Here is a 43,479-nt window from a genome sequence, read left to right as displayed (position 1 = left end):
CACCATGAGTGCAGCGACGCCGTCGTTCATGACCTTGTCGACGGCGGCCGGCTCGAGCAGCCCACGCCGCCCGACCGGGACCTCGACCACGTCGTAGCCGCAGAGCGCGGAGCTGGCCGGATTCGTCCCGTGTGCGCTGGTGGGAATCAACACGCGACCGCGCGGCCCGCCGTGATCGGCGTGGTACGCTCGCACGAGCAGCATGCCGAGCAGCTCGCCCTGGGCACCGGCGGCGGGCTGCAGCGAGACGGCGTCGAGGCCGCTCACGACCGCCAGCGCCCGCTCGAGCTGCCACACCACCTCGAGCGCACCCTGCGCGGCCGCCTCGGGCACGAGCGGATGGAGCGCCGCGAACCCCGGCAGCCGGACCATCGCCTCGTTCACGACCGGGTTGTACTTCATGGTGCACGAGCCGAGCGGGTACATGGTCGTCGCGGCGCTGTAGTTCCACTGCGAGAGGCGGAGGAAATGCCGCAGCACGTCCAGCTCGCCCACCTCGGGCAACCCCGCGAGGTCGTCTTCGCGCCGCAGCTCCGCCGGCAACGATGCGACCGGGTCCGCTATGGGCGCCGATGCGGACCATCCGGAACGCCCGTGCGACCCACGTTCGAAGATCAACGGCTCGGGCAACAGCATCGGCTCAGCCCGCCTGCGCCCGCGCTGCGGGCCCCGCCGGCGTCAACGTCCGCACGAGTCGCTCGACGGCCGGATCGTCGTGGACCTCGGTGACGCACACGAGAAGCGTGTCCATGTACTCGGGCAGCCAGCGTGCGAGCGGATACCCGGGTACGATGCCGTCGCGCGCGACGATCTGCTCCCACGCTCGCGCAGCCCCGGGCGCCCGGACCACGAACTCGTTGAAGAAGGGAGCCGATCCGACGCGCGGCACCCCGACCGCCTCGAGGCGTGCCGCCACCGCGTGTGCACGCCGGTAGTTGGTCTCCGCCAGCCGGCGCAGGCCGTCGCGTCCCAGCATGGACAGGTAGACCGTCACGGCCAGCGCACACAGCCCCTGGTTCGTGCAGATGTTCGATGTCGCGCGCTGCCGGCGGATGTGCTGCTCGCGGGTCGCGAGGGTGAGCACGTACCCGCGCCGCCCCTGCGCGTCGACGGTCTCCCCGACGATGCGACCGGGCATCGCGCGCACGTGGGCGTCGCGGGTCGCGAACAGGCCGACGCCGGGTCCGCCGTACGACACCGGAAGCCCGAAGCTCTGGCCCTCGGCGACGGCGATGTCGACGCCGCACCCGCCCGGCGAGCGGACGTACGCGAGCGCGAGCGGCTCCGGCGTAGCCGTGATCGCAAGCCCGCCGGCCGCGTGCACCGCCGTGGCGGCGGCAGCCACGTTCTCGACGACGCCGAGAACGTTCGGGTACCCGAGCACGACGCACATCGTGTCCGGACCAATCAGCCCCGCGAGCGCCGCCATGTCGGTGCGACCATCGGCGTCGAGCGGGACCTCGCGCAGACGGACGTCGGCGAGCCCCTGGACGTAGGTCGCGAGCGTCTCGCGGTAGTGCGGATGGACGCCGCGGGACACGAGCACCGTCGATCGTCCGGGAACGAGCCGCCGCGCCATCAGCACGGCTTCGGCCGTGGCCGAGGCGCCGTCGTACATGCTGGCGTTGGCGACATCGAGCCCCAGGATCAGGGCCGCGAACGTCTGGAACTCGAAGATCGACTGCAGCGTCCCCTGGCTCACCTCGGGTTGGTACGGCGTGTAGGCGGTTGCGAACTCCGAGCGCAGCAGGATCTGGTTCACCACGCCCGGCGCGAGGTGCGGATACGCGCCGGCGCCGACGAACGTGGCCCCTTCCGTGACCACCTCGTTCTTCGCCGCGAGGTCGCCCAGCGCACGACGCAGGTCCGGCTCGGTCAGTCCCGGGGCCAACCCGATGCGCGCGCGCTCCCGCAGGTGTGCCGGCACGTGGGCGACGAGGTCGTCGATCGATCCGACGCCGATCGCGGACAGCATCGCCGCGACGTCACCGGGCGTGTGGGGCGTGTATGCGCTCATGCGTGATCGGTCTCGACGTGGGCCTTGTACGCGGCCACGTCGAGGAGCGAGGTCGATTGCCCGGGGTTGTCGATCGCGATCTTGATCATCCACCCCGCCCCGTAGGGGTCCTGGTTCACCAGCTCGGGACGCGCGCGCAGCTCCTCGTTCACGGCGACGACCTTGCCGGCCACGGGCGCGAAGAGATCCGAGACCGTCTTGTTCGACTCCACGACGCCGAACGTCTGTCCCTGCGTCAGCGTCGCACCGACCGCCGGCAGCTCCACGAACACGACGTCACCCAGCGCGTCCTGCGCGAAGTCCGTGATGCCGATCGTGCCCTCGGCTCCGTCGACCCGGATCCATTCGTGATCCTTCGTGTAGCGTAGATCGTCCGGTGTCTTCATGGTCGCTCCTCTACCGCCGCCGTCGATAGAACGGCCGCTCTACCACACGGGCGGGGACACGTCGCCCTCGGATGTCGACAGCGAGCGCCGTCCCCGGCGCCTCGAATCCACGCTCGACGTAGGCGAGCCCGATGCACGTCCCTAGGGTCGGCGACTTCGTGCCGCTGGTCACCTGCCCCACCCGGCGCTCGCCGCTCCACACCTCGAAGCCGTGGCGCGGGATGCCCGCCTCCGCGAGCTCGATGCCGACGAGCCGGCGCGGGATGCCGCGCTCCCGCTGCGCGCGAAGGGCGGCGCGGCCGATGAAGTCTCCCTTGTCGAGCTTCACGACCCATGCGAGGCCCGCCTCGAGCGGCGTCGTCGTGCGGTCCATGTCGGTGCCACAGAGCGCGAGCGCGGCTTCGAGGCGCAGCGTGTCGCGCGCGGCGAGTCCACACGGCATGCCACCCACCTCCTCGGCGCCCTTCACGACCGCCCGCCAGAGGGCGACGAGGCCCGCCGTTCCCACGAACAGCTCGAAGCCGTCCTCGCCCGTGTATCCCGTCCGCGCCACGAACGCGTCCTCGCCCGCGACGCGGCCCGTGCGGATGGTGAAGGGACGTATGCCCGGCACCTCGATCGTGGTGAGCTTCCGGAGCACCTGCTCGGCCATCGGCCCCTGAAGCGCCACGAGCCCCGTCTCGGCGCTGCGGTCGACGACCGTGACGTCGGCCGGACACGCTCGACGGATCCACTCGAGATCGATCGCCGTGTTGGCGGCATTCACGACCAGGAGCAGGCGATTCGCCGCCAGGCGGTACACGATCAGATCGTCGATCACGTGGCCGCCGTCGTCGCACAGCACCGTGTATTGCCCGTCGCCGTCGCCGAGGCGCGCAACGGCGTTCACGGTGAGGCGGTCACAGAACGCGATCGCCCCGGCGCCGCGCAGCTCGACCTCGCCCATGTGGCTCACGTCGAAGACGCCGCACCGCTCTCGCACGGCGCGATGCTCCTCTGTCGCGCCGCGATAGGACACGGGCATCTCCCAGCCCCCGAACTCGACCATGCGAGCGCCGAGCGCCCGATGCTCGTCGTAGAGGGCGGTACGCTGCGGCATCAGGCCGCGCGCGATGCTGCCGACCACTCGGCGGCGGTTATCGTGTTGACGAGCAGCATCGCGACCGTCATCGGCCCCACGCCGCCCGGCACCGGCGTGATGAAGGCCGCGCGCTCCCGCGCCGGCGCGAACTCGACGTCGCCGCAGAGCCTTCCGTCGGGGCCGCGATTCGTCCCGACGTCGATCACGATCGCGCCGGGCCGGATCCACGCGCCTTTCACGAGCCCGATCTGACCGGCCGCCGCGACCACCACGTCGGCGCGCCCGATTTCTTCGCCGAGATCCCGCGTGCGCGAGTGACACATGGTGACCGTCGCGTGCCGCTCGAGGAGGAGGAGCGCCATCGGCTTGCCGACCAGCACGCTCCGGCCGACCACGACCGCGCGCGCCCCCTTCAGCTCCGTTCGCGTCTCGTCGATGAGCCGCATGACTCCGAGCGGCGTGCACGACCGCAGCCCCGGCGCACCGGCCAGGAGCTTGCCCTGGCTCACCGGATGCAGGCCGTCGACGTCCTTCGCGGGCGGAATCGCCTCGATCACCGCCTGCGCGTCGAGCCCCTTCGGGAGCGGGAGCTGGACGAGGATGCCGTGCACGTCGGCGTTCCCGGCGAGCGACGCGACGAGCGCCAGCAGCTCGCGCTGCGTGGTCGTCGCGGGCAGCCGGTGTCCGAACGAGCGGATACCCACCTCGGTGCACGCCTTCTGCTTGTTCCCGACGTAGACCTGGGAGGCGGGATCGTCGCCGACGAGAACGGTCGCCAGCCCTGCGACGGTGCCGCGCGCGGAAAGGGCTTCGACGCGCGCCCGCACCTCCTGCCGCACCGCCGCCGCGACTGCCTTGCCGTCTATGAGCGCTCCCACCAAACCCTGCCCGCGTGGCTTTTCTACCGAAGCGGCGACGGCCGAAGCAAGGCCGTGAGGCCATTTTCGGCCTGTTTGCGACCGGCCCGAGATGTCCGCACAATCTCGGCAGTAGCAGGTTCGGAGGCCCCATCAAGGTCCAGACCGGAAGCCTGACCGCGCTCTTCCACGAGCTCGTGCAGCACGCGCTGCACGCGCAGGGAGTCGCCTCCTCGGAGACGACCGAGTTCTACCTCGTCCACCTGCTCGAGCGCTTCGCTCGCCCGGGGCGACCCGACCTCCTCGACCCGCCGCTCGCGGTCGACTACCTGCGCGCGGGCGAACTGCCGCCCGCGCAACGTTTCGACACCTTGCGCCGCGTGGCGGACACCGCGCTCTTCGTGACCGGCATCTTCATCGACTCGCTCGACCGCAGCCTCGTCGGGCCCGGCTACTACGCGTCGCTCGGACGCACCGCGTACGCCCGGCTCTCGGGCGAGATGGCGCGCGGGGGGCTCTCACAATCGTTCGTCGAGCTGGCCGACCGCTTCCTCGACTTCGTACGCGTGCTCGGCGAGATCAGCGAACTCGAGCTCTTTCGCCGGGACCAGGACGCGGTCCGGCTCTACAAGCGGTGGCTCCAGACGGGCAGCCAGCGCGAGGCCGATCTGTTGATTCGACGGGGGCTGATCCCGATGCGGCCCCCGACCCGCCGTCAGTAGGTCCGCTCGACCTCGGCGGCGCCGCGCACTTCGGCGCGAGCACGGACGGCCTTCGCGTTGCGCGCGACGACGATCGTGAACAGCGAGCGCGGCGAGGTCTTCCACTGGCGCTCGACGTGCAGCGAGCGCCGATCGAGGATGTCGCGAAGCTGGAGCGACGTCGTCCAGCCGAGCCGCCGCGTCATCGGGTCGATCACGCGCTGTACCCTGGCCACCGCGGGATTCTCGCTGCGGAAGTGGTTGATGACCGTGATGAGCCCGCCCGGCTTGCCGACGCGCTGCGCCTCCCGCATGAGGCGTCCAGCATCGGGCACCACGCTCACGACGTGGAACGCCATCACGTAGTCGAACGTGTTGTCGGCGAAGCGCAGGTCGAGCGCATCTCCCTGCTCGAGCGTGATGTGGCGCCAGCCGTTGCGATCGATCCGCTCCTGCGCGCGCTCCAGCATGTCGGGCGCGAGGTCGATGCCGACCACCTGGCAGTGCGACGGATAGGCATCGAGCGAGAGGCCCGTGCCGACGCCGATCTCCAGCACCCGCGCCCCCGGGGGAATCGCGAGTGACCGGATCACCCTGGCGATGCGCGGATAGAACACGCGCCCGAAGAACGCGTCGTAGAGGTGTGAGAACTCGTAGTAGAGCGCGCTCTCGTGCGGTTGCGTGTTTGCCAAGGCCATATGACTCCTCGTCGAGTCGAGTAGAGGCTGCGCCCGAGCGCCGGCTAGCGCCGGTCCCCGGCGCTGGGAGCGGCGGCGGACCTCATGCCGCGGTCGCACTCCAGCGTTCCCGCTTGTAGGAGACGATGTCGGGTTTACGAAAGCGCCACTGGCGGCCACGTTTGAAGGCCGGCAGGACGCTCTTGCGCGCGAGCTCGTTGACGGTGTCCGGGCTGAGATCGAGGATCTCGGCGACTTCTTTGCTGTTCAGCAGGGCCTCGTCCTTCTCCACCATGTCGCCAGGGTCCCGTAGGAATGGCGGAGGTGGTAGCAGGCCCCTCCCGAACGGTCAAGAAACTACTTTTCTCCGGAAAGTCTTCGACTTGCAACGGAAGCGCGCGCCCTACGCGGTGCGCCCGACCTTGCCCTCGAGCCAGATGACGATCGGCGCGGCCACGTAGATCGACGAGTACGTCCCGACGGTGAAGCCGACCAGCAGCGCGAACGCGAAGCTGTGGATCACCGGACCGCCCAGGAAGAAGAGCGACATCGTGACCAGGATCGCCGTGCCGCTCGTGATGATCGTTCGCGAGAGGGTCTCGTTGATCGACCGGTTGACGATCGTGACCAGGGTCTCCTTGCGCATCTTGGTGAGGTTCTCACGAATGCGGTCGGAGATGATGACGGTATCGTGCACCGAGTAGCCGACCACCGTCAGCAGCGCGCTCACGGTCGTCAGATCGAACTCCATGTTGAAGAGCGACAACAGCGCGACGGTGATGAGCACGTCGTGCAAGAGCGCGACGGCGGCCCCGATCCCGAAGCGCAGATCGAAGCGGAACCAGATGTAGATGCCCATGAGCAGCGTCGACGCCAGCACGGCGAGCGTCGCGTCGCGCCAGAGGTCCTTGCCGACCTTCGGGCCCACGGTCTCGACCCGGAGTACTTCGAAGGAGCCCTCGCCGAACTTCGCCTGCAGCCCCGCCTTCGCGTTCGCCGCCGTCGTGGTTTCGTTCTCTCCCTCGGCGGCGAGGAGCCGGATCTGGAACTCCTGGCCGGCACCGCCCACGTCCTGCACGATGAGCTCGCGAACCCCGGGCCCTTCGAGCGCCGCGCGGAGATCGGCCACCGCCGTCGCCTGCGGGAACTTCACGTGGACCAACGTCCCGCCGGCGAAGTCGATCCCGTAGTTGAGGCCCCCCCGCAGGTAGATCGACACGAGTCCGATCAAGATGATGGTCCACGAAAACATGAGCATCGGGCCCATCATGCGGACGAAGTCCACCTTCAGGTTCGATGGGATCAGCTCGACGAAATGAGGGATCGTGGTCGCCGGTTTCGCCACCGCACTTGCCTTGGTAGCCATGCTCGGCATCCCCCTCAGACGCTCACGGTCTTCAAGCGGCCGCGCGACGCGAGCCAGTCGTAGACGACGCGGGTTCCGTACACGCCGGTGGCGAGCGTCGTGAGAATCCCCACGCACAAGGTGACCGCGAATCCACGCACCGGGCCGGTCCCGAACTGGAACAGGATCAGGCCCGATCCGAAGGTGCAGACGTTCGAGTCCAGGATCGCCTGCTTCGCACGCTCGTAGCCTGCTTCGATCGCCGCACGTGGCGACTTGCCGAGGCGAAGCTCCTCCCGAACCCGCTCGAGGACCAGGACGTTGACGTCGACGGCCATACCCGTCGTCAGGACCACACCCGCGATGCCAGGCAGGGTGAGGGTGAATCCTCCCACGGCGAAGACCCCGAGCAGGAGCAGCACGTTCACGATCAACGCGGCATCGGCGATCGCGCCGCCGCCGCGGTAGTAGAACAGCATGAACACGATGACGCCCAGGGCGCCCACGATGAAGGAGAGGCTTCCCTTTCGAATCGAGTCCTTGCCGAGCGACGGGCCCACCGTGCGCTCCTCCTGGAGCTGCAACGGCGCCGGCAGCGCGCCGTTGCGCAGCACGTTCGCCAGGTCCTGGGCTTCCTTGAAGTCGAAGCGACCGCGGATGATCCCGCGCCCCTCGGTGATCGGCGTCTCGATGACCGGAGCCGACTCGACGTACCCGTCGAGCACGATCGCGAGCTGGCGCTGCACGTTGGCGCGCGTCGCGTCGCCGAAGAGCCGCGTTCCCTCCGCGTCGAGCACGAACTCGACGACCGGTCCCTCGAGCGAGCCCCCCGGCGCCACGCGCGCGTCGGTGATGACGTCGCCCGTCATGATCGGTCGTCGCTCGAGCAGGTACTTCGCCTTGCCGCCGCGCTCGTTCGGCGCTCCAGGCAGCACCTGCATCCCGGGTCCCGGCGCGTCGACGGTGCCAGCCTGGGGACCCTGCGCCACGAGCTTGAACTCGAGGACGGCGGTGCGTCCGATCAGGTCCTTTGCCCGCTGCGGATCCTGGATCCCCGGCAACTGCACGACGATCTCGTCGGTGCCCTGCGCGAGCACGGTCGGCTCCGTGACGCCGAACTGGTCGATCCGATTGCGGATCACCTGGAGCGCTTGATCGACGACGCCGGAGCGCACGCGCTCCATCTCCACGGGCGTCAGCTCGAGCGTCAGGTCCGCATCGCCGCTGCTCTCGCCGCTCACGAGGTTCGGGAAGCGGCTCTTCACGATGTCGCGTGCCTCCTGGCGCTTGTCCTTGTTCGCGAGGCGCACCACGAGCTTGCGGCCCTCGCGGTCGACGGTGAACGCGCCGACCTGCGCCGACTTCAGCTCCCGCTCGAGGTCGCGCCCGACGCGATCGATCGTGTTGTCGACCGCCTGCTCGATCCCGACCGTGTACAGGAGGTGCGTACCGCCCTGCAGATCCAGTCCGAGCCGCAAGGACTGCTTCCACGGCCACCAGGCCGGCACCGACGGGGCGAACGTGGGCGCCAGCATCACCAGCGACGCCAGCGACAAGGCCGCGAAGAGCGCGGCTCGATAGGTGACTGATCCCATCAGGACTTCTCCCGTTCCTTCTCCCGGGCCTCCGCCGACGGGGCCGTCAGCACGCGCCCGATCGAGTCGCGATCGACCTGCACCGGCACCTTGGGGGCGATCTCGATCGTCAGGACCTTCTCACCGAGCGCGGTCACCCGTCCGTGGATGCCACTCGAGAGGACGACCTGGTCGTTGCGCTTCAGTCCCGCGACCTGGGATTCCAGGTCCTTGCGGCGGCGCTGCTCGGGCCGGATCAGCAGCATGTAGAAGATGGCGCCGATCAGGACGAGCGGCGCCAGCTGCACCAGCATCGGCGGCGGCCCGGCGGGCTCGCCGCTCTGTGCCCACGCCGTTCCCACGCTAGGCCCACGCCCCCGCCGCGACCGCCGCACGTCCGGGGAACGTCCCCTCGGCGAGTGCCGCGCGGATCTCCCGCATCAGCTGGAGGTAGAAGTGGAGGTTGTGCAGGGTCGCGAGCTGCGCGGCCAGCATCTCGTGCGCGAGGTGGAGGTGGCGCAAGGCTCCCCGGCTGAACCGGCGGCAGGTGTAGCACGAGCAGTGCTCGTCGACCGGCCGTGGATCACGCGCGTGGCAAGCGTTACGGATCATCACCTTCCCGTCCCGGGTGAACAGCATACCGTTGCGCGCGTTGCGCGTCGGCAGGACACAATCGAAGAGGTCATATCCCATGCCCGCGAAGCGAAGCAAATCTCCGGGCGTTCCGGTGCCCATCAGATAGCGCGGACGATCCGCCGGGAGGAGCTTCACCGTCAGCTCGGCGACCCGCGCCGTCTCGCCCGGCGGCTCGCCCACCGACAGGCCGCCAGCCGCGTAGCCGTCGAAGTCGAGGGCGACGAGCTCGGTCGCGCTCGCCGCACGCTGCTCCGGATCGAATGCGCCCTGGACGATGCCGAAGAGCGCCATGTCCTCGCGCCGGCGCGTCGCGCGTCCCCGCGCCGCCCATGCCGTCGTCCGCCGCACCGCACGCGCCACCTCGTGCGCGCTCGCGCCCGCCGGCACGCACTCGTCGAGCGACATGGCGACATCGACGCCGAGCCGCTCCTGCACCGCGATCGCGTCTTCGGGACGCATGCGACCCGCGCGCCCGTCGACGTGGGAGCGATAGCTGACGCCGTCGTCGTCGACGCGGACCAGTCCCGCGAGGCTCATCACCTGGAAGCCGCCGCTGTCGGTGAGGATGGGCCCGTCCCAACCCATCATCCGGTGAAGGCCCCCGAGCGCTTCGACGACCTCCACACCCGGTCGCTGCGCCAGGTGATACGCGTTCGAGAGAACGATCGTCGCGCCCAGCTCGGTCAATTGCGACGGCAGGACGCCCTTCACGCTGCCGTGGGTCGCGACTGGCATGAACGCGGGCGTCTCGACCGTCCCGTGTGCGGTCACGAGCCGACCGAGGCGCGCACCACCCCGGTGGGTGTGGAGGACACTGAACGACGGCCGCGTCATGGCGGTCAGACGATCAGCATCGCGTCGCCGTAGCTGTAGAAGCGGTATCGCGCGCGCACGGCCTCCTCGTATGCCGCACGAACGCGTTCCCAGCCAGCGAGCGCCGCGACCATGGCGAGGAGCGGCGTCCGTGGGAGGTGGAAGTTCGTCAGCATCGCGCCCACGACGCGGAACTCGTGCCCTGGCTGGATGAAGAGGCCCGCCTCGCCCGCGCCCGCGAGAGCGTCCCCTCGCACCGCCGCCGACTCGAGGGCGCGCACCGTCGTCGTACCGACGGCGACCACCCGGCGCTGCTCGCGCAGGGCGCGCCCGATGGCGGACGCCGCGCTCGCCGAAATGGCGTAGCGCTCGGGTGCCATCCGATAGTCCGCCAGGTCGTCGGTGCGGATCGGCAGGAACGTGCCGGGCCCCACGTGCAGCGTGACGAAGACGTACGCCACGCCCGCCTCCTCGAGGGCGCCGAGCAGCGCCGGCGTGAAGTGCAGCCCCGCCGTCGGCGCCGCCACCGCGCCAGGGACGCGCGCGAACAGCGTCTGGTAGCGGTCGAGGTCCGCTGCCGACGGTCCCTCCGGCCGGCGGATGTACGGCGGCAGCGGCACCTCGCCGGCCGTCTCGAGCCACGCGAGCACCGGCCGGCCGACGTCGAGGCGAAGGTGCCAGCGTCCCTCGCCCAGGTCGCGGATCCATTCGCCGCCCCCGTCCGCGAAGTGGACGCGCTCGCCGACGCGCGCGGCGCCCTTGGCCAGCACGGTCCAGATGCCGCGCGACACGTCGACGGGCTCGCACACCAGCACCTCCACGCGTCCGCCCGTCGGCCGCCGCCCCCGTACGCGCGCGGGAATGACCCGCGTGTCGTTGAGCACGAGCAGATCCCCGCGCCGCAGCATGGCCGGCAAGCCCGCGATCCGGTCGTGTCGGATCGCCCCGGTCGCGCGATCGAGCACCAGGAGCCGCGCGGCGCTCCGCTCGGCCGCCGGCTCCTGCGCGATCAGCTCCGGGGGAAGCTCGTAGTCGAGATCGCCGAGGCGCATGCCTCAGGGCCGAGGCGTGCCCTTCCCCAAGAGCGGCCCGATGAGGTCGATCGGGACCGGGAACAGCGTGGTCGAATTGTTCTCGGTCGCGATCTCGGCGAGCGTCTGGAGATAGCGGAGCTGCAGCGTGATCGGCTCCTTCGCCATCACCGCGGCGGCCTCCGACAGACGCTGCGAAGCCTGGAACTCGCCTTCGGCCGCGATCACCTTGGCGCGGCGCTCCCGCTCCGCCTCGGCCTGCTTGGCCATGGCCCGGCGCATCTCCTCCGGGAGATCGATGTGCTTGATGGCGACCTGCACGACCTTGATGCCCCATGGCTCGGTGTGCTGGTCGATGATCGTCTGCAGCTTGCTGTTGATCTTCTCGCGCTCCGCGAGCAGGTCGTCCAGCTCCGCCTCGCCGCACACGCTGCGCAGCGTGGTCTGCGCGATCTGCGAGGCCGCGAACAGGTAGTTCTCGACCTCCGCCACGGCGCGATTCGGCTCGATCACGCGGAAGTAGAGCACCGCGTTCACCTTCACGGACACGTTGTCCTTGGTGATGACGTCCTGCGGCGGCACGTCCATCGTGACGGTGCGCAGGTCGACGCGGACCGCCTTCTCGAGACCGGGAATGACGACCGTGATCCCGGGGCCGCGCGGCCCGACCAGCCGGCCGAGCCGAAACACGACCAGGCGCTCGTATTCGCGCACGATCTTGAGGGCGCTCAGGACCAGCGAAGCAAGCACCAGTACCGCTACGAATCCGCCCGGCATCTCGACCTCCATTTTCAAGTCCGTCTCAGCGTGCGCGACCGGCTGCCGCCCGCACCCGCAGCCGGAGCCCGGCCACGCCCGTCACCTCGACGGGCAATCCCGCGTCGATGTCATGCTCCGCCTCCGCCGTCCAATACTCCCCGTTGACCAGCACCGTCCCGACCGGGGCCAGCCGCTCACGCGCCACGCCCACCGCCCCGATCATGCCCTCGGCGCCGAGGCGCCCCGGCTCGGCACGACGGCGGGCGATCCATGCGCCCACCAGCAGGACGAAGACCGCCAGCCCGCCGCCCGCGCCCAGGATGAGGCTGCGCGCCACCTGCACCTCGTCGCCGGCGGAGTCGAAGAGGAAGAGCGAGCCGAGGATGAGCGCGATCGCGCCGCCCACGCCGACCACGCCGAACGTGGGCAGGAACGCTTCGGCCACGAGCAGCCCCATTCCCAGCACGATCAGCGCGAGCGCGCCGTAGTTGAGCGGCAGGACCTGCATCGCCGTCATCGCAAGGAGGAGACAGATCGCGCCCGCGATGCCCGGGAAGAGCACGCCCGGGTGCGTGAACTCGATGTAGAGGCCGAGCACCCCGGCCATCATGAGGAGGTAGGCGATGTTCGGGTCGGCGAGGACGTTCAGGACGCGCTGCGAGAACCGCATCTCGTAGTCGCGCAGCTCGAGCGGCCGCAGGTGGAGGGTCTGCTTCGCGCCGCCGACGTCGACGGTGCGGCCGTCGGCGCGCGCCGCCACCTCCTCGATGTCCTTCGCGACGAAGTCCACCACCTTCAAACGCGCCGCCTCGTCGGCCGGGGCCGATACACTCTGGCGCACCGCCTTGATCGCCCACTCGACGTTGCGACCGCGCTGCCGGGCGATCGCCTCGCTGAACGACGCCGTGAAGTTCTCGATCTTCTCGCCGAGCGTGCCCTTGATGTCCTCGCCCTGGCCTCCCACCGGATGGGCCGCGCCGATGCTGGTGCCGGGCGCCATCGCGGCCACGTGCGCCGCCATGGTCACGAACACGCCCGCCGAGCCGGCGCCCGCGCCGCTCGGCGCCACGTACACGATCACCGGCAGCGGCGCCGCGAGGATGTCCTTCACGATCGCGCGCGCGGAGGTCAGCAGGCCCCCCGGCGTATCGAGCACGATGACGAGCGCCGCGGCGCCTTCGTCGTTGGCCCGCGCGATCGATTCCTGGATGAAGCCCGCGACCGCCGGGTTGATGGCGCCGTCGACCACGATCCGGCTCACGACCGCGCCGCGCGCCTCCGCGGCGAGACCGAACGCCACCGCCAGCACGACTCGCGTGAGACGCTTCATTTCGACGGCGTCGGCATCCCGAGGACCCGCATCACCTTCTGGATGTCCTCCCACACGAGCCGCTTGTCGCCCGGCGTGCGCAGCAGGTAGGCCGGATGAAACGTCGGCATGAGCATGATGCCGTGGTAGTCGAACCACCGGCCCCGCAGCTGCGTGATCGGCGTCCTCGAGCGAAGGAGGGTCTGGGCCGCGAACTTCCCGAGCGCGACGATCACCTCGGGCCCGATGCTGCGGAGCTGCCGCACCAGGAACGGCTCGCAGGCCGCCACCTCGTCGGGCTCGGGATTGCGGTTCCCGGGCGGCCGGCACTTGATGACGTTGCAGATGTAGACGTCCTCGCGGCGGATCCGCATGCCCTTGGTGATGATCTCGGTGAGGAGCTGTCCGGCGCGACCGACGAACGGCTCGCCCTGCGCGTCCTCGTCGGCGCCGGGGCCCTCGCCCACGAAGACGAGGCGGGCCTTCGGACTCCCCACGCCGAACACGAGGCGCGTGCGGTGCGGCGCCAGCTTGCAGCGCTGGCAGTCGCCCAGATCGCCACGCACTGCTTCGAGGGTCTCCTCGCCCAGCTGCGTGCCCAGGGCGATCTGCTCCGGCGCGACGCGCGTCACGGGGTCGTCGACGACCGGCGGCGCGGTCGGCACGGCCACCACCGGGGCTCCCGGCGGCACGCCCTCGACGCCGAGTGCGCGCTGGTAGTCGACGTGGGCCAGTAGCGCACGCGCGAGGTCGCTGCACTCGTCTTGTGACCCCACCGGCCGCATTGTAGAGTTTTCCCGCGATGATGCTAGCCGGCCTCGCAGCGGTCGTCGTGCTCCTGTGGCCGGGTGACGCCCACGCGTGGGGCCCCGTCACGCACCTCGTCCACGGCGCGCGCGTGCTCGGCGATCTCACTGCGCTCACGGGGCCGCTCGAAGAGCTGCTGGGCGCGCATCGTCTCGCCTATCTGTACGGTTGCGTCGCCGCGGACATCTTCCACGCCAAGAAGTACACGCGCAGCCTCTACACGCACTGTCACTGCTGGCCGGTCGGGTGGCAGATCGTCGAGAGCGCGAAGAACGAGCGCGAAGAGGCGTTCGCCTACGGCTACCTCTCGCACCTCGCCGCCGACGTGTACTCGCACAACCACTACGTCCCGGTGCAGCTCGTGCTCTCCTTCGAGGCGCGCTCCCTGCGGCACATCTACTGGGAGGCACGCTTCGACGCGGCGCAACGCCGTGATCAGTGGCGATTGATCCGCTCCGTGCTCCGCCACCGGTATACCGACCTCGATCGCCTGGTGAGTCGCGTGGTCGAGCGCACCCTGTTCTCGTTCAAGACCAACAAGCGGATCTTCAACTCGCTGATGGCGCTGCAGCAGCTCGGCCAGTGGCAGGCGATGGTGCGCGGCCTCGGCGAGCGCTCGCGCTACCCGCTACCGGGGGCCGAGGTCGAACGCTTCAACACGGTGTGCGTGAGCGCCATCCAGGACCTCCTCCTCCATGGGCAGGAGAGCGCGTGCCAGCACGCCGATCCGACCGGACATCAGGCGCTCGCGCAGGCGAGCGCGCTCCGCGCCAAGCTCCGCGCGCTCAAGGCGAAGGGCGAGGTCCCCGTCGCGATCGCCGACGAGCTGCGCGCGCTCCGGCCACCCGCCGCGTAACCGGCGCGGGCCGGCGACGGGCGGCGCCCTGGCGGCGCTGCACGAACCAGTCGAGGATCCGGGCCGCGACCTCGTCCTTCGGAAGCACGGGTAGCACCTCGTCACCGCCGGCGGCGTCGATCAGCCGCACGACGTTCGTGTCCGATCCGAAGCCGGCACCCTCCGCGGTCACGTCGTTGGCCACGACGAGGTCGAGGCGCTTCTCGCGAAGCTTGCGCCGCGCCTCCGTCACCAGGTCGTGCGTCTCGGCCGCGAACCCGACGACGACGCGGTCACGCTTGGCGGCGGCCAGGCCGGAGATGATGTCCTCGTTGCGCGCGAGCTCGAGCGCCAGGTGGCTCGACGACTTCTTCACCTTTCGCTCCGCCGGGCGCGCCGCGCGGTAGTCGGCGACCGCCGCCGCCATCACCAGGAGGGTGGCGCGCGGGAACTCGGACCGCAGGGCCGCCGCCATCTCGCGCGCGCTCTCGACCGGGATCGTCCGCACGCCGGGCGGCGGCGGAAGCGCGACCGGCCCGCTCACCAGCGTCACCTCGGCGCCCCGGCGGCGCGCGACGCGCGCGATCGCGTAGCCCATCTTGCCGCTCGAGTGGTTGGTGAGGTAGCGCACGGGATCGATCGCCTCGCGCGTCGGTCCCGCCGACACGAGCACGCGCTCGCCCGCCAGGTCCTGCGGCGTCAGCGCCGTGACGATGCCCTCGACGATGTCGGGGATCTCGGCCAGCCGGCCAGCCCCCTCGTAGCCGCAGGCGAGCGAGCCGACCGCCGGCCCGACGATGCGCACCCCGCGCCCCGCCAGCGTCGCCACGTTCTCCCGGGTCGCCGGATGCTCCCACATATGCACGTTCATCGCCGGCGCGACGAGGACGGGCGCGCGCGTCGCGAGGAGCACGGTGGTGAGGAGATCGTCCGCGATCCCGTGCGCGAGCTTCGCGATCACGTTCGCCGTCGCCGGCGCGATCACGACCACGTCGGCCGTGTCGGCGAGCCGGATGTGACCGATCTCGGACTCCTGCGTGAGGTCGAAGGTTTCGGTCGCGACGGGTCGCCCCGACAGCGTCTGGAGCGTCAGCGGCGCCACGAACTCGCGCGCGCCGCGCGTCATGACGACCGGAACGGTCGCGCCCGCCTGGCGCAGGGCCCGGACCAGCTCGCACGCCTTGTAGCACGCGATGCCGCCCGAGATCCCGACCAGCACCGTGCGTCCCTGGAGGGGCTCAGCCATGGACCGCCTCCTGCTCCGCCTTCTCGACGTCCTGCGCAAGCTGGCGCACTGAGACGTCCTGCAGTGCCAGGCTCACCGCCGCCGAACCGACGTTGACGATCATCTGGATCACCCAGGTGAGGAGCGAGTACCCGACGGCGACGTCGGCCGGCACGTGGAACAGCCCGAGGGCCGTCGTGCAGCCCAGCTGCCAGGTCCCGATGAACCCCGGCGCCTGGGGGAGCATGACGAACGCGCCGACCACCACGACCGTCGTCAACGACGCCACGACGAGCGGAACGTGGATGTCGAGGGCCAGGAACGAGAGCGTGTACGTGAGCGTGATCGCGCTCCAGAGCACGATCGAGTACACGAGCACGAGCGCGATCGAGCGCCCGTCCGCGAGACCACCCAGGCCGTGCAGCAGCCCCTCGGCGATCGACCAGATCACGTCGCGCGCGCGCGCCGGCAAGGGGCTCAGCAGGCGTCGGACCAGCGCTTCCGAACGCTCGCGATGGCGCGCCATCAACATGAGGACGGCGAACGTGAGCAGGGCGCCACCGCCGAAAACGATGGCCACCGTCCGCAGGTGCGGGTCGACGTCGTACAGAACGCCGACGGCGAGGAAGCAGCAGACGACGAGCAGCCCGTCGAAGAGCCGCTCGAGGACGATCGACGAGATCGTCGCCGGGACGCCGATTCGTACCCGCCGGGCGAGCAGCACCGGACGCACGATCTCACCCACACGCAGGGGCAGCACGCTGTTGGCCCCGAAGCCGATGAACGTCGACGTGATCGCGGGCCCGCGCGGCACGTCGCCGACCGGACGCAGCAGGACGCGCCAGCGCTCGGCGCGCAGGACGTGGCAGCCGAGGCTCACCAGGATCACGCCCAGCGACCAACCCGGGCTCGCCCCGCGTAACACGGCCTCGACGCCGGCCCAGTCGGTGCCGCGCGTCGCGAAGTAGAGACAGCCTCCCGAGACGGCGACGGCGACGATGAGTCGGATGGCGGTCTTCAGGGATCCCCCGGTCACGGCCGCGCGGCGACCGCGACGGCATTATCGCCCGGCCCGCGGCCGGACGAAAGCGGGCACGACCCTCTACTTCTTGCGGAAGCGCGACGGAAACTCGGCCGCGAACTCCTGGTCGGGGTGGATGACCTTGGCCTTCGCGATCAGCTGCTCCTCGGTCTCCACGTCCTGCGGGTTCGGCACGCAGCAGTCGACCGGGCACACGGCGGCACACTGCTCCTGATCGAAGAAGCCCACGCACTCGGTGCACTTCTCCGGCACGATGAAGTAGATGTCCTGGGTGAGTGCCGGCTTGGACTGGCCGTCGTACTCGAAGTTCGCCCCACCCTCGTAGATGGCGGTGTTCGGGCACTCGGGCTCACAGGCGCCGCAGTTGATGCACTCCTCGGTGATCATCGTGGACATGGCCCGTCGACCCTACCGTGCGTCCGATCATGTGACAACCTCGCGGCGGCTCGCAGATCGTCACTCGGCTTCGACGCCGAGGGGCGTGGTGGCGGCGGCACGATCCGCCTCCTCCACGACCCGTGCGGCCAGCGCACGGAAGGCATCGCTCACCGGATGGCGCGGCTCGGCGACGACGATCGGCGTTCCGGCATCGCCGCCGACGCGCACCGCGGGCGCGAGCGGGATCCGTCCGAGCAGCGGCACGCCGAAGGCGTCCGCCAGGCGTTGCCCGCCCCCTTCGCCGAAGATCGGATCGTCGGTGCCGCACGACGCGCACACGTAACCCGCCATGTTCTCGACCACGCCGAGCACCGGCGTCGCGACCTGCGCGAACATCGCGATCCCGCGGCCCACGTCGAGGAGCGCCACGTCCTGCGGCGTGGTCACGATGACCGCGCCGGTGACCGGCACCTGCTGCACCAGCGTCAGCACGGCGTCGCCCGTTCCCGGCGGCAGATCGATGACGAGAAAGTCGAGCCGTCCCCAGTCGACGTCCTTCAGGAACTGCCGGATGATCCCCATGACGATCGGGCCACGCCAGATGACGGGAGACTGCTCGTCGAGGAAGAAACCCATCGACATGAGCTTGAGCCCGTAGCGCTCGACGGGCGCGATGCGCTTCTCCTGAGAGACCGTGGGCCGCGCGGTCGTCCCGAGCATGATCGGGAGGCTCGGCCCGTACACGTCGGCGTCGGCGATCCCGACCGCGTGCCCGCGCTCGGCGAGCGCCAGGGCGAGGTTCATCGCGACCGTCGACTTGCCGACGCCGCCCTTGGTCGACGACACGGCGATCACGTGCCGCACGCCGGGAATCGCGCTGCGACCCTTGAACGGATCCCGGCCGCGGCCCGCGTCCGCCGACGCCACGTGGACCTGCACGCGCTCGACACCCGGCTCGCGTCGCAGCGCCGTGTCGATGCCCACACGCAGGGCCGCCAGGGTCTCGGGCTTGTCGGTGCCCGGCCGCAGATGCACGTGGACGCTCGGTCCGTCGACACGGATCTCCGACACCATGCCGAGCGTGACGATGTCGCGCCGAAAGCCTGGGAACAGGACCGCCTTCAGGGCGTCGCGTAGACGTTCGGGGCTCGGCGCCACCATCGACCGGTTGGTGTAGCGACGGCGCCCGCCGAAGGCAACGCGACGGTGTCAGGCCAGGACGGCCAGGTTCATCACGACGCGCTCCGACGTGAGCCTACCGGCCGCGTCGAAGCGATAGAATGCGACGTACGGCATCTCGACGTCGCGCCCGGTCGGCGCGAACCCCTGGAACTCGCCGACGTGCTTCCCGCACATGCGTCCTTCGATCACGATCTCGTCGGCCGTCACGTGCTCGGCGTCCGGCACGACGCGCAGCCCCTCGAACGCGCCCGCCGCCGGCGAGAGACCGAAATACGCGTGCGCCTGCCGGATGCTCTCGGGATCGTGGAACGACGTCCGGTTGTAGAGCATCTCCGCGTCGCCCGAGAACGTCGCCATGATGCAGTCGAGGTCGTGCCGGTTCTCGACGCTCATGTGGGCGTGGACGAGCCGGTGCCGGCGCTCGCGCTCGGCGTCGTCGATCGACATGACGGCACCGCTAGCATCGTGCGATAGGTGACTCCAATGACCATCACCGACGTGCTGCTCGCGCGCGCGCCGTCCGACCCGGCGGTCGTCGACGAGGCGAGCGGCGCCGTGCTGGACGGCGCGGCTCTGCGCGCGCGTGTCGCCGGTCGGACCGCCCAGCTCCGCGCCGCCGGCGTCGTTGCCGGCGATCGGGTCGCCATCCTGATGCCGAACTCCGTCGCCATGGTCGAAGCGCTCCTCGCCACCGCCTGCGCCGGCGCGGCCGCCGTTCCGGTGAACCTGCGGTGGACCGCGACCGAGGTGACGCATCTCTTCCGTGATGCGACGCCGCGCGTGCTCGTCTCGACCACCGACGCGTTGCGGGCGATCGCGGGCCTCGACGAGCATCCTTCCCTGGTCGACGTCGCCGCCCCACCGCCCACCGCCACCCTTCCGCCCCCTCCGGCCAGGCGCGACCCCGCGCTCATCCTCTATACGTCGGGGACGACCGGGAAGCCGAAGGGCGCCGTCATGACGCACGCGAACCTGGTCTCGAACGCGCGCCGCATCGCAGCCTGGCTCGACGTGGGTCCGGCGGATCGCGTCCTCACCGTCATGCCGCTCTTCCACGCCAACGCGATCGTGATCGGCACGCTCGTCCCGCTGGTCGCGGGCGGCGCCACCATCGTCGCGGAGCGATTTCGGCCATCGACCTTCTGGTCTTCGGTTTCCCGCCACCGCCCGACCACCGTCGGCACCGTGCCGACCATGCTCTCGATGCTCCTCGGCGCGGCGGCGCCCGCCGCCGAGGACCGCGCGAGCCTCCGCTTCATCCTCACCGGCTCGGCGCCCGTTCCCACCGACGTCCTGCTCGGGTTCGAGGCGCGCTTCGGCATCGAGGTGATCGAGGGCTACGGGATGACCGAATGCACGTGCCGGGCGACGTTCAACCCGACGGGTGGCCGCCGGCGGCCCGGCTCGTGCGGCCTCGCGCTCGAAGAGCTGCGCATCGTCGACGAGCACGACCGCGACGTGCCGCGGGGCGACGTGGGCGAGATCGTGATGCGCGGCCCGCACGTGATGCAGGGCTACTGGAACAACCCGGACGCCACCGCCCACGCGCTCCGCGGCGGCTGGCTCCATTCGGGCGACCTCGCGCGCCAGGACGCCGACGGCTTCGTCTACATCGCCGGACGCGCGAGCGACATGATCATCCGTGGCGGCGAGAACGTCTACCCGCGCGAGATCGAGGAGGTGCTGCACTCCCACCCCGACGTCGCCGAGGCGGCGGTGATCGGCCTGCCCGACGCGCTCTACGGCGAGGTCGTCGGCGCCTTCGTCGCCCCGCATCCCGATCGCGCGATCGACGAGGCCGCCCTGTACGACTGGTGCGCCGGGCGTCTCGCCGACTACAAGCGTCCGGTGCGGATCACGGTGCTGCCCGAGCTGCCGAAGGGACCGACGGGCAAGATCCTGAAGGCACCCCTTCGCAGACGCGTCGATCCTTGACTTTGGCAGCTGCTTTTCGTTGAGTCGCGCCTGGTCCCGTCGTGAACCCCGTCGCGCACGCTGACTCGAGCCCGCTCCCGAGCGTTCCCCAGCCGGTGCTCGACGACCTCGCGCGCGTCGAGACCCGGCTCGCCGAGGAATTGCAGTCGCGCGAGCCGCGTCTCACCGAAATCACCGCGCACCTCGTCGACGCCGGTGGCAAGCGCGTGCGCCCGATGGTCGTCTCGCTGGTGGCCCACGCCGCGTCCGGCGGCACGCTCGCGCGGCGCGACGACGTGATCGAAGCCGCGGTGGCGCTCGAGCTCATCCACTCGGCCACGCTGCTGCACGACGACATCATCGACGGCGGCGAGACGCGGCGGGGCAAGCCGTCGGCGCTCGCCGTGTTCGGCCTCGGCGACACGCTCGTCGCCGGCGATTTCCTCTTCTGCCGCGCCTTCGCGCTCTGCGCACGCTTCGAAGCCAGCGTCATCCGCTGGGCGGCCGAGGCGTGCGTCGCGCTCACCGAGGGCGAGATCCTGCAGGCGCGCTTCCGTCGGAACCCGGCCGTCACGGTGGACGACTACCTGGAGATCATCGACCGCAAGACGGCCTCGCTCTTCGCGACCGGCGCCCGCACGGCAGCGCATCTCGCGGGCGCCCCGGCGAGCGTCGTCGCGGCGATGCAGGCGTGCGGCACGCAGGTGGGGCGCGCCTTCCAGATGCAGGACGACCTGCTCGACGTGGAGGGATCGACCGCACGCACCGGGAAGCCGCGCGGTCTGGATCTGCGCGACGGCAATCCCTCGCTGCCGATCGTCCTGGCCCTGGCGCACGACGCGGAGGTCCGGCGCATCTTCGGGCTCCCGCAGCCGACCCCCGCCGACATCGAGGCCGGGCTCGCCCGCATCCGGCGCTCCGGCGTCTGCCGCAGCGTAGCCGATCGGGCCCGCGACGCCCTCGGCGATGCCCTGGGTGCGGTCACCGCTCTCCCGCCCTCCGACTATCGGACGGCGCTCGAAGGGCTCGCCCACGGCCTCGGCGACCGCACGACCTGATCCCCGCGCAAATTGACATCACTTGCCCGGGTCCTGAAGATGCGCCCGATGCCCCGGGACGCCTTTGGCCGGGAGATCGACTACCTTCGCATCTCCCTCACGGACCACTGCAACCTGCGGTGCGTCTACTGCATGCCGACGACGGGCCTCACGTTCCTGCCGTCCGAGCAGCTCCTCACGGCGGCCGAGATCGAGCTCGTGGCCCGGGCCGCCGCGGCGGCCGGGTTCCGGAAGATCCGGCTGACCGGCGGCGAGCCGACCCTCCGCGCCGATCTGGTGGAGATCGTCGAGCGCCTCGCCGCCGTCCCCGGCCTGCGCGACCTCGCGCTCACGACCAACGGGGTGCTGCTCCCCCGCCTGGCAGCGCCGCTGCGTCGCGCCGGCCTGCGGCGCGTGAACGTCCACATCGACAGCCTCGATGCGGCGCGCGTCGCGCGCGTCATGCGCTGGGGCACGCTGGCGGACGTCTGGGCCGGAGTCGAAGCCGCCGAGGCCGCGGGCTTCTCCCCCATCAAGCTGAACGCCGTCATCGTGCGCGGCTACAACGAGGACGACGTCGTACCGCTCGCGGCGCTGACGCTCGACCGCCCGTGGCACGTCCGGTTCGTCGAGACCATGCCGCTCGGCGCGAGCGAGCCGGCGCGGACGGCGCGCGACGGCCTGGTACCGAACCGCGAGAATCGCTCCCGCATCGAGGAAGTGCTGGGTGCCCTGCAGCCGCTCGAGGCGCACGACCCGTCCGACGAATCGCGCAACTACGTGGCGCCGCGGGCGCGAGGCGTGATCGGATTCATCAGCCCGGTGACCGAGCCGTACTGCGGCACCTGCAACCGCATGCGCCTCACCGCCGATGGGCGCTTCCACCTCTGCCTCCTCAACGACGACGAGCTGGACGTGCGGGGCGCGATCCGCTCGGGCGGCGGCACGGACGCCGTGGCCGCGATCCTCCTGCGTGCGGTGCAGCACAAGCCGACCGGACATCACCTCGACGTCGGCCACACCACGTCCGAGCGCCAGATGTTCCAGATCGGGGGATGAGCGACTTGCCGACCACCATCGAGGGCCTCGCGGAGGCCGCTGCGATTCTCGGCAAGGCCGTCCTCGGTCCCGCCGATCTGACGAAGGCGCTCGGCTACGATCCGCTGCCGCTCCTCTCGGCCGACGAGCACCGCGCCGTCGCACGGGTGCCGTTCGGCAAGCCGGAGCTGGAGCGCGCGCGTGCCGACGGCGAGGTGCTCGTGCTGCGCGTGCCGCGCGATCCCGACGGCCCGCTCACGATGCTCGCCCTGGGACGGCGCCTGCACGGCGGGCTCGATCCGAAGGTCCACAAGGGTGTCGGGTACTCACTGCGCGACGAATGGACGATCGACACGCAGCCCTTCGCCACCACCGACTCCTGCGCCGCCGGTTGGTATCTCGTCCGGCGCGAGCCCCTCCCCGCCACCCGCAACCGGGGATACCGCGCCCAGGACGACGCGCTCGCCGCGCTCGGCCTCGCCACGAAGGGTCGCCCGCACCGGCGGAGCGCGGTCGAGATCGCCTTCGACACGCTCGTCTGGCACCGCGCGCGCGGCGAGCGCCTGCTCGCAACGGCCTGGGACTGGTCGCGCAGCCCGAGCAACGACCAGGGGTTCGCGGCCCTCGGCGAGTTCGGCGAGCAGGGGCTCGGCGTCATCGCCTACTCCCGCGCCGTCCGCTTCGGGACGCTCGGAGTCTGCCCACAGCGCTGACCACCGGGTGCGATTGCGACCGAGTCGACGGGTCTGGTAGGACACGCGCCCGGTGTACTTCGTCACCATGAAGCGTGCCGGCTACTGCCTCTTCTCGGTGTCGCCGAGCGAGCGGTTCGGGGTCGGCCTCCTCGACGACCAGCAGCGGGTGCACGTGCTCGAGCGCGACGGCGCCGACTACGTGGTGCGCAAGGAGTGGCCGGTCGCCCAGGTGTCGCACACCGACATCATGCTGCGGCTCGGCGGCGCGCAAGAGCCTGCGTCGGTGGCCGACTTCATTCGCCTGGCGCAGGGGAGCTAGGGGTGGCCCGCGCGCTCGAGGGCATTCGGGTGCTCGAGGTCGGGCATCTGGTCGGCGCCGCCTACGCGACCAAGCTCTTCGCCGACCTCGGCGCCGACGTCGTGAAGATCGAGCCGCCGCGCACGGGCGACGCCGCGCGCCGCCGCGGCCCGTATCCCGGCGGCGTCGCGCACCCCGACAAGAGCGGCCTCTTCCTCTATCTCAACGCCAACAAGCGCGGCATCACGCTCGACCTCACGACGGCCGGTGGGCGGCGCGCATTCGACCACCTGGTCGCCGACGCCGACGTGCTCGTCCACAACGTCCACCCGACCGAGATGGCGCAGCACGGGCTCGACTACGATCGCCTCGCGGCCCTGAACCCCCGCCTCGTCATGACGTCGATCGCGCCGTTCGGGTTGACGGGGCCGCACGCGCGCTACCGCGCGACCGACCTCGTGCTCTGGAGCGCCGGCGGCGTCGCCACGCTGAACGGCGATCCCGCCCACCCCGAGCTGCCGCCGCTGCGTGCCTTCGGCGAGCAGGCGGGCTTCCAGGCCGGCGTCCATGCCGCGATCCCGTCGCTCGCCGCGCTGTTCGCGCGGCTCACCACCGGCCGCGGCGATCACGTCGAGGTCTCGACGCAGGAAGCGCTCGCCTCGATCCTCGAGCTCACCTTCGAGTTCTGGCCGTACTGCGGCCTCATCGCGTCGCGCCTCGGCGCCAAGCCCATCCAGCCGCTCTGCTTCATGGAGTGCCGCGACGGTTGGATCTTCATCTGCTGCGTCGAGGAGCACCAGTGGCGCAACTTCGTGGAGATCATGGGCAACCCCGAGTGGGCGGAGATGGAGCTGTTCGAGAACCGTCTCGCCCGCGGTGCGAACTTCGACGCCCTGCAGGCGCTGCTCCAGGAGTGGTGCGCCGAGCAGTCGGTGTACGACCTCTACGAGAAAGCGCAGCGCAAGCGCGTTCCCTTCGCGCCCGTCTCGACCATGGGCGATCTGCTCGCCTCCGGGCACCTCCGGGCGCGCGGCTTCTTCGCCACCATCGACCATCCCGTCGCCGGCCCGGTCACGATGCCCGGCGCGCCCTTCAAGATGGGCGCGACGCCGTGGGAGCTGCGGCGTCCTGCGCCGACGCTGGGGCAGCATACGCGCGAGGTGCTGGCGCCGCTCGGCATCGACGTCGACGCCCTCGTGCGCGAGGGGGCCGCGTGAGCGCCCGCCGCGCGCCGCTGGCCGGCATCCGCGTCGCCGACTTCACGTGGGTGTGGGCAGGTCCGCACTGCACGCTGCAGCTCGCCCACCTGGGCGCCGAGGTCATCCGGGTCGAGACGTCGACGCGCATCTGCGTGACGCGCATGTTGCCACCCTTCGCGGACTTCCAGATGGGGCCCAACCGGAGCGGCTACTTCAACCAGTACAACCAGGGCAAGAAGAGCGTCGCCCTCGACATGAAGCGGCCCGAGGCGCTCGAGGTCGCCAAGCGCCTGTGCGCCGCGAGCGACGTGGTGGTCGAGAACTTCGCGGCCGGCGTGATGGACCGCATGGGACTCGGGTACGACGTGCTGCGAAAGGTCCGCCCGGACGTGATCATGATCGCGCTCTCCGGCTACGGCGCCACCGGACCCGATCACGACAAGGTCTCGTACGGACCGGCGCAGGTGCCGTTGTCGGGCATGTCGTCGCTGACCGGGTATCGCGGGTACCCGCCGATGCACGTCGGTATCTCGTACGGCGATCCGACCGGCGGCGTGCACGGCGCGTTCGCCGTGCTGGCCGCCCTGCTGCATCGCGCGCGTACGGGCGAAGGCCAGTACATCGATCTCTCGCAGTGGGAGACGTCGATCGCGGTGCTCGGCGAGGGCGTGCTCGCCCAGGCGATGAACGGCGCCGCGCCAGCGCGCGACGGCAACCGCGACCCACACATGGCGCCGCACGGGATTTTCCAGGCCGAGGGCGAGGACCGCTGGGTCGCGGTCGCGATCGAGGACGACGCCGCCTGGCAACGCTTCGCGACCCTCATCGGCCGCCCCGAGATCGCCACCGATCCCCGCTTCGCCACGCTCGCCGCGCGCAAGACGCACGAGCACGACGTCGAGGCGATCGTCGCGGAATGGACCGCCCAGCGCACGCCCGAGGCCGTCACCGAGGCGCTGCAGACGGTCGGGATTCCCGCCTTCATGTCGGCCCGCAACAACGACCTCGCCGACGACCCGCATCTCCGCGAGCGTGGCTACTTCGTCGAGCACGAGCACCCGGAGGTCGGCCGGCGCATCCATGCCGGCATCCCCTGGCGCATGACGACCAACCAGAGCGCCGTCCGTGCCGCCGCGCCCTGCCTCGGCGCCGATACCGATCAGGTCCTGCGCGACGTCTGCGCGTACGACGACGCGGCCATCGCCCGCCTGCGCGCCGCCGGCGTCCTCACCTAGGAGGCCGACCCGAGATACATCGCCGCTGCACGTACGCTTCCACCGCCCCGCCTCCGCCCTGCTCGCTCCCCTACATCAGAGCGAGTCTTGGGTCCGCCTCCTAGCTTCGCGCGGCGCGCGCGTGGGCGCGCGCGAACCACCACCCGAGGGCGGTGAGCCCGAGGCCGAGGGCGAGCGGGACGGGATAGTGCAGCACGGACACCAGCTCGCCGAGCCGCTCGGCCACCAGGCGATCGCGCAGGATCATCTCCCCCGCGACGTAGCCGAGGATTCCGCCGCCCAGCCACACGATCCACGGGAACCGCGCCATCATTTGCGCGAGCACGCCGCTCCCCCACACGACGAGCGGCAGCGAGAGGCCGATCCCGAAGATGACCAGCAGCATGTCGCCGTGCGCCGCCGCCGCGACGCCGAGCACGTTGTCGAGGCTCATCACGGCGTCGGCGATGACGATGATCCAGACGGCCTCCCAGAGCGACGACCCGGCCTTCACCTCCTCGCCCCCACCTTCGTGGTGCTGCACGAGGCGCCACGCGACCCACAGAAGCAGGAGTCCGCCGGCGAGCTGCACGAAGGGCACGGCGAGGACCGCCGAGATGATGGCGATGAAGAAGAGACGCAGGCCGAGGGCCCCGACGGTGCCCCAGACCCTGCCGAGCAGCTGCTGCCGCTTCGGCAGCTTGCGGACGGCGAGCGCGATCACGAGCGCGTTGTCACCCGCGAGCGTCAGGTCGAGCAGCGTGATCGCCAGGGCTCGGGCCCAGAACTCGGGGTGCAGTACTTCCGCGTCCACGCCGCTAGCGTCCTCGGGCGGCGGTCGATAGCAGATCGCGCCGAGCGATCCTAGCCGCTCGTTTTCGTTGTCATCGCGCGATGCGAACGGTAAGGTCACGCCGCCGATGCCGTTCGTGAGCCAGCTGCGCGCCGATCACATCGCGGTCAATCCGCCCTGGCGCACGTTCGGCGACGCGGTCGACGGGCTGCTGCAGAAGCTCGTCGACGCCGGCAGCCTCACCGCCGCCGAGCGCAAGGACGCCGCGAGCGCCATCCGTGCGCGTGAAGCCGAGGCCTCCACCGCGGTGCTCGAAACCGGCGTGGGAGTCCCGCACGCCCGCATCGCCGCGCTCTCTGCGCCCGTCGTCGCCCTCGCCATCGCGACGGCCGGGCTCTACGAGGCCGCACCGACCGTACCGATCCGCATCGTCGCCCTCGTGCTGTCGCCGGTGACGTCGCTCGAGGAGCACCTCCGCACGCTCGCCGACATCGCCACGCTGCTGCGCTCGAGCGAGCTGCGGGCCGCCCTGCTCCGCTCGTCCGATGCGCCGGCCGCGCTCGCGATCCTCATGCAGTACGCGCGAGGTCTCCCGTGAGCGACCGAGCGCTCCTGCTGGCGCGCGATCCCTGGCATCTGTTCGCGGCCTGGGACGTCGAACCCGCGACGCGCCTGCGCGCCCTGCGCTCGCTCGGCCGGCGCGCCGTCGCCGCCCTGGCCGCGGTGCGACTCGTGCGCGACGACGGTCCGCAACCACCGATCGATCTGCCGCCGGGGGCGGGCGAGCGCGTACTCGACGCAGTTCCGGGGCGGAGCCACGTCCTCGAGGTCGGCCTCCGCCTGCGCGACGGGAGCTTCGTCGCCCTGGTGCGCTCGCCGCCGGCGTCGACGCCGCCGGCGACCGTCTCGCCCGACACCACCGTCACCTGGGTGCACGCCGCCGCACCGACGACCCCGATCGACGTCCGATGGTCCGGCAGGCGCGTTCGGCGGGTGCGCCTCGTTCCGCGCGGCGGTCCGTCGAGCCACGTCCACACCTGAGCCATGACGCGCGCGGCGGTGGCGTTCGTCCTGCACGCGCACCTCCCCGATCTGCGCGACGCGACCGCAGAAGGCTCGCTCGAGGAGCGCTGGCTCTTCGAAGCCCTGACCGACACCTACGTTCCGCTCGCCGACCTCCTGGGGGATCTCGCCCGCGACGCCGTCCCGGCCGCGTTCGCCCTCTCCCTCAGCCCGACGCTCCTCGCGATGCTGGAGGATCCCAGCCTGCGGGAACGCTATCGCCGCCACCTGGGCGCTCTCGTGCAGGTCGCCGATCGCGAAGTCGCGCGCAGGCGGCACGATCCGGCCCTCGGCCCCCTCGCGGCACGCCACCGGGCGCGCTTCGCGCGCACCGCCGATCGCTACTTCGACGCGTACGGCGCCGATCTCGCGGCCGTGTTTCGCGCCCACGCGGCGGCTGGTCGCCTGGAGCTGCTCACCACCAGCGCGACGCACGCCATCCTTCCCCTGCTGCAGGCGTCGCCCGTGTGGCTCCGGGCGCAGATCGCCATCGCGATCGCCGAGCACCGCCGCCGCTTCGGCGAGCCTCCGGCCGGATTCTGGCTCCCGGAGTGCGCCTGGGATCCGGCGCTCGACGGCGAGCTGCGACGAGCGGGCATCCGCTGGGTCGTGCTCGACACGCACGGGATCGCGCTCGCCACCCCCGCCCCCGTCTTCGGGCCCTGGGCGCCGATCGCCTCCCCCGACGGAGTGATCGCCTTCGGTCGCGACCCCGAGACGGCGCGACAGGTGTGGAGTCGTGAGGGGTTCCCCGGCGACCCGTGGTACCGCGAGTACCACCGCGACCTCGGCTACGACGAGCCGGCGACCCTCGAGCCCTTCCTTTCGCTGCCGCCGGGCGGCGGACCTTCGGGCATCAAGTACTTCCGCGTGACCGGCGGGACCGGGGCGAAGGCGATCTACGATCCCGACCGCGCGGCCGCGCGCGTGGCCGTCCACGCCCGGCAGTTCGTGGACGGCGTTGCTGAACGGGCGGGCGTGCTGCAGGCGACCATGGGACGACCTCCCGTATTCGTCTGCCCGTACGATGCCGAGCTCTTCGGCCACTGGTGGCACGAGGGGATCGACTGGCTCGGAGCCGTTCTCCGCCGCCTCGCCGAGCATCGTGCGCTCGAGGCCCGCACCCCGAGCCGCGAGCTGGCGACGAACCCCACCCTCCAGCGCGCACAGCCGGCGGCGTCGACTTGGGGCGAGGCGGGCCATCAGGCCGTGTGGATGGCCGCCGAAACTTCGTGGATCCACCTCCAGTTGTCCGAGCTCGGCGAGCGCGTGGCGAAGCTCTGCCGTGGCGCCGCCCCCGCGTCGGACGGAGCGCGGTCGGCCGCCGAGCACCTCCTGCTCGCACAATCGAGCGACTGGCCGTTCATGGTGTCCCGAAACACCGCCGCGGCGTACGGTCGCCATCGCCTCGCCGTGCACCTCGGCGCCTGCCGTCGCCTGTGCGACGCGCTCGAGCGGAGCCTCGCGCCCGATCCCGCCGACCTCCGACCCGCGCCGCTCTTTGCGACGCTCGATCTCCCGCGCCTCGGCGACGGTGCACCCTTGTCACAGCGTCGTGCGGATGGATACAACCCCTGACGTCGATGGCCACGCTCGAGACGTTCGTAGGCGCTGCGTTTCTGCTCCCGCTCGCGGTCGTGATCGTCGGCGGACTGCTCGTCCTCCTGCTCCACCCGTTGCTGCCGCCGGCGTTGAGCGCGCTCGAGCGCGCGCGCTTCGCCCGCGTCCTCGCGCGCGCGGCGCGGGCGGACAGCCATTTGAAGGCCGGCCGCATCGATCCCGCCCTGCGCGACATCGAGCAGGCGTTCTTCCTGTCCACGCTGCGCGCCGACGCGCGGCTCGCCGATCAGGTCGTCGCGCATCACACGGGCCTGTTGTCGCGCATCCTCACGGTGATCGACGGCCTGCCACATGGGCGCGTCCGTCTGTTGTCGCTCGCGAAGGTCGACCGCATCCTCGAACGCCGCGGCGAGCTGCAGCGCGCGCTGCTCCAGCTCCGCAACCGTTCCTTCCGCGACGGGCGCCGCATCCAGCTCGAGCGCGAGCTGCGGCGCAACGCGGGCGATTTGCGCGCCGCCGTCCGCGAGCTGGTGGCCGACGTGCAGCTCCTCGCGACCCGCCGCGTGGCTGTCCAGTAACCAGCCTGCTACTCCTTCCCCCCCTTCGAAATGTATCTTGCAATTCGACGCCGGGGAGCGTAGACCGCCCAGCAGTTCGCATCATCCTGAAACACCCGGAGGGGAGGGAGCGAGGATGGCTGAAGGGGTACTCGGGCTGATCGTCACCGGCGGGGAGAGCTCTCCGCTGGCAGGGTTGGGGGTTGCGGGGGCGCGGGCCCTCACGCCGTTCGCCGCCCAGTACCGGCTCCTCGACTTCGCGCTGGCCACGACGGCCAACTCGGGAATCCGGCAGGTGTCCCTGGCGTCGATCCCGGACACCGGCGCCAGCCACTTCCCGCGCGTGCTCGCGGCCTGCCAGCGGGCGGCCGTCACCTTCGAGCCCGAGTGGGTGGTCGTGCTGGCGGCCGATCACATCCTGCAGGTCGATCTCCGACCGCTCCTGCAGGCGCAGCACTATCTCGACGCCGACGTGGCGTTGCTCGCACTGGCCCTGCGCCCGGACGAGCGCGCCACCCACCCCGTCGTCACGACCGCGGACGGGACCGAGCTGTCCTGGGGCGGTGATTTCGTCGTGCGGGCCTCCGTCCTCCCGCGGCTCCTGCGCGCCTTCGAGCGGCCCGGCTCTGGCAACGGGCGCACGGTCGCGACCCTGGGGGAGGCCGTCCACCTCCTCGTCTACGACGCTGCGCTGGGGACCGGGTCGGGCCCGAGGCTCTACTGGCACGAGCCGTCGACCCTCGAAACCTACTACGCCTCCCAGATGGAGCTCTGCACACCCGAGCCCGCGCTCGACCTCTACGACGCGCGCTGGCCCATCCGCTCCGTGACCAGCGGCCTGCCGCCGGCGAAGGTCAGCTCCGACTCCGCGTGCGGACACATGGGACAGGCCGTGAACTCGCTGCTGGCCGACGGCTGCGTCATTCGCGGCGGCGCCGTCATCCGCAGCGTCGTCGGGCCGAGCTGCATCGTCGAGGCCGGGGCCGAGATCGAGGACTCCGTCCTGCTCGACGGCTGCCGGATCGGGCGGGGCGCCCAGGTACGCCGGGCCATCATCGGCCCCGGGGTGGTCGTCGCCGAGAGCGAGGAGGTCGGCTACGACGAGCCGCTGCGCCCGCACGCCCTCCGGCTGCCGAGTGGCCTGACCCTGCTACCGTCTCCCGGCACGAGTCCGGCACTCGCCGTCTCCGCTCACTGACGGATCGCATCGATGCTGGGCCGCGTCGGGCCGGCATCCTTGGGCCGGCGTCCTCTTTCCTAGCCTCGGGCGGCGCTGTAGTTCTGGGCGCTCGCCCATGGCCGAGCCCGCCTCCATCCGTATCGTCGGGGCCCGCGAGCACAACCTCAAAGGCTTCGACGTCGAGATCCCGACCGGTCAACTGACGGTCGTGACGGGCGTCTCCGGCTCCGGCAAGTCCTCGCTCGCCTTCGACATCCTGTACGCCGAGGGACAGCGCCGCTACGTCGAGAGCTTCTCGACCTACGCCCGCCAGTTCCTGGATCGCATGGACCGGCCGAACGTCGAGCGCATCGAGGGCATCCTGCCGGCGATCGCCATCGACCAGAGCCGGCCCGTCAAGACGTCGCGGTCGAGCGTCGGGACCATGACCGAGCTGCACGACTTCCTGAAGCTGCTGTTCGCCAAGCTCGGCGTTCCCCACTGCCGCTCGTGTGGGAAGGTGATCCGGCGCGATTCGGCGGAGACGGCGGCCGACGACCTGCTCGCGGCGCACCCCGGGGCGCGCGCCATCGTCGCCTTCGAGATCACGCTTCCCGAGAACCTCCCCTGGCCCGACGTCCGCGCCGGCCTCCTCGGCGCCGGCTTCGTCCGCGCGCTCGACGCGGTGGCCGCCACGGTCGATCTCGAGGGTGCGGCTGCGCCCCCGACCAGCCCGCGCCTGACGGTCGTGCAGGACCGGCTGGCCTTGCGGCCGGGCGAGCGTGCGCGCCTCGTCGACTCGCTCGAGCAGGCCTTCGAGCACGGTCGCGGGCGCCTTGCCGTGGTGCTGCCGGACGGCGGCGTCACCGAGCACTTCTCCACCAGCCTCGAGTGCGCGGCGTGCGGTTTCAAGGTCCGCGACCCGGTCCCGAATCTCTTTTCCTTCAACAGCCCCCTCGGAGCGTGCGAGGCGTGCCGCGGCTTCGGGCGCGTCATCGACCTCGATCTCGATCTGGTCGTGCCCGATCCCCAGAAGTCCATCGCCGAGGGCGCCATCAAGCCCTGGACCACGAAGACGACGTCGTGGGAGCGCGGCGAGCTCCTGAAGATCTGCAAGCGAGCCGGCATTCCGACCGATCAGTCGTGGGCGTCGCTCACCGACGAGCAGCGCCGCCTCATCTTCGAGGGCGACGGGCAGAGCAAGCTCCCCGGCATCCGGGGCTGGTTCAAGTGGCTCGAGGGCCGGACCTACAAGATGCACGTGCGCGTGTTCCTGGCGCGTTATCGGAGTTACACCGAGTGCGTCGCCTGCGGCGGATCACGCGTGCGTCCGGAAGCGCTCGACTTCCGCGTGGACGGTCGCACGATCGCCGACGTGAACCGCATGCCGATCTCCGAGGCACGGCGGTTCTTCGACGATCTGCCGCTGCCGGAGGGACAAGACCAAGCGGTCGCGGAGCTGATCCTCGCCGAGGTGCAGAGCCGGCTGCGCTACCTGGTCGAGGTCGGGCTCGAGTACCTCACCCTCGACCGCCAGTCGCGGACGCTCTCGGGCGGCGAGCTCGAGCGCGTCGACCTCACGACCGCCGTCGGCTCCTCGCTGGTGAACACGCTCTACGTGCTCGACGAGCCGTCGATCGGCCTTCACCCGCGCGACACCGATCGCCTGATCCGCCTGCTGCACCGCCTGCGCGATCAGGGCAACACGGTCGTCGTCGTGGAGCACGACCCGGCCATCATCCGTGCCGCCGATCACGTGATCGACATCGGGCCGGGTGCCGGCGAGCGCGGCGGCCAGGTCCTGTTCACCGGCGCGCCGCACCAGCTCCGCAAGGCGCGCGGCTCGGCGACCGCCGACTTCCTGACCGGGCGCCGCCGCATCCCCGTACCGATGAAGCGCCGGCGCCCGGTGCCCGGGCTGTCGCTCGTCGTGCGCGGCGCGGCCGCCCACAACCTGCGACAGATCGACATCGAGATCCCGCTCGCCTGCTTCGTGGCGGTGACCGGCGTTTCGGGCTCGGGCAAGTCGACGCTGATCGAGGAGGTCCTCTACCGCAACCTCCAGAAGCGCCTCGGCCAGCGCGCCGGCATTCCCGGCGCGTGCCGCACGATCGAGGGCGCCGAGCGGGTCGTCGAGGCGATCCTCGTCGACCAGAGCCAGATCGGGTCGACGCCGCGCGCGAACGCCGCCACGTACCTGCGAGCCTGGGCCGGCATCCGCGACGCGTTCGCCGGCACCGACATGGCGAAGCTGCGCGGGTACACTGCCGCCACCTTCTCGTTCAACGTCGCGGGCGGGCGCTGCGAGACGTGCAGCGGCGAGGGCTTCGAACGCATCGAGATGCAGTTCCTCTCGGACGTCTACGTCCCGTGCGCGGAGTGCGGCGGCGCGCGCTTCAACGCCGAGGTGCTCGAGGTCCGCTATCGCGGTCGCAACGTGAGCGACGTGCTCGCCCTCACCGTCGCCGAGGCGGTCGACTTCTTCGCCGACCTGCCGGACGTGGCCGACCGTCTGCGCCCGCTCGCGGAGGTCGGCCTCGACTACCTGCGCCTCGGCCAGCCGCTGTCGACGCTTTCGGGCGGCGAGGCGCAACGCATCAAGCTCGCCGCCCATCTCGGGCACGAGGGACGGGCGCACACCCTCCTCATCTTCGACGAGCCCACGACGGGGCTCCACCTGGCCGACGTCGAGAAGCTCCTCGGGTGCTTCGCGCGCCTGGTCGATCGCGGGCATTCGCTCGTCGTCATCGAGCACAACCTCGAGGTCGTGAAGTGCGCCGACTGGGTGATCGACCTCGGCCCCGAGGGCGGCGTCGCCGGCGGCCGTCTGGTCGCGGCGGGCTCGCCCGAGCAGATCGCCGCCACGCCGGGATCGCATACCGCGCCGTACCTGCGCGAAGCCCTCGACGGCGCCACCACGGTCGCGGACCGCGAGAGCCCGCCGGCGCGTGTCGCGCCGGCGAACGACGTGATCCGGATCCTGGGCGCACGCGAGCACAACCTCCGCAACGTCTCGCTCGACCTGCCGCGCGATCGGTTCATCGTCTTCACCGGCCTCTCCGGCTCGGGAAAGTCCTCGCTCGCCTTCGACGTGCTCTACGCCGAGGGACAGCGACGCTACATCGACAGCCTCTCGACCTATGCGCGGCAGTTCCTGCCCATCATGGCGAAGCCCGACATCGACGTGCTCCAGGGCTTGCCGCCGACGGTCGCGATCGAGCAGCGACTGTCGCGCGGCGGCCGCACGTCGACCGTCGCGACCGTGACCGAGGTCGCGCACTACCTGCGTCTTCTCTTCTCGAAGCTCGGGGTCCAGCACTGCCCGACCTGCGGCGATCCGATCCGGCCGCAGACCCGGCGACAGATCGTCCAGCGCCTGCGCAAGGAGTTCGGTGGCGAGAAGGTGACCCTGCTCGCGCCGGTGGTCCGCGGGCGCAAGGGCTACCACAAGGAAGTCCTGGCCGCGGCCCGCAAGCTGAAGCTGCGCGAGGCCCGCATCGACGGGAAGCGCCTGGCGGTCGCCGACGTGCCACTGCTCGATCGCTACAAGGAGCACGACGTCGACCTGGTGGTGGCGACACTGCCAGGGACGAGCCCCGCGCTCGAGGACGAGCTGGCGCGCGCCCTGCGCCTCGGCACGGGATCGGTGGCCGTCCTGGCCGACGACCAGGAGCGTCTCTACTCGGAGCGACTCTTCTGCGCCCGCTGCGGCATCGGCTTCGCACCGCTCGACCCTCGTCTCTTCTCCTTCAACAGCCGCCAGGGCGCCTGCCCCGCCTGCGTCGGCGCGGGGTTCCGCGTCGAGCCCGACCCGACGACACTCCTCGATCCGACCCGTTCCCTCGAGGACGGCGCCGCCCTGCCCCTCGAGCTGGACGGACAGGAGGCCAACAAGAAGCGCTTCCTCCGGCAGATGGCGGCGGCCGGCGTGAAGCTCGATCGCCCCGTCGGCAAGCTGCCGGCCAAGCAGCGCACCCTCCTCCTCGACGGCGACGCGAAGCGCGCGGGCCTTCTCGCGATCGTGCGCGAGGTGATGGACGAGGGCACGAGCGAGGAGATCGACGACTTCCTCGTCGAGCGACCGTGCGAGGCGTGCGAGGGGCGCCGCCTCAACCCGCGTGCCTGCGCGGTGAAGCTGCAGGGCCACGGCATTGCCGATCTGCTGGCGCTGCCGATCGCCGCCGCCGAGCAGGCGGTCGCCGCGTTCCGCTTCGCGGCCCGCGAGTCGTCGATCGCCGAGGGACCGATGCGCGAGATCATCCCGCGGCTGCGCTTCCTGCAACGGGTGGGGCTCGGTTACCTCCAGCTCGATCGCCGGGCCGATACGCTCTCCGGCGGCGAAGCCCAGCGCATCCGCCTCGCTGCGCAGCTCGGATCGAACCTTCGCGGCGTGTGTTACGTGCTCGACGAGCCCACGATCGGCCTCCATCCGCGCGACAACGAGATGCTGCTCGACGCGCTCGAGGACCTCCGCGCGCGCGGCAACACGGTGCTCGTGGTCGAGCACGACGAGGCCACCATCCGCCGCGCGGACCTGGTCGTCGATCTGGGGCCCGGCGCCGGCACGCACGGCGGGCGTATCGTCGCGGTGGCGCCGCCCGCCGCGCTCGCCGCGAACCCGGCGTCGGCGACGGGACGCTACCTCGCGTCGCCGCGCGCCCGCACGACCACCCCGCGCCCGCTCGAAGCGCGCAAGTGGCTGACGGTGCGCGGCGCGACGGAGCACAATCTCAAAGGCGGCGACGTGCGCATCCCCCTCGGCGCCTGGACCTGCGTCACCGGCGTCTCGGGCTCGGGCAAGTCGACGCTCGTGCGCGACGTCATGTACCGCGCCGTCCGCCGCGGGCTCGGCTTCCCGGTCGGCCGGGTCGGCGCGCACCTGGCGATCGCCGGCACGGAGCACCTCCTGCGTGCCGTCGAGGTCGATCAGAGCCCCATCGGTCGCACGCCACGCTCGACGCCGGCGTCCTACGTCGGGTTCTTCGACGACATCCGCCGCCTCTTCGCGCTCGTGCCCGACGCGCGCCTGCGCGGCTACACGGCGAGCCGCTTCTCGTTCAACGTCGCCGCGGGCCGCTGCGAGGCGTGCCAGGGCCAGGGTCGCGTCCGCATGGAGATGAGCTTCCTCCCCGACGTGTACGTCGGGTGCGACCTGTGCGGCGGGCGGCGCTTCACCGAGGAGACCCTCGCCGTTCGCTATGCCGGCCGCACGATCGCCGACGTGCTCGCCATGACGATCGAGGAGGCGACGGAATTCTTCGCGCCCCATCCGCCGATCGCACGTGCGCTCGCCGTGCTGCGCGACATCGGGCTCGGGTATCTGACGCTCGGGCAACCCTCGAACACGCTCTCGGGCGGCGAGGCCCAGCGCATCAAGCTCGCCTACGAGCTCGCCAAGGAGTCGCGCGGGCAGACGCTCTACGTCCTCGACGAGCCCACGACGGGGCTCCACTTCGCCGACACCGAGGCGCTCGTCAGCGTGCTGCATCGCCTGGTCGACCGGGGCAACACCATCGTCACCATCGAGCACAACCTCGACATCGTCCGCGAGGCCGACTGGATCGTGGACCTGGGACCCGAGGGCGGGGCCGGAGGCGGCGAGGTGGTGGCGTGCGGGCCGCCCGACGTGATCGCCGCCACCAAGGGCTCGCACACGGGGCGCTGTCTGCGCGAGTTCCTAGCCGCGTCGTCCGCGGCCTGACCCGTCACATCCGGAAGACGCCGTGCCGCGGCGGCCCGATCGGCACGCGGTGGACGACGGACAGGCAGAGCCCGAGGACGTCGCGCGTGTCGACGGGGTCGATGATGCCGTCGTCCCATAGGCGCGCGCTGCCGAAGTAGGCGCTCGACTCCTGGTCGTAGACGGCCAGGATCGGCGCCGTGAGCTGCGTCTCCTCCTCGGCCGTCATCGCCGGCGCGCCCTGGGCGCGAAGCTGGTCGCGCTTGACGGACAGCAGCGTCTGCGCCGCCTGCTCGCCTCCCATGACCGAGATACGCGCATTCGGCCACGAGAAGAGGAACCGCGGCGAGTACGAGCGGCCGCACATGGCGTAGTTCCCGGCCCCGTGCGACGCGCCGACGACGACCGTCAGCTTCGGCACCTGGGCGGTCGCGACCGCGTGCACCATCTTGGCGCCGTCCTTGGTGATGCCGCCCTGCTCGTAGCGCTTGCCGACCATGAACCCGGTGATGTTCTGCAGGAACAGCAGCGGCACGCGCCGCTGGCAGCACAGCTCGATGAAGTGCGTGGCCTTGAGCGCCGCCTCGGAGAACAGCACGCCGTTGTTGCCGAGGATGCCGACCTCGTAGCCGTGGATGCGCGCGAAGCCGGTGACGAGCGTCGTCCCGTAGAGGGGCTTGAACTCGTGGAACCAGCTTCCGTCCGCGAGCCGCGCGACGATCTCGCGCACATCGTACTGCTTGCGCGGATCCTTGGGGACGATGCCGTACAGGTCATCGGCGTCGTACGCGGGTGTCTCGACCGGGCCGGGAGCCTTCGCCGGCGTCTGCGCCGGCACGCGCGACATGGCCTCGCGCGCGAGGTCGAGGCCGTGCGCGTCGTCGCGCGCGAGGTGATCCGATACGCCCGAGATGCGCGTGTGGACCTCGCTGCCGCCCAGCTCCTCCGCCGTCACCTCCTCGCCCGTCGCCGCGCGCACCAGCGGCGGGCCGCCGAGGTAGATCGTTCCCTGGTTCTGGACGATGATGTTCTCGTCGCACATCGCGGGCACGTACGCGCCGCCCGCCGTCGACGGCCCGTGGACGACGGCGATCTGCGCGATCCCCGCGGCCGACATGACCGCCTCGTTGTAGAAGATGCGGCCGCCGGGCGTGAAGATCTCCGATTGCAGCGGCAGGAAGGCGCCGCCCGAGTCGACCAGATAGACGCACGGCAGGTGGTTCTCGAACGCGATCTGCTGCGCGCGGATCTGCTTCTGGACGGTCAGCGGATAGAGCGTGCCGCCCTTCACCGTCACGTCGTTGGCGAGGATCATCACCTGATGCCCGGCGACGGTGCCGATGCCGTTGATCATCCCGGCGGCGGGGACGGCCTCGCCATAGACGCCATCCGCGCAGAAGGGCATCAGCTCCAGGAACGGCGTGCCAGGGTCGAGCAGGCGCTCGATCCGCTCGCGCACGAGGAGCCGGCCGCGCTCCTTGTGACGCTGCCGTGCGCGCTCGGGCCCCATCTCCCGGATGCGTGCGAGGCGCTCGTGCAGGTCGCGCGCGATGGCGCGATGGTGTGCCGCGTTCTCCTCGAACTCGGCTCCCTTTTGGACGCGCGAGGCGAGGCGGCTCACGGGACCCAGCGCGCCCGGCGCTTCTCGAGGAAGGCGGCCATGCCCTCCTGCCCCTCGTCGCCCGCACGCAGCCCCGCGATCCACTCGGCCGTGAGATCGGCGATCCGGTCCGCCGGCGTCGCGTCGATGGCCCGCACGAGCTTCTTCGCTTCCGCGAGCGCGCCCGGTCCGCCAGCCACGAGATCGGCGCAGACCCTCGCGACCGCGGCGTCGAGGTCCTCGGCGGGAACCGCATGGTCGACGAGCCCCCAGGCTTCGGCCTGCTCCGCGTCGAACGTCTCGGCGGTGAGAAACAGGCGCCGGGCCCGCGACGATCCGACGCGTGCGATCACGAACGGCCCGATCATCGCCGGGATGATGCCGAGCCGCACCTCCGTGAAGGCGAAGGTCGCGGCGTTCGACGCGACCACGACGTCGGCCGCGGCCAGCAAACCCACGCCGCCGCCACGCGCCGCGCCGTGCACGCGCGCGACGACCGGCTTCGGCAGCTCGGCGAGCCCCGTGAACAAGCGCTGCGTGCGCTTGGCGTCGGCCACGTTGGCCTCGTGGCCCGCGCCGCGCATCGCCTTCATGTAGTTGAGGTCGGCGCCGGCGCTGAAGTGCTTGCCCGCCCCGGTGACGACGACGACACGCACCGCCGACTCCCCGGCGGCGAAGGCGAGCGCCTCCTCCATCCCGTCGATCAGCTCGGGCGCGAGGGCGTTGCCGACCTCGGGCCGGTTCAGCATCAGCGTCAGGACGCCGCGCTCGAGCTCTCGCGTGACCATGTCAGCCCTCTCCGTCTTCCGCCGTCGCGGCCAGCACGCCCTCCGGGACATCCAGCTCGAGGCCGAGAAGACCCTGTCCCAGCGTCTTCCCCTGGTGATCGACGCGCAACGAGAGCGTGCCGCCGCCGCCGAGCGCGTGGCGGAGGACAAAGTTGAACGCCCCCAGACCGGGCAGCTCGAAGCGCTCGACGTCGCCGCGGACGAGGTCCGCGAAGCGCTCGCGCACCTTCGAGGCCGGGAGCGCCTCGCGCAGGAACGCGAAGGCGGCGGGGGAGCGCGCCGCGACGCCGATGTTGGCGTGGTCGCCTTTGTCGCCGGAGCGGGTGAACGCGATCCGCCGCAGCGGCACGCGCCGGGTGGGGCCGCCGGCAACCGCTGCGATCGGCGGCGCTTTCCGCGCTCCGGCGTCCGGCCGCTTCTGGCTCGGCGCCACCGGCGCGAGCTCGCGGACGCTGCGCTCCTCGCCGCGCAGGATCTCGAGGCGCGGCGCGACCAGCTCGCGCGGCACGAGCGTCGGCCAGTACCCGTACGCCTCCTGCACGTCCGGACGTCCACCGAACACGCCGAGCCCCGGCGGACCCTGCAACGCGAATCCCATCATGGCGAGCGAGAAGCGCTCGATCTTCTTGCGATCGTGATCGCGCACGGCGACGCGCAGGATGCCCTCGTTCGGCTCGACGTCGGGCGCGCTCCTGCCCCAGCAGCTCCGGTAGCCGACGAGCTCGGCGCGCCGGTCCACGAAGTCGGTTCCGATCCGATGCCAGAGCATCTCGGCCATGCGCTCGGCCTTCGCGACCACGTCGGGCCCCGAGATGAGCGCGAGGCCCGTCGCGCGGAAGCCGTCCTTGTAGACGATGGTCACCTTCAGCTGGTCCGGCGACGGCCGGCCGTGCGCGCCGGTCACCGTCACGCGGTCGGTCCCGCTCGCCACCACCTCGAGCCCGCGGAAGTCCGTGACGACATCGGGGGTGAGGTAGGCGGCAGGATCGCCGATCTCGTACAGGAGCTGCTCGGTCACCGTCGAGCGCGACACGCGCCCGCCCGTGCCCGCGTGCTTGGTCACGGCGAAGCTCCCGTCCGCCGCCACCTCGGCGATCGGGTAGCCCACGTCCAGCGGCGGCACACCCTTCCAGTCGGTCACGTTGCCGCCCGTCGCCTGCGCGCCGCATTCGAGGACGTGGCCCGCGACGATGCCGGCAGCGAGCCGATCCCAGTCGTCCCACGCCCATCCGTGCTCGTGTACGAGCGGCCCCAGCGTGAGCGCCGCATCGGTGACGCGTCCGGTGACGACGATCTGCGCCCCCTCGCGCAAGGCCTCCGCGATCGGCCACGCGCCGAGGTAGGCATTCGCGGACACGACGCGATCGCGGATCGGTGCGAGCGGCCGCCCCTCGTCCATGTGCGCGAGCGTCACGCCGGCCGCGAGCAGCTCGTCCAGGCGCGGCATGAGGTCGTCGCCGTGGACGCTGGCGAGCGTCGGCGTGAGATGTCGCGTGCGGCACGCGGCGGCGATCCGCGCCGCGCATGCGGGAACGTTCACGCCGCCCGCGTTGGCCAGCACGCGCACGCCGCGCGACACGATCTCCGGCAGCACCGGCTCCAGCATGCGCACGAAGTCGTGGGCGTAGCCGAGCTCGGGATTGCGCTCGCGCTGGCGCTGCAAGATCACCATCGTGATCTCGGCCAGGAAATCGAGCGTGACGTAGTCGATCTCCCCGCCGCGCACCTGCCTCGCCAAGGCTTCCGGGTCGTCTCCCCAGTACCCACTTGCGTTGGCAATGCGCACGGCGCTTCGCACGTCGCGAAGACTACGTCGGCGCGCCCGGCAACCGCAAACGGACGCCGTCGCCGCCATTCGTACGGTGAAAAGAACTTGCGCCCGCGCAGTCATGCATGGTACCCGCGTTGATGCCTGTTCACGGCATGCTCCACCCCTCACCACACGAGGATTTCCGGGGCATGTCCGTTGCTCATCCCGACAATCGGAGCTCTGCGTGTCCGGAGAGAAAGGGAACTCGAACATCCGCGCCGGCGGTGGTCTGCGCCGCGCGGGTCTCGCGCTGCTCGCGTCGACGGTCTTCCCCGTCGCGACGGCTGTCGCCCAGCCGAACACGCACCTCGCGCCCTACGTCCTCTTCGCGCAGGACTCGATCCGCATCCGCTCCGCGCTGATCAAGGACGGCGACGTCGGCGTCAACGACGGCCTCCTCTACACGCGCGGCGCCGTCGCCGCGGCCCAGTCCGACTTCGTCGGCGCCGCGACCCACCTCGACTCGACGACCGACTGCGAGGACCTGTTCACCAACGTGCTCGTCGGCGGTGCATCGAGCTGCCCGCAGGCGAGCGGTTCGGTGCCGCGTCCGGTGGTCGCGAACGTTCCGCAGGCGTGCGGCTTCCCCTCGCCCTTCCCCGCCTGCGATCCGTCCAGGCCGGTCCTCGTCGACCACAACCAGACGATCGACCTGCCCCTCGGACCCAACGGCGCGCCCGGCATCTACGGCGACCTCGTCGTCCAGGGCGGCGGCTCCGGCCCGGCCGTCCTGAAGCTCGCCCCGGGTGAGTATCACTTCTGCAGCGTCCGCGTCGGACGCAACGGAAGCGTCCTCTTCCGCGGCCCCACGACCGTCGACGTCACCGGCCAGGTCCGCATGAGCAACGCGACCGACATCGGTCCCGACGCGAGCCTCGGCGCCGCGGCGCCGCCGGCGGGCGCCGTCAAGTGGTACGTGCAGGGCCCACAGGTCCGCTACTCGCGCAAGGGCAACGTCGGCGCGTACGTCTGCGCGCCGACCGCCAAGATGTCGATCGGCAGCAGCGTCGTGCTGAAGGGCCAGTACGTCGCGCGATCGATCCGCTTGAAGCGCTCGAGCGTGACGTACACCGTGCCGGTCCCCGGCGTCTGCGGCGACACCGTCATCAGCCCCGGCGAGCAGTGCGAGAAGAACGCCGACTGCGGCGCGGGCGTGTGCGTCGACTGCTCGTGCCAGAGCGCCACCACCACCACGACCACCGCGTCGTCCAGCACGACCACCACCACCGTGCCAACCGAATGCGACGACGACGCCGACTGCAACCACGGCTCGGTCGACGGCGCCTTCGTGTGCGAGGATGGCCACTGCGTCCCGGCCTGCGACGAGGACTCCGACTGCAACCAGGGATCGCCGCAGGGCGCCTTCGTGTGCGACGACGGCCATTGCGTCCCCCCGTGCGACGAAGACGCCGACTGCAACCAGGACTCCACCAGCGGAGCCTTCGTGTGCGCCGACGGCCACTGCGTGCCCGGCGGCTCCAGCACCACCAGCACGACCACCACGTCCACGACGACGACCTCGAGCCACAGCTCGACGACGTCGACCAATACGACGACGACCTCCACCTCGCTCGCCGGATGCCGGTCCGACGACGACTGCCCGGTCGGCCGCTGCGTCGATGGCGTCTGCACGCCGGAGTGCGAGGACAACGCCGACTGCAACGTGGGATCGCCGACCGGCGCGCTCGTGTGCGTCGACGGACGCTGCCAGGGCGGCGAGGTGTGCGACGACTGCACCGACAACGACGGTGACGGGCTGGTCGACTTCGAAGACCCCGATTGCTGCGGCCAGGCCGCCGGCGTGCGCTTCGAGATGCAGCCCAAGAGAGGACGCTTCCGTCAGGTCGCGCCCCAGGTGGCACGTTTCCTGTTGAAGGGCGCGCTCGCGCGCAGCGGGCTCGGCACGATGATCGATCCGCCGAGCCAGCAGGTCACCGTCCAGATCCGCAACCAGAACGGCGAGGTGCTGTGCGCCCGCATCCCGGCCGGCAAGTTCCGCCCGACGAAGAAAGGCTTCCGCTACGCCCGCAAGAAGAGCCCGCTCCCGGTCGAGCTCGGGCGGAACCTCGACGGCGTGCGCGTGAAGGTCCTGAAGAGCGGCCAGGTGCGCTTCCGCGTGAAGAGCAAGAAGGCGCAGCTCACGACTCCTGCCGAGGGCACGCTGGAGGTCACCGTCGGGTTCCTCAGGTCGACGGGCAAGGCGAGCCAGAACGTGTGCTCGCACGGCGCGCGTCTCTTCCGCGGCGGCAAGAAGGGCGGCGCGCTCCGCTATCCGTGATCCGAGCCAAGACTACGTCTTGGCTCGGGGGAGGACGCGGGAGTGTGGCGTCCGTGGCACGCGCGACCCGCATGTCGCGGCCAGCAAAGCTGGCGCGACAAAGCTGGGTACGCGGGGTGCACCGACGCCCGGCAACTCGTCG

40 protein-coding genes are annotated in these 43,479 nt (G+C 71.2%); 16 read left to right on the top strand and 24 right to left on the bottom strand.

Annotated elements, in window-relative coordinates:
* The 5 genes from VMS22_17385 to folD form a co-directional block, all read right to left on the bottom strand.
* Positions 1-543 (bottom strand): aminomethyl-transferring glycine dehydrogenase subunit GcvPB (locus tag VMS22_17385; GenBank protein ID HXJ35807.1); only part of this gene is annotated, 543 nt, incomplete at its 3' end.
* 97 nt (positions 544-640) lie between these two features.
* The gene (gene gcvPA / locus VMS22_17380) at positions 641-2,017 is read right to left on the bottom strand and encodes an aminomethyl-transferring glycine dehydrogenase subunit GcvPA (GenBank protein ID HXJ35806.1); all 1,377 of its coding nucleotides are present in this window, start codon (positions 2,015-2,017) and stop codon (positions 641-643) included.
* Positions 2,014-2,403, bottom strand: a complete 390-nt coding sequence (gcvH, locus tag VMS22_17375; GenBank protein ID HXJ35805.1) for a glycine cleavage system protein GcvH — start codon at positions 2,401-2,403, stop codon at positions 2,014-2,016. The genes gcvPA and gcvH overlap by 4 nt, the downstream gene beginning before the upstream one ends.
* A 10-nt stretch (positions 2,404-2,413) precedes the next feature.
* Positions 2,414-3,502, bottom strand: a complete 1,089-nt coding sequence (gene gcvT / locus VMS22_17370; protein HXJ35804.1) for a glycine cleavage system aminomethyltransferase GcvT — start codon at positions 3,500-3,502, stop codon at positions 2,414-2,416.
* On the bottom strand, positions 3,502-4,362 hold the full coding sequence (folD, locus tag VMS22_17365) for a bifunctional methylenetetrahydrofolate dehydrogenase/methenyltetrahydrofolate cyclohydrolase FolD (GenBank protein ID HXJ35803.1): 861 nt from the start codon (positions 4,360-4,362) through the stop codon (positions 3,502-3,504). Before folD ends, gcvT begins: the two co-directional genes overlap by 1 nt.
* Positions 4,363-4,538: 176 nt before the next feature.
* On the opposite strand from folD, the gene VMS22_17360 reads away from it, so the two are divergent.
* Positions 4,539-5,063: a hypothetical protein gene (locus VMS22_17360; GenBank protein ID HXJ35802.1), complete on the top strand. Its 525-nt coding sequence runs from the start codon at positions 4,539-4,541 to the stop codon at positions 5,061-5,063.
* Here VMS22_17360 and VMS22_17355 read toward each other — a convergent pair.
* The 10 genes from VMS22_17355 to VMS22_17310 all read right to left on the bottom strand — a co-directional run bounded on the left by VMS22_17355 (position 5,057) and on the right by VMS22_17310 (position 13,962).
* The gene (locus tag VMS22_17355; GenBank protein ID HXJ35801.1) at positions 5,057-5,740 is read right to left on the bottom strand and encodes a methyltransferase domain-containing protein; all 684 of its coding nucleotides are present in this window, start codon (positions 5,738-5,740) and stop codon (positions 5,057-5,059) included. The two genes, VMS22_17360 and VMS22_17355, sit on opposite strands and share 7 nt — an antisense overlap.
* Before the next feature lie 82 nt (positions 5,741-5,822).
* Complete coding sequence (locus tag VMS22_17350) at positions 5,823-6,014, bottom strand: helix-turn-helix domain-containing protein (GenBank protein ID HXJ35800.1); 192 nt, start codon at positions 6,012-6,014, stop codon at positions 5,823-5,825.
* Between the two features lie 108 nt (positions 6,015-6,122).
* On the bottom strand, positions 6,123-7,064 hold the full coding sequence (gene secF / locus VMS22_17345; protein HXJ35799.1) for a protein translocase subunit SecF: 942 nt from the start codon (positions 7,062-7,064) through the stop codon (positions 6,123-6,125).
* A 35-nt stretch (positions 7,065-7,099) separates the two neighbouring features.
* Positions 7,100-8,659, bottom strand: a complete 1,560-nt coding sequence (gene secD, locus VMS22_17340; GenBank protein ID HXJ35798.1) for a protein translocase subunit SecD — start codon at positions 8,657-8,659, stop codon at positions 7,100-7,102.
* Entirely contained in the window at positions 8,659-9,000 is a 342-nt protein-coding gene (gene yajC / locus VMS22_17335) for a preprotein translocase subunit YajC (protein ID HXJ35797.1), read from the bottom strand. Before yajC ends, secD begins: the two co-directional genes overlap by 1 nt.
* 1 nt (position 9,001) lies before the next feature.
* On the bottom strand, positions 9,002-10,108 hold the full coding sequence (gene tgt, locus VMS22_17330) for a tRNA guanosine(34) transglycosylase Tgt (protein HXJ35796.1): 1,107 nt from the start codon (positions 10,106-10,108) through the stop codon (positions 9,002-9,004).
* A gap of 5 nt (positions 10,109-10,113) precedes the next feature.
* Entirely contained in the window at positions 10,114-11,139 is a 1,026-nt protein-coding gene (gene queA / locus VMS22_17325; protein ID HXJ35795.1) for a tRNA preQ1(34) S-adenosylmethionine ribosyltransferase-isomerase QueA, read from the bottom strand.
* 3 nt (positions 11,140-11,142) lie between these two features.
* Positions 11,143-11,907 carry a slipin family protein gene (locus tag VMS22_17320; protein HXJ35794.1) on the bottom strand — a complete coding sequence of 255 codons (765 nt, stop codon included), beginning with the start codon at positions 11,905-11,907 and terminating at the stop codon, positions 11,143-11,145.
* A 13-nt stretch (positions 11,908-11,920) separates the two neighbouring features.
* Positions 11,921-13,207: a nodulation protein NfeD gene (locus VMS22_17315; protein HXJ35793.1), complete on the bottom strand. Its 1,287-nt coding sequence runs from the start codon at positions 13,205-13,207 to the stop codon at positions 11,921-11,923.
* The gene (locus tag VMS22_17310; GenBank protein HXJ35792.1) at positions 13,204-13,962 is read right to left on the bottom strand and encodes a uracil-DNA glycosylase; all 759 of its coding nucleotides are present in this window, start codon (positions 13,960-13,962) and stop codon (positions 13,204-13,206) included. The genes VMS22_17315 and VMS22_17310 overlap by 4 nt, the downstream gene beginning before the upstream one ends.
* 26 nt (positions 13,963-13,988) lie before the next feature.
* Between VMS22_17310 and VMS22_17305 the strand changes: the two genes are divergently transcribed.
* Positions 13,989-14,849, top strand: coding sequence for a zinc dependent phospholipase C family protein (locus VMS22_17305; protein ID HXJ35791.1), 861 nt, complete (start codon positions 13,989-13,991; stop codon positions 14,847-14,849).
* Here VMS22_17305 and coaBC read toward each other — a convergent pair.
* The 5 genes from coaBC to VMS22_17280 all read right to left on the bottom strand — a co-directional run bounded on the left by coaBC (position 14,779) and on the right by VMS22_17280 (position 19,102).
* Positions 14,779-16,074: a bifunctional phosphopantothenoylcysteine decarboxylase/phosphopantothenate--cysteine ligase CoaBC gene (coaBC, locus tag VMS22_17300; GenBank protein HXJ35790.1), complete on the bottom strand. Its 1,296-nt coding sequence runs from the start codon at positions 16,072-16,074 to the stop codon at positions 14,779-14,781. The two genes, VMS22_17305 and coaBC, sit on opposite strands and share 71 nt — an antisense overlap.
* Positions 16,067-17,089 carry a lysylphosphatidylglycerol synthase transmembrane domain-containing protein gene (locus VMS22_17295; protein HXJ35789.1) on the bottom strand — a complete coding sequence of 341 codons (1,023 nt, stop codon included), beginning with the start codon at positions 17,087-17,089 and terminating at the stop codon, positions 16,067-16,069. The genes coaBC and VMS22_17295 overlap by 8 nt, the downstream gene beginning before the upstream one ends.
* A gap of 66 nt (positions 17,090-17,155) precedes the next feature.
* The gene (locus VMS22_17290; GenBank protein ID HXJ35788.1) at positions 17,156-17,491 is read right to left on the bottom strand and encodes a YfhL family 4Fe-4S dicluster ferredoxin; all 336 of its coding nucleotides are present in this window, start codon (positions 17,489-17,491) and stop codon (positions 17,156-17,158) included.
* Between the two features lie 60 nt (positions 17,492-17,551).
* Complete coding sequence (locus tag VMS22_17285; GenBank protein HXJ35787.1) at positions 17,552-18,634, bottom strand: Mrp/NBP35 family ATP-binding protein; 1,083 nt, start codon at positions 18,632-18,634, stop codon at positions 17,552-17,554.
* 48 nt (positions 18,635-18,682) lie between these two features.
* Positions 18,683-19,102 carry a nuclear transport factor 2 family protein gene (locus VMS22_17280; GenBank protein ID HXJ35786.1) on the bottom strand — a complete coding sequence of 140 codons (420 nt, stop codon included), beginning with the start codon at positions 19,100-19,102 and terminating at the stop codon, positions 18,683-18,685.
* Positions 19,103-19,138: 36 nt separating this feature from the next.
* On the opposite strand from VMS22_17280, the gene VMS22_17275 reads away from it, so the two are divergent.
* The 7 genes from VMS22_17275 to VMS22_17245 all read left to right on the top strand — a co-directional run bounded on the left by VMS22_17275 (position 19,139) and on the right by VMS22_17245 (position 26,071).
* A complete protein-coding gene (locus tag VMS22_17275) occupies positions 19,139-20,590 on the top strand; it encodes an AMP-binding protein (protein ID HXJ35785.1) in 1,452 nt (483 codons plus the stop codon).
* A gap of 41 nt (positions 20,591-20,631) precedes the next feature.
* Entirely contained in the window at positions 20,632-21,627 is a 996-nt protein-coding gene (locus VMS22_17270; protein HXJ35784.1) for a polyprenyl synthetase family protein, read from the top strand.
* 48 nt (positions 21,628-21,675) lie between these two features.
* A complete protein-coding gene (gene moaA / locus VMS22_17265; protein ID HXJ35783.1) occupies positions 21,676-22,665 on the top strand; it encodes a GTP 3',8-cyclase MoaA in 990 nt (329 codons plus the stop codon).
* The gene (locus VMS22_17260) at positions 22,662-23,357 is read left to right on the top strand and encodes a hypothetical protein (GenBank protein ID HXJ35782.1); all 696 of its coding nucleotides are present in this window, start codon (positions 22,662-22,664) and stop codon (positions 23,355-23,357) included. The genes moaA and VMS22_17260 overlap by 4 nt, the downstream gene beginning before the upstream one ends.
* A gap of 67 nt (positions 23,358-23,424) precedes the next feature.
* Positions 23,425-23,658 (top strand): hypothetical protein, encoded by a 234-nt coding sequence (locus VMS22_17255; GenBank protein ID HXJ35781.1) that lies wholly within the window; start codon positions 23,425-23,427, stop codon positions 23,656-23,658.
* A gap of 2 nt (positions 23,659-23,660) precedes the next feature.
* Positions 23,661-24,854, top strand: a complete 1,194-nt coding sequence (locus VMS22_17250; GenBank protein ID HXJ35780.1) for a CoA transferase — start codon at positions 23,661-23,663, stop codon at positions 24,852-24,854.
* Positions 24,851-26,071, top strand: a complete 1,221-nt coding sequence (locus VMS22_17245) for a CoA transferase (GenBank protein HXJ35779.1) — start codon at positions 24,851-24,853, stop codon at positions 26,069-26,071. The genes VMS22_17250 and VMS22_17245 overlap by 4 nt, the downstream gene beginning before the upstream one ends.
* Before the next feature lie 100 nt (positions 26,072-26,171).
* On the opposite strand, the gene VMS22_17240 is transcribed toward VMS22_17245, so the two are convergent.
* Positions 26,172-26,864 (bottom strand): TerC family protein, encoded by a 693-nt coding sequence (locus VMS22_17240; GenBank protein ID HXJ35778.1) that lies wholly within the window; start codon positions 26,862-26,864, stop codon positions 26,172-26,174.
* 106 nt (positions 26,865-26,970) lie between these two features.
* Between VMS22_17240 and VMS22_17235 the strand changes: the two genes are divergently transcribed.
* The 6 genes from VMS22_17235 (at position 26,971) to uvrA (ending at position 36,882) form a co-directional block, all read left to right on the top strand.
* Complete coding sequence (locus tag VMS22_17235) at positions 26,971-27,441, top strand: PTS sugar transporter subunit IIA (GenBank protein ID HXJ35777.1); 471 nt, start codon at positions 26,971-26,973, stop codon at positions 27,439-27,441.
* Positions 27,438-27,884, top strand: a complete 447-nt coding sequence (locus tag VMS22_17230) for a DUF4912 domain-containing protein (GenBank protein ID HXJ35776.1) — start codon at positions 27,438-27,440, stop codon at positions 27,882-27,884. Before VMS22_17235 ends, VMS22_17230 begins: the two co-directional genes overlap by 4 nt.
* Before the next feature lie 3 nt (positions 27,885-27,887).
* Positions 27,888-29,483 carry a 1,4-alpha-glucan branching protein domain-containing protein gene (locus VMS22_17225; GenBank protein HXJ35775.1) on the top strand — a complete coding sequence of 532 codons (1,596 nt, stop codon included), beginning with the start codon at positions 27,888-27,890 and terminating at the stop codon, positions 29,481-29,483.
* Positions 29,484-29,488: 5 nt separating this feature from the next.
* Positions 29,489-30,043, top strand: a complete 555-nt coding sequence (locus VMS22_17220; protein HXJ35774.1) for a hypothetical protein — start codon at positions 29,489-29,491, stop codon at positions 30,041-30,043.
* 115 nt (positions 30,044-30,158) lie between these two features.
* Positions 30,159-31,220 carry a hypothetical protein gene (locus VMS22_17215; GenBank protein HXJ35773.1) on the top strand — a complete coding sequence of 354 codons (1,062 nt, stop codon included), beginning with the start codon at positions 30,159-30,161 and terminating at the stop codon, positions 31,218-31,220.
* A 97-nt stretch (positions 31,221-31,317) separates the two neighbouring features.
* A complete protein-coding gene (gene uvrA / locus VMS22_17210; protein ID HXJ35772.1) occupies positions 31,318-36,882 on the top strand; it encodes an excinuclease ABC subunit UvrA in 5,565 nt (1,854 codons plus the stop codon).
* A 4-nt stretch (positions 36,883-36,886) separates the two neighbouring features.
* Here uvrA and VMS22_17205 read toward each other — a convergent pair whose 3' ends face one another.
* The 3 genes from VMS22_17205 to VMS22_17195 are packed head-to-tail and all read right to left on the bottom strand — an operon-like array spanning position 36,887 to position 41,104.
* Positions 36,887-38,482, bottom strand: coding sequence for a carboxyl transferase domain-containing protein (locus VMS22_17205; GenBank protein ID HXJ35771.1), 1,596 nt, complete (start codon positions 38,480-38,482; stop codon positions 36,887-36,889).
* The gene (locus VMS22_17200) at positions 38,479-39,249 is read right to left on the bottom strand and encodes an enoyl-CoA hydratase-related protein (GenBank protein ID HXJ35770.1); all 771 of its coding nucleotides are present in this window, start codon (positions 39,247-39,249) and stop codon (positions 38,479-38,481) included. The genes VMS22_17205 and VMS22_17200 overlap by 4 nt, the downstream gene beginning before the upstream one ends.
* Before the next feature lies 1 nt (position 39,250).
* Positions 39,251-41,104: an acyclic terpene utilization AtuA family protein gene (locus VMS22_17195; GenBank protein HXJ35769.1), complete on the bottom strand. Its 1,854-nt coding sequence runs from the start codon at positions 41,102-41,104 to the stop codon at positions 39,251-39,253.
* Between the two features lie 139 nt (positions 41,105-41,243).
* Here VMS22_17195 and VMS22_17190 point away from each other — a divergent pair, with 139 nt between their 5' ends.
* Positions 41,244-43,337, top strand: a complete 2,094-nt coding sequence (locus tag VMS22_17190; protein HXJ35768.1) for a hypothetical protein — start codon at positions 41,244-41,246, stop codon at positions 43,335-43,337.
* Positions 43,338-43,479: the final 142 nt, after the last annotated feature.

This window comes from Candidatus Eisenbacteria bacterium, from assembly GCA_035577985.1.
Taxonomy (GTDB): Bacteria; Desulfobacterota; Binatia; order DP-6; family DP-6; genus DATJZY01.
This window is presented reverse-complemented; position numbering and strand designations above follow the sequence as displayed.

Bases quoted from the DNA above. Each gene is read 5' to 3' on its own strand.
- gcvPA (HXJ35806.1), bottom strand. From the start codon at position 2,017: ATGAGCGCATACACGCCCCACACGCCCGGTGACGTCGCGGCGATGCTG.
- gcvH (HXJ35805.1), bottom strand. From the start codon at position 2,403: ATGAAGACACCGGACGATCTACGCTACACGAAGGATCACGAATGGATC.
- gcvT (HXJ35804.1), bottom strand. From the start codon at position 3,502: ATGCCGCAGCGTACCGCCCTCTACGACGAGCATCGGGCGCTCGGCGCT.
- VMS22_17355 (HXJ35801.1), bottom strand. From the start codon at position 5,740: ATGGCCTTGGCAAACACGCAACCGCACGAGAGCGCGCTCTACTACGAG.
- VMS22_17350 (HXJ35800.1), bottom strand. From the start codon at position 6,014: ATGGTGGAGAAGGACGAGGCCCTGCTGAACAGCAAAGAAGTCGCCGAG.
- secD (HXJ35798.1), bottom strand. From the start codon at position 8,659: ATGGGATCAGTCACCTATCGAGCCGCGCTCTTCGCGGCCTTGTCGCTG.
- tgt (HXJ35796.1), bottom strand. From the start codon at position 10,108: ATGACGCGGCCGTCGTTCAGTGTCCTCCACACCCACCGGGGTGGTGCG.
- queA (HXJ35795.1), bottom strand. From the start codon at position 11,139: ATGCGCCTCGGCGATCTCGACTACGAGCTTCCCCCGGAGCTGATCGCG.
- VMS22_17320 (HXJ35794.1), bottom strand. From the start codon at position 11,907: ATGGAGGTCGAGATGCCGGGCGGATTCGTAGCGGTACTGGTGCTTGCT.
- VMS22_17315 (HXJ35793.1), bottom strand. From the start codon at position 13,207: ATGAAGCGTCTCACGCGAGTCGTGCTGGCGGTGGCGTTCGGTCTCGCC.
- VMS22_17305 (HXJ35791.1), top strand. From the start codon at position 13,989: ATGATGCTAGCCGGCCTCGCAGCGGTCGTCGTGCTCCTGTGGCCGGGT.
- coaBC (HXJ35790.1), bottom strand. From the start codon at position 16,074: ATGGCTGAGCCCCTCCAGGGACGCACGGTGCTGGTCGGGATCTCGGGC.
- VMS22_17290 (HXJ35788.1), bottom strand. From the start codon at position 17,491: ATGTCCACGATGATCACCGAGGAGTGCATCAACTGCGGCGCCTGTGAG.
- VMS22_17285 (HXJ35787.1), bottom strand. From the start codon at position 18,634: ATGGTGGCGCCGAGCCCCGAACGTCTACGCGACGCCCTGAAGGCGGTC.
- VMS22_17280 (HXJ35786.1), bottom strand. From the start codon at position 19,102: ATGTCGATCGACGACGCCGAGCGCGAGCGCCGGCACCGGCTCGTCCAC.
- VMS22_17275 (HXJ35785.1), top strand. From the start codon at position 19,139: ATGACCATCACCGACGTGCTGCTCGCGCGCGCGCCGTCCGACCCGGCG.
- moaA (HXJ35783.1), top strand. From the start codon at position 21,676: ATGCCCCGGGACGCCTTTGGCCGGGAGATCGACTACCTTCGCATCTCC.
- VMS22_17260 (HXJ35782.1), top strand. From the start codon at position 22,662: ATGAGCGACTTGCCGACCACCATCGAGGGCCTCGCGGAGGCCGCTGCG.
- VMS22_17255 (HXJ35781.1), top strand. From the start codon at position 23,425: ATGAAGCGTGCCGGCTACTGCCTCTTCTCGGTGTCGCCGAGCGAGCGG.
- VMS22_17235 (HXJ35777.1), top strand. From the start codon at position 26,971: ATGCCGTTCGTGAGCCAGCTGCGCGCCGATCACATCGCGGTCAATCCG.
- VMS22_17225 (HXJ35775.1), top strand. From the start codon at position 27,888: ATGACGCGCGCGGCGGTGGCGTTCGTCCTGCACGCGCACCTCCCCGAT.
- VMS22_17220 (HXJ35774.1), top strand. From the start codon at position 29,489: ATGGCCACGCTCGAGACGTTCGTAGGCGCTGCGTTTCTGCTCCCGCTC.
- VMS22_17215 (HXJ35773.1), top strand. From the start codon at position 30,159: ATGGCTGAAGGGGTACTCGGGCTGATCGTCACCGGCGGGGAGAGCTCT.
- uvrA (HXJ35772.1), top strand. From the start codon at position 31,318: ATGGCCGAGCCCGCCTCCATCCGTATCGTCGGGGCCCGCGAGCACAAC.
- VMS22_17200 (HXJ35770.1), bottom strand. From the start codon at position 39,249: ATGGTCACGCGAGAGCTCGAGCGCGGCGTCCTGACGCTGATGCTGAAC.
- VMS22_17195 (HXJ35769.1), bottom strand. From the start codon at position 41,104: ATGGCGGCGACGGCGTCCGTTTGCGGTTGCCGGGCGCGCCGACGTAGT.